General features: G+C 35.2%; 62 protein-coding genes (2 of these 62 cut by a window edge). All 62 read right to left on the bottom strand.

The genetic code is table 11. The features are described from left to right. Positions 1–440, bottom strand: the beginning of a protein-coding gene (gene smc, locus I0Q91_RS10635) for a chromosome segregation protein SMC (RefSeq protein WP_270454519.1). 3178 nt of this gene lie to the left of the window's left edge; 440 of the gene's 3618 nt are visible here — the first part of the coding sequence; it begins with the start codon at positions 438–440; its stop codon lies beyond the left edge, outside the window. Between the two features lie 74 nt (positions 441–514). Beyond that, positions 515–1243, bottom strand: a complete 729-nt coding sequence (locus tag I0Q91_RS10640; protein WP_270454520.1) for a pseudouridine synthase — start codon at positions 1241–1243, stop codon at positions 515–517. Next, a complete protein-coding gene (scpB, locus tag I0Q91_RS10645) occupies positions 1230–1808 on the bottom strand; it encodes an SMC-Scp complex subunit ScpB (RefSeq protein WP_270454521.1) in 579 nt (192 codons plus the stop codon). The genes I0Q91_RS10640 and scpB overlap by 14 nt, the downstream gene beginning before the upstream one ends. After that, positions 1795–2550: a segregation and condensation protein A gene (locus tag I0Q91_RS10650; protein ID WP_270454522.1), complete on the bottom strand. Its 756-nt coding sequence runs from the start codon at positions 2548–2550 to the stop codon at positions 1795–1797. Before I0Q91_RS10650 ends, scpB begins: the two co-directional genes overlap by 14 nt. An 81-nt stretch (positions 2551–2631) precedes the next feature. Further along, positions 2632–3279 (bottom strand): site-2 protease family protein, encoded by a 648-nt coding sequence (locus I0Q91_RS10655; protein WP_270454523.1) that lies wholly within the window; start codon positions 3277–3279, stop codon positions 2632–2634. Positions 3280–3313: 34 nt separating this feature from the next. Continuing rightward, positions 3314–5938 carry a CBS domain-containing protein gene (locus I0Q91_RS10660; protein ID WP_270454524.1) on the bottom strand — a complete coding sequence of 875 codons (2625 nt, stop codon included), beginning with the start codon at positions 5936–5938 and terminating at the stop codon, positions 3314–3316. Positions 5939–5980: 42 nt separating this feature from the next. Continuing rightward, a complete protein-coding gene (locus tag I0Q91_RS10665) occupies positions 5981–7312 on the bottom strand; it encodes a nicotinate phosphoribosyltransferase (protein WP_270454525.1) in 1332 nt (443 codons plus the stop codon). A gap of 44 nt (positions 7313–7356) precedes the next feature. Then, complete coding sequence (locus I0Q91_RS10670; protein ID WP_270454526.1) at positions 7357–8661, bottom strand: pyrimidine-nucleoside phosphorylase; 1305 nt, start codon at positions 8659–8661, stop codon at positions 7357–7359. Beyond that, positions 8661–9485, bottom strand: a complete 825-nt coding sequence (locus I0Q91_RS10675) for a purine-nucleoside phosphorylase (protein WP_270454527.1) — start codon at positions 9483–9485, stop codon at positions 8661–8663. The genes I0Q91_RS10670 and I0Q91_RS10675 overlap by 1 nt, the downstream gene beginning before the upstream one ends. 22 nt (positions 9486–9507) lie before the next feature. Continuing rightward, positions 9508–10689: a phosphopentomutase gene (locus I0Q91_RS10680; RefSeq protein ID WP_270454528.1), complete on the bottom strand. Its 1182-nt coding sequence runs from the start codon at positions 10687–10689 to the stop codon at positions 9508–9510. Between the two features lie 169 nt (positions 10690–10858). Beyond that, positions 10859–11236, bottom strand: a complete 378-nt coding sequence (locus tag I0Q91_RS10685; RefSeq protein ID WP_270454529.1) for an SHOCT-like domain-containing protein — start codon at positions 11234–11236, stop codon at positions 10859–10861. 12 nt (positions 11237–11248) lie between these two features. Then, positions 11249–11635: a DUF2089 domain-containing protein gene (locus tag I0Q91_RS10690; protein ID WP_270454530.1), complete on the bottom strand. Its 387-nt coding sequence runs from the start codon at positions 11633–11635 to the stop codon at positions 11249–11251. A 112-nt stretch (positions 11636–11747) separates the two neighbouring features. Beyond that, entirely contained in the window at positions 11748–12317 is a 570-nt protein-coding gene (locus I0Q91_RS10695) for an NUDIX domain-containing protein (protein ID WP_270454531.1), read from the bottom strand. Further along, positions 12317–13390, bottom strand: a complete 1074-nt coding sequence (locus I0Q91_RS10700; RefSeq protein WP_270454532.1) for a M20/M25/M40 family metallo-hydrolase — start codon at positions 13388–13390, stop codon at positions 12317–12319. The genes I0Q91_RS10695 and I0Q91_RS10700 overlap by 1 nt, the downstream gene beginning before the upstream one ends. A 322-nt stretch (positions 13391–13712) precedes the next feature. Then, positions 13713–14246, bottom strand: a complete 534-nt coding sequence (locus I0Q91_RS10705) for a 2-oxoacid:ferredoxin oxidoreductase subunit gamma family protein (protein ID WP_270454533.1) — start codon at positions 14244–14246, stop codon at positions 13713–13715. Next, positions 14247–14993, bottom strand: a complete 747-nt coding sequence (locus I0Q91_RS10710; protein WP_270454534.1) for a thiamine pyrophosphate-dependent enzyme — start codon at positions 14991–14993, stop codon at positions 14247–14249. It abuts the gene before it with no gap. Further along, positions 14993–16054 (bottom strand): 3-methyl-2-oxobutanoate dehydrogenase subunit VorB, encoded by a 1062-nt coding sequence (locus I0Q91_RS10715; RefSeq protein ID WP_270454535.1) that lies wholly within the window; start codon positions 16052–16054, stop codon positions 14993–14995. Before I0Q91_RS10715 ends, I0Q91_RS10710 begins: the two co-directional genes overlap by 1 nt. A gap of 38 nt (positions 16055–16092) precedes the next feature. Further along, positions 16093–16314, bottom strand: a complete 222-nt coding sequence (locus I0Q91_RS10720; RefSeq protein ID WP_270454536.1) for a 4Fe-4S dicluster domain-containing protein — start codon at positions 16312–16314, stop codon at positions 16093–16095. Positions 16315–16364: 50 nt separating this feature from the next. Continuing rightward, positions 16365–17438, bottom strand: a complete 1074-nt coding sequence (gene buk / locus I0Q91_RS10725; RefSeq protein WP_270454537.1) for a butyrate kinase — start codon at positions 17436–17438, stop codon at positions 16365–16367. An 11-nt stretch (positions 17439–17449) separates the two neighbouring features. Then, a complete protein-coding gene (locus I0Q91_RS10730) occupies positions 17450–18514 on the bottom strand; it encodes a Glu/Leu/Phe/Val family dehydrogenase (protein WP_270454538.1) in 1065 nt (354 codons plus the stop codon). A 29-nt stretch (positions 18515–18543) separates the two neighbouring features. Next, positions 18544–19455 carry a bifunctional enoyl-CoA hydratase/phosphate acetyltransferase gene (locus I0Q91_RS10735; protein WP_270454539.1) on the bottom strand — a complete coding sequence of 304 codons (912 nt, stop codon included), beginning with the start codon at positions 19453–19455 and terminating at the stop codon, positions 18544–18546. A gap of 19 nt (positions 19456–19474) precedes the next feature. Next, entirely contained in the window at positions 19475–20548 is a 1074-nt protein-coding gene (locus I0Q91_RS10740) for a Leu/Phe/Val dehydrogenase (RefSeq protein WP_270454540.1), read from the bottom strand. Positions 20549–20836: 288 nt separating this feature from the next. Next, positions 20837–22606: a sigma-54 interaction domain-containing protein gene (locus I0Q91_RS10745; RefSeq protein WP_270454541.1), complete on the bottom strand. Its 1770-nt coding sequence runs from the start codon at positions 22604–22606 to the stop codon at positions 20837–20839. An 85-nt stretch (positions 22607–22691) separates the two neighbouring features. After that, entirely contained in the window at positions 22692–24242 is a 1551-nt protein-coding gene (locus I0Q91_RS10750) for an L-lactate permease (RefSeq protein WP_270454542.1), read from the bottom strand. 94 nt (positions 24243–24336) lie between these two features. Further along, on the bottom strand, positions 24337–25272 hold the full coding sequence (arcC, locus tag I0Q91_RS10755; RefSeq protein WP_270454543.1) for a carbamate kinase: 936 nt from the start codon (positions 25270–25272) through the stop codon (positions 24337–24339). 84 nt (positions 25273–25356) lie between these two features. Then, a complete protein-coding gene (gene argF / locus I0Q91_RS10760) occupies positions 25357–26352 on the bottom strand; it encodes an ornithine carbamoyltransferase (RefSeq protein ID WP_270454544.1) in 996 nt (331 codons plus the stop codon). 23 nt (positions 26353–26375) lie between these two features. Next, complete coding sequence (gene arcA, locus I0Q91_RS10765; RefSeq protein WP_282550615.1) at positions 26376–27584, bottom strand: arginine deiminase; 1209 nt, start codon at positions 27582–27584, stop codon at positions 26376–26378. Positions 27585–27710: 126 nt separating this feature from the next. Continuing rightward, complete coding sequence (locus I0Q91_RS10770) at positions 27711–28511, bottom strand: TrmB family transcriptional regulator (protein ID WP_270454546.1); 801 nt, start codon at positions 28509–28511, stop codon at positions 27711–27713. 186 nt (positions 28512–28697) lie between these two features. Beyond that, positions 28698–29519 carry a sporulation transcription factor Spo0A gene (gene spo0A / locus I0Q91_RS10775; RefSeq protein WP_270454547.1) on the bottom strand — a complete coding sequence of 274 codons (822 nt, stop codon included), beginning with the start codon at positions 29517–29519 and terminating at the stop codon, positions 28698–28700. Between the two features lie 110 nt (positions 29520–29629). Then, complete coding sequence (recN, locus tag I0Q91_RS10780; protein ID WP_270454548.1) at positions 29630–31324, bottom strand: DNA repair protein RecN; 1695 nt, start codon at positions 31322–31324, stop codon at positions 29630–29632. A gap of 11 nt (positions 31325–31335) precedes the next feature. Next, positions 31336–31791 carry an arginine repressor gene (gene argR / locus I0Q91_RS10785; RefSeq protein ID WP_270454549.1) on the bottom strand — a complete coding sequence of 152 codons (456 nt, stop codon included), beginning with the start codon at positions 31789–31791 and terminating at the stop codon, positions 31336–31338. 21 nt (positions 31792–31812) lie between these two features. Beyond that, entirely contained in the window at positions 31813–32679 is an 867-nt protein-coding gene (locus tag I0Q91_RS10790) for an NAD(+)/NADH kinase (protein ID WP_270454550.1), read from the bottom strand. Further along, positions 32676–33497 carry a TlyA family RNA methyltransferase gene (locus tag I0Q91_RS10795; protein WP_270454551.1) on the bottom strand — a complete coding sequence of 274 codons (822 nt, stop codon included), beginning with the start codon at positions 33495–33497 and terminating at the stop codon, positions 32676–32678. Before I0Q91_RS10795 ends, I0Q91_RS10790 begins: the two co-directional genes overlap by 4 nt. Position 33498: 1 nt before the next feature. Further along, positions 33499–35373: a 1-deoxy-D-xylulose-5-phosphate synthase gene (gene dxs / locus I0Q91_RS10800; protein WP_270454552.1), complete on the bottom strand. Its 1875-nt coding sequence runs from the start codon at positions 35371–35373 to the stop codon at positions 33499–33501. Positions 35374–35377: 4 nt separating this feature from the next. Next, positions 35378–35920 (bottom strand): hypothetical protein, encoded by a 543-nt coding sequence (locus I0Q91_RS10805; RefSeq protein ID WP_270454553.1) that lies wholly within the window; start codon positions 35918–35920, stop codon positions 35378–35380. A 672-nt stretch (positions 35921–36592) separates the two neighbouring features. Continuing rightward, positions 36593–37471: a polyprenyl synthetase family protein gene (locus tag I0Q91_RS10810; protein ID WP_270454554.1), complete on the bottom strand. Its 879-nt coding sequence runs from the start codon at positions 37469–37471 to the stop codon at positions 36593–36595. Between the two features lie 18 nt (positions 37472–37489). After that, a complete protein-coding gene (locus tag I0Q91_RS10815) occupies positions 37490–39544 on the bottom strand; it encodes an FAD-dependent oxidoreductase (RefSeq protein WP_270454555.1) in 2055 nt (684 codons plus the stop codon). After that, positions 39545–41251, bottom strand: a complete 1707-nt coding sequence (locus tag I0Q91_RS10820) for an NADH-ubiquinone oxidoreductase-F iron-sulfur binding region domain-containing protein (protein ID WP_345790981.1) — start codon at positions 41249–41251, stop codon at positions 39545–39547. It abuts the gene before it with no gap. Next, a complete protein-coding gene (locus I0Q91_RS10825) occupies positions 41244–41702 on the bottom strand; it encodes an NADH-quinone oxidoreductase subunit NuoE family protein (RefSeq protein WP_270454556.1) in 459 nt (152 codons plus the stop codon). Before I0Q91_RS10825 ends, I0Q91_RS10820 begins: the two co-directional genes overlap by 8 nt. 1 nt (position 41703) lies before the next feature. Further along, positions 41704–41976, bottom strand: a complete 273-nt coding sequence (gene xseB / locus I0Q91_RS10830) for an exodeoxyribonuclease VII small subunit (protein WP_270454558.1) — start codon at positions 41974–41976, stop codon at positions 41704–41706. Continuing rightward, positions 41969–43192: an exodeoxyribonuclease VII large subunit gene (gene xseA / locus I0Q91_RS10835; protein ID WP_270454559.1), complete on the bottom strand. Its 1224-nt coding sequence runs from the start codon at positions 43190–43192 to the stop codon at positions 41969–41971. The genes xseB and xseA overlap by 8 nt, the downstream gene beginning before the upstream one ends. Next, a complete protein-coding gene (gene folD / locus I0Q91_RS10840; protein WP_270454560.1) occupies positions 43182–44036 on the bottom strand; it encodes a bifunctional methylenetetrahydrofolate dehydrogenase/methenyltetrahydrofolate cyclohydrolase FolD in 855 nt (284 codons plus the stop codon). The genes xseA and folD overlap by 11 nt, the downstream gene beginning before the upstream one ends. A gap of 150 nt (positions 44037–44186) precedes the next feature. Then, a complete protein-coding gene (gene nusB / locus I0Q91_RS10845) occupies positions 44187–44594 on the bottom strand; it encodes a transcription antitermination factor NusB (protein ID WP_270454561.1) in 408 nt (135 codons plus the stop codon). Between the two features lie 30 nt (positions 44595–44624). Next, entirely contained in the window at positions 44625–44864 is a 240-nt protein-coding gene (locus I0Q91_RS10850) for a DUF2273 domain-containing protein (RefSeq protein ID WP_270454562.1), read from the bottom strand. A gap of 42 nt (positions 44865–44906) precedes the next feature. Beyond that, on the bottom strand, positions 44907–45578 hold the full coding sequence (gene amaP, locus I0Q91_RS10855) for an alkaline shock response membrane anchor protein AmaP (protein ID WP_270454563.1): 672 nt from the start codon (positions 45576–45578) through the stop codon (positions 44907–44909). Beyond that, positions 45562–45978 carry an Asp23/Gls24 family envelope stress response protein gene (locus I0Q91_RS10860; RefSeq protein ID WP_270454564.1) on the bottom strand — a complete coding sequence of 139 codons (417 nt, stop codon included), beginning with the start codon at positions 45976–45978 and terminating at the stop codon, positions 45562–45564. Before I0Q91_RS10860 ends, amaP begins: the two co-directional genes overlap by 17 nt. A gap of 33 nt (positions 45979–46011) precedes the next feature. Continuing rightward, the gene (locus tag I0Q91_RS10865) at positions 46012–47154 is read right to left on the bottom strand and encodes an NAD(P)/FAD-dependent oxidoreductase (protein WP_270454565.1); all 1143 of its coding nucleotides are present in this window, start codon (positions 47152–47154) and stop codon (positions 46012–46014) included. A 28-nt stretch (positions 47155–47182) separates the two neighbouring features. Beyond that, entirely contained in the window at positions 47183–47740 is a 558-nt protein-coding gene (gene efp / locus I0Q91_RS10870; RefSeq protein ID WP_270454566.1) for an elongation factor P, read from the bottom strand. 79 nt (positions 47741–47819) lie between these two features. Beyond that, positions 47820–48884, bottom strand: coding sequence for an aminopeptidase P family protein (locus I0Q91_RS10875; protein ID WP_270454567.1), 1065 nt, complete (start codon positions 48882–48884; stop codon positions 47820–47822). 17 nt (positions 48885–48901) lie between these two features. Next, the gene (locus I0Q91_RS10880; protein ID WP_270454568.1) at positions 48902–49327 is read right to left on the bottom strand and encodes a type II 3-dehydroquinate dehydratase; all 426 of its coding nucleotides are present in this window, start codon (positions 49325–49327) and stop codon (positions 48902–48904) included. Beyond that, positions 49320–49850, bottom strand: a complete 531-nt coding sequence (locus tag I0Q91_RS10885) for a shikimate kinase (protein WP_270454569.1) — start codon at positions 49848–49850, stop codon at positions 49320–49322. The genes I0Q91_RS10880 and I0Q91_RS10885 overlap by 8 nt, the downstream gene beginning before the upstream one ends. Positions 49851–49916: 66 nt before the next feature. Next, a complete protein-coding gene (locus I0Q91_RS10890) occupies positions 49917–51473 on the bottom strand; it encodes a type II secretion system protein GspD (RefSeq protein WP_270454570.1) in 1557 nt (518 codons plus the stop codon). Continuing rightward, the gene (locus I0Q91_RS10895; RefSeq protein WP_270454571.1) at positions 51474–52310 is read right to left on the bottom strand and encodes a hypothetical protein; all 837 of its coding nucleotides are present in this window, start codon (positions 52308–52310) and stop codon (positions 51474–51476) included. It abuts the gene before it with no gap. Then, on the bottom strand, positions 52307–52786 hold the full coding sequence (locus tag I0Q91_RS10900) for a hypothetical protein (RefSeq protein WP_270454572.1): 480 nt from the start codon (positions 52784–52786) through the stop codon (positions 52307–52309). The genes I0Q91_RS10895 and I0Q91_RS10900 overlap by 4 nt, the downstream gene beginning before the upstream one ends. Continuing rightward, positions 52776–53657: a pilus assembly protein PilM gene (gene pilM, locus I0Q91_RS10905; protein WP_270454573.1), complete on the bottom strand. Its 882-nt coding sequence runs from the start codon at positions 53655–53657 to the stop codon at positions 52776–52778. Before pilM ends, I0Q91_RS10900 begins: the two co-directional genes overlap by 11 nt. Positions 53658–53669: 12 nt before the next feature. After that, a complete protein-coding gene (locus I0Q91_RS10910) occupies positions 53670–54014 on the bottom strand; it encodes a hypothetical protein (protein WP_270454574.1) in 345 nt (114 codons plus the stop codon). A gap of 2 nt (positions 54015–54016) precedes the next feature. Beyond that, entirely contained in the window at positions 54017–54499 is a 483-nt protein-coding gene (locus tag I0Q91_RS10915) for a hypothetical protein (RefSeq protein WP_270454575.1), read from the bottom strand. 7 nt (positions 54500–54506) lie between these two features. Continuing rightward, a complete protein-coding gene (locus I0Q91_RS10920; protein ID WP_270454576.1) occupies positions 54507–54908 on the bottom strand; it encodes a hypothetical protein in 402 nt (133 codons plus the stop codon). Then, positions 54898–55335 carry a hypothetical protein gene (locus tag I0Q91_RS10925; RefSeq protein ID WP_270454577.1) on the bottom strand — a complete coding sequence of 146 codons (438 nt, stop codon included), beginning with the start codon at positions 55333–55335 and terminating at the stop codon, positions 54898–54900. Before I0Q91_RS10925 ends, I0Q91_RS10920 begins: the two co-directional genes overlap by 11 nt. A gap of 4 nt (positions 55336–55339) precedes the next feature. Beyond that, entirely contained in the window at positions 55340–55744 is a 405-nt protein-coding gene (locus I0Q91_RS10930; RefSeq protein WP_270454578.1) for a prepilin-type N-terminal cleavage/methylation domain-containing protein, read from the bottom strand. 17 nt (positions 55745–55761) lie between these two features. Further along, on the bottom strand, positions 55762–56799 hold the full coding sequence (locus tag I0Q91_RS10935) for a type II secretion system F family protein (protein WP_270454579.1): 1038 nt from the start codon (positions 56797–56799) through the stop codon (positions 55762–55764). Continuing rightward, a protein-coding gene (locus tag I0Q91_RS10940; protein ID WP_270454580.1) for a GspE/PulE family protein crosses the window boundary here: on the bottom strand, positions 56799–57671 show its 3' portion. It continues 213 nt past the right edge of the window; the window shows 873 of its 1086 coding nt (coding positions 214–1086); the start codon falls outside the window, past its right edge; its stop codon occupies positions 56799–56801. Before I0Q91_RS10940 ends, I0Q91_RS10935 begins: the two co-directional genes overlap by 1 nt.

Below are 57671 nucleotides of genomic sequence, written 5' to 3' on the forward strand. Positions count from 1 at the left end.
TCAACCCGACCCTGGCCAACAATTGAATAGGCATCCTGATTCAAACCGGTATCATAAAGGAGATCTTCTATATCCTTTAATCTGGCATTTTTGCCATTGATGATATAGCTCCCCTTACCGTCCTGATCGACTTCTCTGGTAATTGTAACTTCATCTTCATCATGGGGGAGTATATTTTTGCTATTATCTATTTTCAAACTGACCCTGGCTTCTTTCATTGGCTTCCGACTATCACTTCCAGAAAATATAACATCAGCCATCTGGCTGCCTCTAAGTGTTGTCGGACTCTGCTCGCCTAAAACCCAGCGAACAGCATCAACTATATTACTTTTACCGCTGCCATTTGGCCCGACAACTGCAGTTAATGGACTGGAAAAGTCCAGGGTAACCGGCCGGGCAAATGATTTGAAGCCATGGAGGCTTATTTCTTTTAGAATCATAATTATTCCGCCTTCTTTGAATACTGGTCGCTATCTAATCTACATGGAAAAACCTATCCGAACAGGATAGGTAACTAAGCTTCTGAAGCTTTCAAATCCTTTAACCTGGCGATCTCTTCACTGCTCAATTCTTTTCTTTCACCTGGCTGGAGATTGTCAAGCTCAATCGGGCCAAACCTTAATCTCATCAGATCAGTAACTTCATGGCCAACAGCCTGGCACATCCTTCTTACCTGGCGATTTCTGCCCTCATGGATCGTTATTAAAAATTTAGTTCTCTCTCCCTGATAATTCAACTGATCTACTCTAGCCGGGGCTGTCATCCCATCATCAAGCTCAACCCCTGCTTCCAGCCTGGCAATATCATCCTTTGCTATTCTGCCATCGGCAATCACTCTGTAGGTCTTCTCGATTTCAAAAGAAGGGTGGGTTAAAATATGGGTTAATTTGCCGTCATTGGTTAAAAGAATAAGGCCACTGGAATTATAATCTAACCGGCCAACTGGATATAGCCTCTGTTTGATGTCATCAACAAACTCAACAACAGTCTTTCTACCTTTCGGGTCTGAAGCAGTTGAGATAACGCCGACTGGTTTATGTAATTTAAAATAGCGCTTTTTCTCTCTTTCAATCTCATTACCGTCAACTTCTACATAATCTTCAGTTGGATCTATCTTAAAGCCCATCTCTGTAACAGTTTCACCATTAACTTTAACTCGACCGGCGGCTATTATCTCCTCAGACTTGCGTCTGGAGGCAACTCCGGCATGGGCCATAAATTTCTGTAATCTAACTTCTGCCATTCTCCTGATCCTCCTCTTCTGCCAGGGATTTTCTATCTGGCAGTTGATTTAAATCTTTTAAATCAAAAAATGTTAAAAATTCCTCTGTAGTTCCATATTCTATCGGGTTTCCTGGCTGCTCACGGCGGCCAAGTTCTTTGATTAAATCGTATTTGCTTAATGTCCTTAATGTCTGATCGACCCGGACACCTCTAACCTCTTCAATCTCAGTTCTGGTAACTGGCTGATGATAGGCCACAATTGCCAGGGTTTCTAATGAAGCTTCAGTTAAATTAACTTCTCTCGGAGCTGCCAGTATATCTTTGATCAACTGGCCTAAAGATTTTTTATTGGTTAGAGTATAATTACCATCGTACTCCTTTAATTCCAGGCCCCTTTCTGGTTTTTCATATTCAAGCTGGAGCTGTTTGAGAGCTTTTTTAATATCTCCCTTTGTCATTTCCAGACCTGAGCTTAACTGATGGAGTGATAGCACCTCTGGTGAGGCAAATAATAATGCCTCCAGCCTGGCTATAACTTCAGGGTCAAACTTAAATTCAAGCTGTTCTTCTTTAGTCTGACTCATGCTTATTCCCACCCCGTCTGGTCAGTTCTACCTGGATCTCTCCAAAGCGCCTGGACTGTTCTAATTTTATCTTTCTCAATCTATTTAACTCTAAAACTGATAAAAATGTAATAACAATCTCTAATTTATCCTGATGGTCAGTTATTAATTCTTTGAAATTTAGACGTTTTCCTCTGCCAGCAGTTGCCAAAATCGTCATTACTTCATTGATCTTATCCTGGAGTGTTATTGTTTCTCGAGCCAGGCGGACAAGTTTTTCCCTTTCTGCTTCCTGGGCCAGCCTCGTCTCATAGGCATCCATTGCCTGACAGTATAATTTATGGATGGTCTGGATATCTGCATCCAGACTCAAAATATAGTTATCATCAGGGATATCCAGAGTTCTTTCTGGAAAATGATAATCTTTAGCCTCATCAGCCAGCTCACCTAAAGTTCCAGCCAGCTCTTTTATAATCTGATGTTCCTTTAACCTGGCCACTAAATCAGGCTCTTCTTCCTCTTCCTCCTGATTATAGATCGGCAGCAGGCTTCTGGCCTTAAGCTGAACAAGCTCAGCACCGATAACTGTAAATTCACTGGCCTGGTCCATATTGAAATCTTCAAGCCTATCAAGATAGGAGAGATACTGGTCTGCCACTCTGGCCAGAGAAATCTTGGATATCTCTATTTCATTTTCTTTAATTAATTTATAGAGCAGGTCCAGAGGACCTGTGAAGTTTTCTATTTCAAGCTGGCAGCCCATATCTTTGATTCCCTCCTCTTATTGATATTTAAAAAATTATTTCTTGATTATAAAAAGTATTTCTTGATTATAACTTGATTATTAAAAGAATACTAATAGATTTAAAATGCCATTTACTACCGGGCCGATAATCGACCAGAGAACTCCTGAATAGGCCAGTACAAGAATAACGAGCATTCCCATTGGCCCCTCTAATTTGTTGAAGTAACGGTCATATTTCGGTGGCAGGACCCCTCTTAAAATCTTGGAACCATCCAGCGGTGGAAATGGCAGTAGATTAAAGATTGCCAGACTGATATTAATTATTATAGCCAGGTAGAGAAAGTTTACAACTATAATCATTGTATTACCTCTCATACCATAAAGTAAACCCATTAAAGACTGGCCGGTTATTAACGGCATTATATTAATTATTATAGCAAAAAATGCTGCCAGAGCCAGATTTGAAGCTGGACCGGCAAAACTAACTAACATCATATCTCTTCTTGGATTATTATAGTATCTCGGATTTATTGGAACTGGCTTGGCCCAGCCAAAACGCTGAGTCATTAATAAAACCAGTGCACCTATTGGATCCAAATGGGCTAACGGGTTCAGAGTTAATCTTCCGGCATTCTTAGCAGTTGGATCTCCCATCATGTAAGATGCATAACCATGTGATAATTCGTGCAAGGACAGTGATAAGAGTAAAACAGGTAATAATAAAATCAATTGCATTATATTATCCACTTTTAATTTAACCTCCATTAATAATAGCAAACTATTACTTTTGATATTCTTTAATTAACTTTCGGGCTAATTCAAGCTGCGACTCCCTATCTTTAATTCTTCCCTGATATCTCCGTTTACGGACTTTTGCCAAAATCTCTCTGATTTCAGGCCCTGGTTTAAGTCCTAAATCTATCAGGTCATTTCCATCTATTTCTATTTCAATATTTCTTAATTCATTTAAATAGAACTCAAGTCGACTTCTATGATAACTATCTTCTTTAAAGCAATGAATTAAAGCCAGTTCTTCAGGCTCTAACTTATCCAATTCTTCAGCCAGTTCGACTGGCTCTTCAAAGGCAAAAATATTCTCAGTATTTTCCGGGAGCCTATTGATAAAGTTTAATAACTGTTCTTCTTTATTGGTCAGATTTATCTTTGATCTAATACCACCTGGAAGATTGCGTAATAGAAGCACTAATTTAACTTCCCATTCCTTTATATTATAATCTTTTGAGTCTAAATATGCAAGGCTTTCTTCCAACCTCTTCCAATCTCGGCAGGTCTTTTCAGTAAATTCAAAACTAAAGTCCAATAATTTTACCACTGGAAGTTTCTTTAAAACCCCGGGAAGTTCGCTATTATCATGGAAGCGATAGAATAAATCTTTTAACTCTCTTAAAACTCTATTTAATGATAAACCAGTAAATTCTCCTCTATTTAATGCTTCCTGCATTAGATTTTCTGTCTCTTCTTCAAAATTAAAATCCAGAGATAGACTTAATTTTATACCCCGGATTATTCTTGTCGGATCATCAAGAAAACTAAACCGATGGAGAGCCCTAACAGTTTCATTTTTTATATCCTGATAACCATTAAAGTAATCATAAAGATAACCAAATTCTTCAGGAAATAGGGCTATAGCCATAGCATTAACAGTAAAATCTCTTCTAAATAAATCTTCAAGAATGCCTGCACTTTCAACTTCTGGCAGGCTCCCTGGAGTTGGATAGTATTCACTTCTGGCCTGAGCTAAATCCAGGGTATAATCATAATAATTAAGACTGCCGGTCTGAAAACGGTCGTTATATTGATAATCAACATCAAGTTCTTTGGCAAGGCTGGCTAAAAAGGGCTCAACCTGGCCTTCAATTACTAAATCAAGGTCTTTGTTTTCAATATCCAATACGAAATCTCTAACCATACCACCGACAATAAATAACCTGCTATCCATTGAGGCAGAAAGGGAGGAACATAATTTAAAGAGTTCTTTTAATTTAGCTGTAAGATTGTTGAACTGGCCTGTAAGATCAGTCTTTCTGGCTTCTATTTCTACCATAGAACTGCCATAGGTATGCTGATAATGCTGAGGGGATTCATCATCATAATAGGCATCCAGCAGATCTGTTCTAGTTATAATTCCAACCATTTTGCCATCATCAATCACAGGGAGCCGGCCAATATTGTAATGGACCATTTCTTCCTGGGCATCCTGGATAGATGCATCAGCATTAATTGTAACAACATCTCTGGACATATAACCTTTTACCGGAGCATGCATTAGATCATGGCCTTTTACCTTATCAAGATCTCGCCTTGAAAATACCCCGACAATATCTTCTTCTAAAATTGGCTTACCTTCTTTATCTTCAACAACAATTAAACCATTATGGCCATAACGATCTAAAGCTTTTTCGGCTTCAGCTATTGTTGTTTCAGGAGATAAAGTTCTAACTGGAGCACTCATAATAGAGCTAACTATCTGTCTTGGGGAAAGCTCAGTCTTTAAGACAGACTTCAATTTCGTCTCAGCATCTTTTAAAGGCGGATTAAGTCTGGCTGCCCCGGCCCCTGGATGACCACCGCCACCAAAACGATCGCAGATTCGGCCGATATTAACTGCCTCATCACTGGAACGGCCGATTAAATCTATCTGATCTTCTGCTTCAGCCAGTAAAAAAACTGTCGGCAGATGATAAAGTTCCTTGATCCTAGAAACAACTTTATTTAAACCTCTGACATATTTATTGAGTTTTCCTGTAAAGAGGCTAAATTTAACGCCATTATAATTTAAATCCTGGCGAGATGGTAAAAATTGACTTAAAGCTTCTTTTTGATCATTATCAAGTTTCTGCTGTAAAAACTGGTTAATTACTTTAATCTTTGCTCCATTTTTAAGTAGATAAGCCGCTGCTTCAAGATCAGCGGCTGTTGTATTTAAATGGGCAAAGTTGCCTGTATCTGCATAGATCCCCAGGGCAAAAAGAGTGGCTTCAACTGCATCAATCTTGATTGCAGCTGACATTATCTCCTGAATTAAGATTGTTGTGGCTGAACCTACTTTTTGACTTTTATCTCTATCGGCCCAGGTCAATTCATCGTGGGGGTGATGGTCATAGACTATAACCTCTACTTCATCCCAATTAATATTGTCTTCTAGAGGACCCAGCCTGTCTAATTCTGATGTATCACAGATTATTACCCTGGTAACCTGATTTAAGTCAATATCCTCAACATAAAGTACATTTATCTCATCCCGATAAAGGGCCATAAAATCCTTGACCATCTGATGAAGCCTGCCAACAAAAACAGGTCTGGCCTCTGGATATATTTTAGCAGCTGCAAACATAGCTGCCAATCCATCTAAATCTGTTAGCTGATGGGAGACAACAATCTCCATATAAATGCCCCTTTCCTGACTGTTAAACTAAAAACTCTTTAGCTAATCGACTTTCACCAATTTATCATTATAACATGGCTCTCTGCCTTCTTTGGCCATGTCTTTCCATTCTCCATTTATCTTAACTCTGACGACATCTGCTGTAAAATCATTTTTCGTATTTTCAACTGAACTATTTGATAGTAACCAGCTGCCAACACCATAAATATCGACTGGAACCTGACTCTTTTCAAACTGGCTAATCTTTTCAGGCTTAAATCCGCCAGTAGCTATAATCTTAACATTTTTGCAATATTCTTTAGCCCTCTCCAGTTCGTCTTCATCATCTATATCCCAGTCTTTATAGGCTTCATCGATAGCTCTTCTTAATTTAAAAACCAGGCGAGCATTAACACCATTATCAAGCTTTTTATCTCCTAATGGTTCAACAGAGACATCCCTTAAATTAGAACCGGTATCTGGCCTGACACCAAAAAGCTTATATTTTTGAGCCTGTTTGGCATTACCATCTTTTTTATGATAACTATAATATTTATACATTTCTCTTAAAACATCTAAAGTAGTTCCAACACAATCATTATCAAAATCCACCAGGGCTATTCTATTTAAATCTGCAGGCATCTGTCGGCAGAACTGGAGCATGGCCTCTGTTGTATCACCTAAAAATGAAGCTATATAGGAATGGCTAACAGTTCCAGCTCCTTTTCCACCCCACCAGGCCCCCTGTTCATCTGTAGAAATAAACCGATGACTGTTTGCCCCGAATTCTTCATTATATGCTTTTACTCCAAGAGAATAGGCATAACCGTGGATTGCCTGCTGTTTATAATGGGCAAACCTGGCCGGGAAGAATAGAATATCTTTTCCCTTGGCAGCCTCCAGTACTAAAAAGACATTGGTGGCTATTCTCGATGCCTCAGTTAATGAACCTATCATTGGAGTTTCTAAAATTGCAAAATGGCGGTATTTACCTCTAATTTTAATAACAGGCTCTACATTTTCTGGATCGCCTCTATAAAAGGCTTTATCTCCATCATGAATCGCCTCAACTTCTAATTGATCGAAAGTATTAATAAATTTACCTTTACTATCTATATAACCGGTACAGGTCTTTAAGATAGCCAGGGCCTCATCGACTCCTCCGACTATACAAAATGGCCTCCGCCTGGGGAAGATCTGCATCTCAACTTCTATATCGCCAATATCGACTTCATGTCCCTCTTCATTTTTATAGGTATAACTTTCTTTAGATAGTCGATTTAAGATTCTGCTAATATTTCGGAAATAGGCATCAGAGTACCAACCCTCAACCATCCTTTCTCGATCTATCTGGAAGATTTCAACAGGGAGGCGTTCTTGATTAAAAACTGTCATTATTTTCACTCCTTAAATGATCAACAAAGATTTATCTATATATTTTATTCAATTAAATCTATGATAAACTCTAATTCTTCAGGCTTTTTTGAACCAATAGTATAGGCATCTCTTAAACGTTGAATTTCTTCTGCTGGCTGATTATCTGAATTATAATAGACTCTGGCTAAAAGATCACCAGTTTCAACTTTTTCTCCCCTATGGGCTGTAACTTCAATACCTACAGCCGGGTCAATAGGATCATCCTTTTTAGCTCTGCCTGCTCCAAGAGCCATTGCAACTAAGCCTACTTCTCTGGCTGTTACATTTTCTATATAGCCTGATTTATCTGCTTTTAGCTCATAAATATTTTTTGCCTGTGGCAGTAGATCAAGATTATCAACTATCTCTGGATTGCCTCCCTGAGCTCTAACAATATCTTTGAATTTAGATATAGCCTGGCCGTTTGTGATTAATTTTCTCAGGCGTTTTTCTGCTTTAGCTAAATCTGATTCATACTGGCCGGCAACCAGCATGGCTGCACCTAACTTTATTGATAATTCGGTAAGATCTTCAGGCCCATTTCCTTTTAGAGTTTTAATTGCCTCTTTAACCTCTAAAGCATTACCAACTGCCTCTCCTAAAGGCTGACTCATATCAGTTAATAAGGCCATTGTCTTTCTGCCTAATTCTGAACCTATATCTACCATTAATCTGGCAAGTTCACGAGCATCTTCTTGTTTTTGCATAAAGGCTCCACTACCAGTTTTAACATCTAGAACAATTGCATCGGCACCGCCGGCAAGTTTTTTACCCATGATACTACTTGCTATTAAAGGAATTGAATCGACTGTTGCTGTGACATCCCTGAGAGCATATAATTTCTTATCTGCTGGCGTTAGATTACCTGTCTGGCTAACTATGGCAGCTCCAATCTCTTCAATCTGATTAAAGAACTCTTCAGTCTCTAGCTCGCAGTTAAAACCTGGGATAGACTCAAGTTTATCGATGGTTCCGCCGGTATGGCCTAAGCCTTTGCCTGACATTTTAGGCACTGGTACCCCGGCAGCTGCAACCAGAGGAGCCAGGACTAGAGTCGTTGTATCGCCAACCCCACCTGTACTGTGTTTATCAACTTTTACACCGGAAATTCTGCTAAGGTCTATCTGATCTCCAGAATTTACAACTGCTTCTGTCAGACTGGCGGTCTCTCTGGCTTTCATGCCTTTAAAGAAAATGGCCATAGCCCAGGCAGAGACCTGGTAATCAGGGATATCCCCGGTTGTATAACCGGAGATAATCCAATCTATCTCTTCTGGAGTTAATTCCTCACCTTCTCGCTTTTTATAAATGAGATCATACATTCTCATTAGAGATTCAGCTCCTTAAGTAGGCTCCTGACCAGTTTAATGAATTGAGGCCTGACTTCTTCTGCAATTTCAACTACCTCACTATGATCAAGGGGTTTTGGCAGAATGCCAGCAGCCATATTAGTTATGCAGGAAATACCGAGCACCCGCATGCCCTGGTGATTGGCAACTATAACCTCTGGAACTGTTGACATACCAACAGCATCTGCTCCCAGAATGGTCATCATCCTTATCTCAGCCGGTGTTTCATAGGTTGGCCCTGAACAGCCACAATAGACACCACGGCGCAAGGTGATGCCGTTTTCAGCGGCTACATCAGTTGCTACTGACTGCCAGGTCGGATCATAGGCAGTTGACATATCTGGAAACCTGGGCCCAAATTCATCGAGATTTTTGCCAATCAGTGGATTATCGCCCATAAAATTAATATGATCGCTAATCAGCATGAAATCGCCGGGGTCAAAATTCCGATTGGCTCCGCCAGCTGCATTGGTTACAATTAAGCCTTCGCAGCCAAGAAGATTCATAACTCTAACTGGAAGGGTAATATCTTGCATATCATAGCCTTCATAATAATGAAACCGGCCCTGAAGGGCTACAACATTTCTGCCTTCAAGGGTACCGATAACTAGCTGGTTATTATGGCCTTCAACATCTGATTCAAGGAAACCTGGAATCTCACTATAAGGAATTTTTGTTGGATTTTCTATCTCTTCAGCCAGGACTCCTAAACCTGAACCTAAGATCAGGCCAAATTCTGGCTCTATATCGATTCTACTTTTTATATATTTTTCAGCTTCTTTTATTTTATCTACAATCTTCATTTATAAATCATCCCCTCTATATTTAATTAATGATTTCTTCTACAAATGAAATGCCATCAAAAGTTGGCTCTACTTTATGCAATTCTGCAAGTGTTGCTGCTAGATCTGCAAAACTATCTCTGGTTTCTAGCTTTTTATCTTTTTTGAGATTCTGTCCAACTAAAAGAAGTGGCACATATTCTCTGGTATGATCTGTTCCTTCATAGGTTGGATCACAACCATGATCTGCTGTAATAACTAAAAGATCTGTCGGCTTTAATGCTGACAGTATCTCTGGCAGTCTCTTATCAAAGTCTTTTAATGCCTGATAATACCCATCGACATCTCTGCGATGGCCGTAGATCATATCAGTTTCAACAAGATTTGTAAAAATCAGACCTTCTTCAACCTTGCCCATATAATCAATGGTGGAATCTACCCCTTTCATGTTATCAATAACATGGTCGGATTCTGTTACACCACTGCCGGCAAAAATATCAATAATTTTGCCAACTCCAATTACATCCTGGCCTGCATCTTCTAATAGATTTAAGAGAGTTGGTTTTGGCGGTACCAGTGAAAAGTCTTTTCTCCGGTCAGTTCTCTCCAGGCTTCCAGGTTCACCGATAAATGGTCTGGCAATTACTCTGGCAACTCCATGTTCACCAGTTAAGATATCTCTGGCTATTTCGCAAATCTCATATAGTCTTTTAATTGGAATGACATCTTCATGGGCTGCTATCTGGAAAACACTATCAGCAGATGTATAAACTATAGGATTGCCAGTCTCTAAATGCTCATCTATTAATTCTTCAATAATGACTGTACCTGAGGCAGGTTTGTTACCCAGGATACCATCAAATCCAGTCTTTTCTAAGAATGGATCGATTACTTCATCTGGAAAACCATCTGGATATTTAGGGAATGGGGTATTAGAGACTAAACCTGCCAGTTCCCAGTGGCCTGTGGTTGTATCTTTACCCTTTGAGGCTTCAGCCATCTTACCGTAAATTCCTCTGGCTTCAATATTACTATCCATACCTTTAAGCTCTCGAATTTTTCCGAGGCCTAGCTGTTCTAAGTTAGGCAGGTCTAAGCCTCCGACTGCTTCAGCTATATTTCCTAATGTATCGGCACCTATATCGCCGTATTCCTCTGCATCTGGCAGTTCTCCGATGCCGACACTATCAAGAACTATCATAATAGTTCTCTTTATATCAGTCATAAAAATCAGCTCCTTATTTGAAATCTGTATTTGTATTGAAATATTAAATCTAAACTGCTCCTTTTCTCATATCATTATAACATTTTATCGCAATAAAAAAAACCTGGATAGCAAACAGCTAACTGTCTGTAACCAGGCTAATACTGTAGATTGATAAATATTTTTTTCACTATTCAATTCTTATCTCTACATGTTCATTACCTTCATCTATATCAACCAACTTACCATCGCCAGTACTGTTTTCTAGATTTTCCAGTAATTCAGTAATATTTATATTCTTATCTTCTAGCTTAGCCCTTGCATTATCAGGCATAAAACCGGTGAAAGCCTGGGCCAGACTTAAGGGAATAGATAAATTAACTTTTTCCTTGCCCCCCTCTTGCACAAGTATTTTTAGGGATTTTGATTTTTTAGGTGGAGTCTTTTCAGCCTTGCCCTGATACATTTTATCAGACTCTTCCATAGTCGCCATTAATTGATCTGCTTCCTCAGCTGATAACTTTCCTTTAGCTACCATCTCCAAAATTTTTAATCTTTCCTCCGTCATCCTGCCGCCTCCTTAGATATTTTTGAGCATTTCAACTGCTTCTTGAGATTGAATTTCGCCATTTTCTAAAGAATCCAAAATTTCTTTTCTCTTTTTAGCTTTATTATCATCCGGGCTATCTTCAGGTTGATAGCCTAAAGCTTCAATCACTTCATCTAATTTATTCCTTACTGTTGGATAGGAGATACCCATTTCTCTCTCAACCTCTTTAATATTACCTCTGGAACGGATAAAAACTTCAACAAAATGGTGTTGATCTGGATCCAACCTGGAAAATTTATCAAGAAAGAAGCGGCCTCTAATCTTTGTATCACAATCATTACATTTAATTTCTGTGATTTCCATATTTTCCTGACAGACAGGACATTTTCCTATTAGTTTATTAACTTTATTTGCCATTTTATCACCTACTTATCAGTCTTTATTTATTCTCACTTAAATTATAACAGTTAATTTTTATAATGTCAAGTCAAAACTTAATTATATTAATTTTTTGATTAATTATATTAAATTATGTTCTGGTGAAGGGATTTAATCTTGCTTTCTGACAGATAAGTTGATAATAAACCATAAGACCAACAATTGTTTTGCTATCCTGAATCTTGCCTCTTAAGACTAGATCAGGGATTCTTTCAGGATAGATTTTGGCGACTTCAATAAATTCGCCATCCTCTGTCTCCTGTTTGCCATAATCTAAATCCTCTGCTAAAAATAAATGGAGGTTCTCTGTGCTATAACCTGGGGTTGTATAAAAGGTAAATAATTCTCTGATTTTACCTGCAGTATAGCCTGTCTCTTCTTTTAATTCTCTTAGAGCACAATCATTCAGGTTTTCTCCATTATCTAATTTGCCGGCAGGCAGTTCTAATAGGACCTGATTGGCGGCACTCCGGTACTGTTTGACCATAATAATCTTTCTTTCTGGAGAAACTGGAATAATTGTTACTCCTCCAGGATGCTCAATAATTTCTCTTCTGGATTGATTGCCATCAGGTAATTCAACCTGATCTATTCTGAATTTCAGCAGATTACCTCTAAATGCAAGTTCACTTGAGATAGTTTTTTCTTCTAATTGTCTCATTAAAAATATCCCCCTTCTATTATGTATTCTGTTAAAATATCTACCTGATTTGCAAGTTCCTCTATTTTTAATTTTTCACTGGTGGTATGAGAATTTTCTGCTCCTGTACCTATATTGATTGCCGGTAAGCCTCTGGTGCTGATCAGACCTGCTTCACTGATATCACCGGATTTGATTAATTCAGGCCTGTGGCCGGCTACTCTGGTTGAATTGATGAGATTTTTTAACCAGGGGGGCTTCTCATCTGTAAAATTCACTCCCTGGCTACAGTGCAGTAAGGAGATCTCTCCTTTTATATCTGGTAAAACATCTTTGATTTTATGGGCAAGTAAGTCAGGCCATTTACGGATTAAATGATTGGTATTATTGCCCCTGGCAGCTATGATTATCGAGTCCAGTTCAGCCCCGGCAACTGGTAGACCATCTTTTATAAAAAAGGAGCGGACATGGTTACCAATATCATTAATTGTTGACCTGGCTATCTGTAGATTTAATCTTCTACTGGCATTTGATTCCTGGCCAACTATCTGGAATAAAAAGAAACAGGCTGCAGGTTCTTCGACAAAAAAACTCCCGACCTTGGCTTCACCATCTAAAACAATGGCATGGTCAAATAAATCCAGAAAGCTTTCTGGAAGAAATGAGGCACCAAGCAACCCTAACTCTTCAGCAACAGTAAATAATACTCCTAAACCCTCAGGTAGGTAATTCTTATTTATTAATAAAAACGATAAAATAGCTGATATGCCTGCCAGGTTATCTGCACCAAGAATTGTATTACCCTGACTTTTTAAATACCGGCCTTCCTTTATTAGTTTTATATTCTGGCCAGGCTCAACCCTGTCTAAATGAGCAACTAACAATAAACCATCTTCACATGGAGGGTTAATACCTATAATATTTCCTGTCTGGCTATTAATATAATTGGAGGTTCTATCCTGAAGTGTTTCCAGGCCGGCCTCCTGAAGATAATCAATAACTCTGGCAGCCAGAGAACCTTCATGACGGGAAGGGCTATTGATTTCTATTAATTCTCTGAAAATATCTACAGGAAGTTTAGATAGATTATTCATTTAATCTCCTCCCCGATTAAATCTTTTAGTTGAAATATTTATTCGAAATATTATTTCTTCATACTAATTACTTATCTATATAAACTATTATTCCTGCTTAAAAGATTAAAAAAATATATTATTTATAACAATTGCTTTCAGATATAAATAAACATCAGGTTGGAATTCGATCAAAACTGGGTTGGTACTGGGTTGGTACTGGGTTGGTACTGGGTTGGTACTGGGTTGGTATTATACCAGGTATATATGAAAAAACTGGCGCAACCCTATAAATTAGGATTACACCAGCTAATTAATCTTATTGAATTTTTAATTTTATAATTTAGACTAGATTATAACCTCTATCTAAGGCCTCTTCGTTCATTGGAATTAGATTGTGGCGTCTCTCAGGCAATACATTTTTTAAGGAATCTTTGACCGTATCAAGGCTGACAATATCTACTGCAGCAATATAGGCACCGAGCATTACCATATTAGCAACTCTTGTATTGCCTAATTCATCAGCTATCTCATTTGCTGGAACGTTTATTATATTAATATCATCACGGTCAACTTCCTTCTCGATTAAAGATGAATTAACCAGTAGATGGCCATTTTCTTTAACCTTTGGTCCAAATTTATCCTGGGAAGGAAGGTTCATAACAATTGCTGTATCAGGATGACTGGATACAGGAGCTGGAATCTTTTCATCTGAAACAATTACTGTACAGTTAGCTGTACCTCCCCGCATCTCTGGGCCATATGATGGCATCCAGGAAACTTCTTTATCTTCTTTCATGCCGGCATAGGCCAACAAGCGACCTATTGACATAACACCCTGACCACCGAAGCCGGCCATTATTATTTCCTGTTTCATTTATTCCACCTCCTCTATATCTTTAAAGACATCTAGCGGATATTTAGGCAGCATCATTTCTTCAAGCCACTTTAGTCCATCTGTTGGTGAAATACCCCAGTTTGTCGGGCAGGTAGAAAGAACTTCAACTAGTGCAAAGCCTTTACCTTCTAGCTGCATTTGAAATGCTTTTTTAATTGCTTTTTTAGCTTTTCTAATCTCTTTTGGATTATGGACTGAGACCCTAGCTATATAGGCTGGCCCATCAAGGACAGCAAGCATCTCAGTCATCTTGATAGGATTACCTGAATCTTTAATGCTTCTACCATAAGGACTGGTTGTCGTTTTCTGCCCTTCTAAACTTGTTGGGGCCATCTGACCGCCTGTCATACCATAGATAGCGTTATTTACAAAAATAGTTGTAATATTTTCGCCTCGGTTGGCTGCATGAACAATTTCAGCAGTACCGATTGAGGCTAAGTCACCATCTCCCTGGTAGGTAAATACTGTTTTATCAGGATGGACTCTTTTGACACCGGTAGCAACTGCTGGTGCCCGTCCATGAGAAGCTTCATGCATATCTACATCAAAATATTCATAACAGAGAACGGCACAACCTACAGGAGCAACACCGATTGTCTCTTCTCTAATTTCTAGTTCATCTATAACCTCTGCGATCAGTCTATGAATTATACCATGGGTACAACCAGGACAATAATGAGTTGACTGATTATCGAGAGATTCTGGATAACCTGCAATTTTTTCCATTACTTATCACCTCTCATAGCAACAATCTTATCATATATCTCATCTGTTGATGGAACAACGCCACCGGTTCTGCCATAAAAATCTACTGGCTTTTTGCCATTAACGGCAAGTTTTACATCTTCAATCATCTGACCGGTGCTCATCTCTACAGTTAAGAATTCATCGACCTGGTCAGCTGCTTCAGAAACTCTAGCTTCAGGGAATGGAAATAGAGTTATTGGTCTGATTAAGCCAACTTTATAGCCTTCTTTTCTGGCTCTATCAATAGCACTGGTAGCTATTCTGGCTGTTGTACCATAAGCTACAATAGCCATCTCTGCATCATCCATTTTATAATCTTCAAATCTGACTTCTTCTTGTCTCATCTGATCATATTTAGCCTTTAATTTTAGGTTATGCTTTTCTAAGTTTTCTGCAACCAGCCCCAAAGAGTTAATTACATTCTTTTCTCTACCTTTAGCTCCATCTGTAGCCCAATCTTTTTTAGGAAGACTATCTAAGTCTCTCATTTCTTTGAATTCAACTGGTTCCATCATCTGTCCAATCATACCATCACCTAGAACCATGACAGGATTACGATATTTATCTGCTAAATCAAAGGCAAGATAGGTTAAGTCTGCCAATTCCTGGACATTAGAAGGGGCAAGAACTAATAAACGAAAATCTCCATGGGCCATTCCTTTTGTGGCCTGGAAATAATCGGCCTGAGATGGTTGAATACCACCTAAACCAGGACCACTTCTCATTATATTTACAATTACTGCGGGTAGTTCTGCACCGGCTATATAGGAAATACCTTCTGCTTTTAAACTGATACCAGGACTGGATGAAGATGTTAAAACTCTTGCCCCGGCACCTGCAGCACCATAAACCATATTACTTGCCGCAACTTCACTTTCTGCCTGCAAAAATACTCCGTCCACCTCTGGCAAACGGCGTGACATATATGCAGGTATATCGTTTTGAGGTGTTATTGGATAACCAAAGAAATAGCGACAGCCTGCTCTTATAGCTGCCTCGCCAACGACCTCATTTCCTTTCATCAACTTTTTTTCAGACATTAAGTTACCTCCTTTAAGTATTTAAATCTAGGAATAATTTATTTATAAAGAGTTATACAGACATCAGGACACATCTGATAGCATTGTTTACAGCTTATGCAATCATCCTGATTTTCATCTTTTACTTCAGCTGGATGAAAACCGTGGCTGTTTATTCTATCTTCTGCCATCTCTATAATATTCACAGGACAGACTCCAACGCATAATTTACAGCCTTTGCAACGTTCTTCATCAAAAACAACTTTTTTATCTTTAACCAAAATAATTCTCCTCCTTTTTGTTCAATAGGATTGGTTTAAATTTAATTATTTTATTGATAAGTTTTAGCCTGTTCTTGACCAGTTAGAACTCTCACAGCACCAGCAGCCAGAGCAGACATTTCTTCTTCACCAGGATAGACTTTTACAGGGGCTAAAAAACCGACCTGATCTTTTACCTGATCTACAAAATAATCAGAATATGCTATTCCTCCAGTTAAGAGGATTGCATCAACTTTACCATTTACAATTGGTCCTAAAGAGCCTATCTCTTTAGCGACCTGATAGGCCATTCCACTGTAAATTAAGTCAGCCTCTTTATTACCAGCTTCAGCCTTTTCTTCCACTTCTCGCATATCATTGGTATTTAGATAGGCAACAACACCGCCGCTACCGAGAAGTTTCTTTTTGACATCGTTATAATCGTTTTCTGGTTCATAACAGTAATTTGCCAGATCCAATGTCGGTAAGCCACCCGAACGGTTCGGGGAATATGGACCTTCTCCAGCCAGGGCATTATTGACATCTATAACTTTACCCTGATGATGAAGGCCAACTGAAATTCCGCCACCTAAATGGGCGACTATAACTGTTATCTCATTATAATCTTTATTAACATCGCTGGCATAATTTCTGGCCACTGCTTTCTGATTTAAAGCATGGAAGATACTTTTCCGCTCAAAGAGTGGATGACCAGAAAGTCTGGCAAGTTCTTTTAATTCATCAACAACTACTGGATCAACAATAAAGGCTTTGGCTCCTGCCTCTTCTGCTAATGAATCTGCAATTAGACCTCCAAGGTTACTGGCATGCTCTCCCTGAAGCCCTGCTTTAAGGTCTTTCAGCATTTTTTGATTGACTTTATAGGTTCCTCCAGGAATAGGTTTCAGAAGCCCTCCACGGCCAACTACTGCACTTAAATCTTTGATAGATACAGAGTTATCTTTTAGAAATTCCCGGATATATTTGACTCTAAGGTCTAACTGATCTGTTATATTTTCATAACCAGCCAGTTCTTCCTGACTGTGTTCAATTGTTGAGGCCATAACCTCCTGCTGACCCTGATAAAGGGCCAGCTTGGTGGAGGTTGAGCCTGGGTTTATTACTAATATATTATTTTCTGACATTGGTTTAAAACCTACCTTACTAGATAATTGCTGCGGACACGGCCAATTTTTGCAATTCTTTCTTCAGCCATGATATCTGCTGCTTTATAAGTTGGAATATTATCTCTTTTACTGATTTCATAAACTCTCTTTGTATTATCAAAGATCTTTTTAGCTCTGCTTAATGCACGTTCTTTATTATAACCCTGCAACTCATCATATACATTAATAAGTCCACCGGCATTGGCGACATAATCAGGAGCATATAGAATATCTTTTTCATCAAGGATATCTCCATGGCGCTCTTCGGCCAGTACGTTATTGGCTCCACCACAGATTATATCGAATTTAAATTGTGGAATTGTATCATCATTGATAACTGCACCAAGTGCTGTTGGGGCAAAGATTTCTGCATCTACACCATAGATTTCATCTGGAGCTACAACTTCTGCACCGAACTCAGATTTAACTTTTTCAAGTCTGCTATCTTTAATATCAGTAACAATTAATTTTCCGCCGGCTTCAGAAATATGCTTGCAGAGATAATAACCTACACTACCGACTCCCTGAACAGCAACAGTCTTACCTGAGATATCTGTTGAACCATATTTTTCTTCTATACTGGCTAGCATTGATCTCCAGACACCAAATGCTGTAACTGGTGAAGGATCCCCACTGGTTCCAGGTAAACCTGTTACATGTTCTGTCTCTTCATTGACAAAGGCCATATCATTAACTGTTGTATTGACATCTTCAGCAGTTATATAGCGACCATTAAGACTCTGAACAAAACGGCCAAATGAACGCCATAGTTCTTCACTCTTATCTTTTTCAGCATCGCCAATAATTACTGCTTTACCGCCACCTAAATTTAGGCCAGCAGCTGCAGCTTTATAGGTCATACCTCTTGCAAGTCTTGTAACATCAACAACAGCCTCTTCTTCAGTATCATAATTCCACATTCTTGTTCCACCAAGTGCTGGACCTAATGTTGTATCATGAATACAGATTATCGCCTTTAATCCAGACTCTTCATCATAGTTAAAGACTACCTGCTCAAAATCATGTTCTCCCATTAACTCAAATACTTTACTCATTTTTTATTCCCCCTAATAATTTTTAGTGATTAAAGATCTGCTAAACCAGATGTAACGACTTTACCAAGTGCTATAGAATTATATTTAGTTTCAGGACTATCAGCTCTAGAAGTTAGCACCAGCGGCACTTTCGCGCCAAATACCAGACTTGCTGAAGAAAGTCCTGCATAAAATATCCAGGCTTTATATAAAACATTACCTGCCTCAATATCAGGAACTAAGAGAATATCAGCATTTCCTGCAACATTACCAGAAATACCTTTCTGCTTAGCAGCTGACTTAGAAATTGCATTATCAAGTGCAAGCGGGCCATCTATTTCACAATTTTTTATCTGGCCTCTATCTGCCATCTTTGAAAGCATTGCTGCCTCTAATGTGGTAGGCATTTTTTCATTTACCTTTTCGACAGCTGCCAGTGGGGCAACTTTTGGTGTTTCAATTCCTATAGATCTTGCAATTGTGACTGCGTTATTAACTATTGAAATTTTATCATTTAGATCAGGAGCAATATTCATACCTCCATCAGTCATTAAAACTACACGATTTTCTTTTTCTAAATAAATTAGGCTGATCAGGCTTAATAAGCCTTCCTGGCGGAGGCCATATTCTTTATTTAATAATGCCTGAAGAATAACCTTTGTGCTAAGTTGACCTTTCATTGGAAAATCTGCTCTGCCTTCAGCTATCATCTCAATAGCTTTAGCAGCGCTCTCTTTATTGCTTTTGGTAGGTATAACCTCAGCCTCAAAACCATCCTCTAATTCAGCCCTTGCGGTTTTTATCTTATCTTCATCACCTATCAAAATTGGATCAATTATTCCATCCCTTGCTGCTTTAGCAACACTTTCTAAAACAACTGCATCACCTGCAGCTGCTACAGCAAGTTTTAATGGTGCTGTTTCTTTGGCTTTTTTAATTAAATCTTTGATACTGGCAACCATTAATCTGCCTCCTTAAATCTTAATTATTCTGAAGTATAGTTCCTATAGTACCAACTGTTTCAATTCGCTCTTCAACTAATCTATCTGCAGCTTTATCAGTTGTGATTCCTTCTTTTTCTGCAATTTCATAAACCTTTAATAATTTATCATAAATACCTTCAGTCTTTTTCAATGTCCGCTCTTCACTATAGCCATTAGGCTCCATTTCATCACAGACAAGAATTAGACCTCCAGCATTAACAACATAATCAGGGGCATATAAGATATCTCTTTCTTCTAATTCTTTACTATGACGCTTTTCAGCTAAGACATTATTAGCAGCACCACAGATAATATCACATTTAAAACGATCAATTGTATCGTCATTAATAATTGCTCCTAGAGCGTTAGGTGAGAAGATATCACAATCAACATCATAAATATCGTCTGGCTCAACTATTTCCATGTCTAATTCTTTAGCCCTCTCGATATTTTCTTCAACAACGTCAGCTCCAACTAACTCAGCTCCTGATTCTTTAAGCTGTTTAGCCAGTTTGTAACCAACTTTTCCTAATCCCTGAATGGCAACTTTCTTGCCAGATAGATCTTCATCACCATATAAGTATTTACAACTGGCTTTAATACCCATAAAGGCGCCATATGAAGTTGGAACTGATGAATCGCCACCGCCACCATATTCTTTTGGCAAAGCACCAACATATGGAGTTTCTTTTCTCATAAGCACAAAATCTTCAGGCATAGTACCAACATCTGTACCTGTACTATAACGGCCACCTAATGAATTAATATAACGGCCTAGAGCTCTAAATAAACCTTCTGTCCTATGGGTTTCAGGGTCACCCCAGATAACGGTCTTACCGCCACCAAAATCTTCTCCAGAAATACCGGCTTTGTAAGTCATACCCTTTGATAATCTGAGTACATCATTAAGAGCTTCATCTTCATTATCATAATCCCACATTCTACAACCACCAAGGCCAGGACCTAAAACAGTGTTGTGGATGGCTATGATTGCTTTTAAATCTGTTTTCTCTTCCTGCAGGAACATTACTTGTTCATGTCCATGCTCTTTCATCTGTTCAAAAACTTCCATTAATATACCCCCTTAATATATTTTTTATAATTTAATCTTTGATATTTAACTTTCCACTATTATAATAAGTGCAATTACCATGCCAGGATACCTTATTTCCTATATAAATTTAAAAAACCGCCTTTATTTTATTATAAAAGGCGGTTAAATCAACGTTATTTACTATTTTTATTTATCAGGTTTTATTATTTCAATAATATACTATCAGTAACACTTATAAATAAGTGCTGAAATGGGTGCAATTTTAGTCATAGTCTGCAAATTTTTGCAGGCAGTCTTTTTCAATAATTAATCAATTCCATATTTGTCTAATTTATAATAAAGACTTCTAACAGCAATACCTAAAAGATTTGCAGCCTCAGTTCTATTGCCATCTGTATCTTCTAAGGCCTTTAAGATTAGTTTTTTCTCTGTTTCATTTAAAATCTCTTTTAATGAATGTTCTTCAAATGAAATAGCTTCCTGCTTTGGTTTTATCTTAATATCAACTGGCTCTTCAATATTTAATCCAGGTAAATGGATAGTGTCAATATAATCTTCATCTTTTGCCAGATGGATCATGGCCTGGCTTATAATATTTTCTAACTCCCGAACATTACCTGGCCAGTCATATTTTTGAAGTTCTTTAACTGCTAAATCTGTTATCCCTTTAACAGACCGTCCATATTCCTGATTGAACTTTCTTATAATATGCTCTGAAAGCGGTTTGATATCTTCCAACCTATCTCTTAAAGGTGGAATATTAAGAGGAAATACATTTAAGCGATAATACAAATCTTCCCGGAAACGGTCCTCCTGAATGGCTCTCTCTAAATTTATATTAGTCGCAACTATAACCCTAACATCTATTGGAATAGGCCTGGTTCCTCCGACTCTCACAACTTCTCTTTCCTGTAAAACTCTAAGAAGTTTAGATTGGAGATTAGGACTTATCTTGCCAATTTCATCAAGAAAAATTGTTCCTCCATCGGCTTCTTCAAATACTCCTTTTTTGCCACCTTTTTTTGCCCCTGTAAAAGCACCTTCTTCATAGCCAAATAGCTCACTTTCCAGTAAACTATCAACTAATGCACTGCAATTAACTCTTATAAATTTTTTATTTCTCCTCTTACTTTCATTATGAATTGCATGGGCAAATAACTCTTTTCCTGTACCACTTTCTCCTCTTAACAGAACAGTGGCTGGCGTTTGAGAAGCTTTTCTGGCTTTATTGATTACAGCTTGCATTGTCTGGCTTCGAGCAACTATATCTTTAAAACTATATCTGGCTTTCAGCTGACGAAGCATCTGTCTTGCCTGATCTAATTCTTCAGTTAGATTTTTAATTTCTGATACATCTTTTATTACCCCGACGCTACCCTTTAATTCTCCATCTACCATAATTGGAGCTACATCGACAATTACATCTTTCCGCTGGGGGCCGACTTTCATCCTGACTCCCTGAACTTTTTCTTTGGTCTGCAATACTTTATAATGCATGGATTGGCCTTCAGCAATATCAACATCAGCAGGTTTGCCGATTACATCTTCTTCTGTTAAGCCGGTCATTCGTGTATAAGCAGGGTTGATTAAAATTCCAATACCATTTTCATCAACTACAGATATGGCATCCTGAGTAGAGTTTATTATCGCTTCAAGCATGCCCTGGATTTCTTTTAAATTAGTAATTTCTTCGGCGAGTCTGGTCACTTCCGTCTTATCTCTAAAAACAGCTACAGCTCCAATAATCTCACCATTATCTCCTTTTACTGGAACTCTATTTGTAACAATCTGGGTATCATCTACCTGTTGAAACCGATTCAATTCAGGTTCTGCATTTTCTAAAACTATATGGAGTCTTGTATTCGGAATAACCTCTCTTACGTCATAACCGATGACATCTTCCTGTTTTAGGTTTAATATACTGGCAGCAGCCTGATTAAATAGTTCAACCTGACAGTCAGAATTGATTGCTATCATCCCGTCATGGGTAGAATCAATTATAACATCTTTTTTACGGTTAATTTGTTTTAATTTATTTATCTCTTCTTTTAAACTGGCAATCTCTTCTTCTGCCATAATTTCACCTCTTCATAATACATTCCGTTCTTTAATTTTACCATAGAATCAAGCTCTGCTGCAAATTAATTGAGTTAATATGTATTTATAAAAACTGACCAGCTAATAAAGCAACTAATCCAACTAATAGAGCATTAAATATTGTATATTTAATGCAACTCTTAATTATTTCTCCTTCTTTACCTGTTATACCAACAACAGATGTGCCTAATAAAATCTTTGCTGGAGCAATGGCAGATCCCAGAGAACCTCCAATAGACTGTGTCGAGGCAATTATATCTGGTGAAAAATTAATTAAATTTGCTGTATTTACCTGAAAGGCACCAAAAAGCACATTAGAGCTGGTGTTGCTTCCAGTTAAAAAAGCTCCCAAAATTCCAATAAGTGGTGAAAACAGAGGAAAAACATTTCCGCTCACTCTAGCCATTCCTCTTGCAAAATTGAATATCATTCCAGAATCATTCATTATTGTTGACATTATCATTAGAATCAATAATGTAATTGCAGTGGAATGTCCCTTTTTATATGTAACTGCAAATATATTTTTAAGCTTAATTTTATTTAAATTTCCTTTGAAAATATAAATAATTATTCCTAGAGATGAGCTAAGCAACAAGTAAAATACTGGATGGTTAAATAACTCTATTGTAGCATATGCTGGTTCACTGGCGACCTGATGGCCCAGTCCAGTTGTAAAGCCAGGGAAAGAAAAAGATAGATTATAATCAGGTAAAAAATTGCTCAATGGACTTAATTGAAAGGTTAATATAGATCCTATCAATATTAAATATGGTGCTAATGCAGTTAAAATTGTCATTTGATTAGTCTCATAAAAAAATGCTTCTTTTAAATTTAGTTTTGAATTTTTGATTAATATAATCATAAAATATATAGAGCCAATTGTTCCTGCTAATAAAGTTGCTATATGGGCAAAACCACCAATAGCAGCGCCAACTTTAGCCAGGCTCATTAATACTGTCATTAATAATATATCTTTTATATTTTCTTTTACTACTTTCCAACCACCATATATATGGGCTGTGAATATTCCTGTTGAAAAGATTGTAACTATAAACAATAATGACATTATTATTCCTAACCTGTATGGATCTAAACCTGTTACCAGTTGAATCGTATAATATGATGAACCTATTGAGCCAAAACTTACTGACCAGGAATGTCCGACTAAAACGGCAATAACTGATGGTAATGGTTTATAGCCAATTCCAATTATTAAAGCTCCAGCAATAGCAACAGGTACTCCAAAACCAGTAACCCCCTGGATAAAACCTGAAAATGCCCAGCTTAAACCTATAAAAAGTAAAGCTCTATTTCCTCCTAATTCCTTTATAAAATTCTTAATAGTTTCAAAACCACCTGCTATATCAACTATACTATATAATAAAACTGCGCCAAGTATAATTAAAATTACATATAAACTTAAGCTGGCACCTTTGCCAGTAGAAATTATAAGTTGATTAATATTTAATTGATAAATAATAGATGCAAATATAGAAGTAATAATTAAACTAAAAAATGCTGCATTACGAGACTTTATTTTCATGTAAGACATAAGAAATAAGAGTAGAAAAATTGGCAGTGAAGCTATTGCCCACAAAAACAGATTAAACTCCATAAATGATTCCTCCTGACATAAATATAAAAAAAGAGGAGTTATCTTTTGAAATAACCCCTCTTAATTATATCATACTTCTATTTTTTATTTAAGCTTATTCATCGATAATTAGTGTTCCTGTTTCTCCCTTAAGTCCAGCACGTGCTTTTTCTAAGGAAGTAATTAAAGCCTTACGACCTTTTCCACTTTCAGCAAATTTCATTGCTGCTTTGACTTTTGGTAGCATGCTACCTGGAGCAAAATGTCCCTCTTCACAATATTTTTCTGCAGTCTCTAAATCCATCTTATCAAGATTTTTCTGCTCAGGAGTACCAAAATTAATTGCTACCTGTTCTACTGCTGTTAAAATCACTAAATAATCTGCATCCAGCAATTCAGCTAATTTCTCACTTGCATAATCCTTATCTATTACAGCAGGAACACCTTTGAGGCCACTACCAGTTTTAACAACTGGAATACCTCCTCCACCACAGGCAATAACAACTTCTCCATTAGAAACAAGATCAGAAATTATATCTTTTTCAGCTATATCGACTGGAAGTGGGCTTGGAACAACTCGTCGATAACCTCTACCGGCATCTTCAACCATATTATAACCTTTTGAAGTTCTTAAATCTTCAGCTTCTTTTTCAGTATAAAAAGCTCCAATAGGCTTACTTGGGTTCTCAAATGCAGGATCGTTCTCATCAACTATAACCTGAGTTATAACAGTTGCAGCATTTTTATTAATATCTCTGGATTTCATTTCTTCTCTGATAGCATTCTGTAAATGGTATCCTATATATCCCTGACTCATTGCTCCACATTCTGGAAAAGGCATCTCTGGAGTTCCTTCAGGTGATGCTGCAGAAACTTCAAATGCCAGGTTAATCATTCCAACCTGAGGCCCGTTACCATGGGCTAAAGTTATTTGATGACCATTTTCAAGTAGATCTACTATCGAACTTGCTGTGCTTTTAACTGCTTCCTGCTGTTCAGCAGGGTTATTCCCTAAAGCATTTCCGCCTAAAGCTATTACCATACGTGCCATAAAATCAATTCCTCCAATTTTAATTATATTTAATTTATATAGTCTTGTTTAAATATTATATTATTTTCTTAATATTTTCAAGTTTTATTTGCCTAATGTAGCTACCATTACTGCCTTTATTGTATGCATTCTATTTTCTGCCTGATCAAAAACCTTTGAATGCTCTGATTCAAAAACTTCATCAGTAACTTCCATTTCAGCCATTCCATAATCCTGATATATCTTTTCACCATTTTCAGTTTCACGGTTATGATACGCAGGTAAACAGTGGAGGAAAATAACATCTGGATTATCTGTATTATCGATCATTTCCTGGTTTACCTGGTATGGTTTTAATAATTCTATTCTATTTTCAAACTGATCTTCTTCTCCCATTGAGACCCAGACATCTGTATATATTACGTCTGCATCTTCTACACCAGCAACAGGATCTGCTGTTAATGTAACGCTACCACCGGATGCTTCAGCAAATTTTTCAGCTTTTTTAACTAATCCTTCTTCTGGCCATAAACTTTCTGGTGAACAGATTGTAACATTTAATCCGACTATTGCTCCACCGATCATTAAAGAGTTGGCCATATTATTTCTGCCATCTCCGGTATAAACAAAATTTAAACCTTCTAGATAACCGAAATTTTCTTCCATAGTCATTAAATCAGCTAAGATCTGAGTTGGATGATATTTATCAGTTAATCCATTCCAGACTGGTACTCCGGCATATTCTCCAAGTATTTCTACAGTTTCATGTTCAAAACCTCTAAACTGAATGCCATCAAAATAACGACCTAAAACTCTTGCAGTATCAGCAACAGATTCTTTTTTACCTAACTGAATATCATTTTTCCCTAAATATTCGGTGCTGGCACCTTCATCGGCTGCGCCAACAGCGAAAGCACAACGGGTTCTGGTTGATGGCTTTTCAAAAATCAAAGCAATATTTTTGTTTTCCAGTAAATCACCTTTTATCCCTGATCTTTTCTTCTGTTTTAAATCATGAGATAATTGTAATAAATATTCAATATCTTCCCTTGAAAAATCTAATAAAGTTAGAAAATTTCTTCCTGATAAATTCTTTGGCATTTTAAATTCCTCCTAATAATTTTTTATATTTTTTCTCTTACAAGAGGCATACTCATACAGCGAGGGCCTCCTCTTCCTCTAGATAATTCAGAACTAGGCATTTTATGGAGTTTGATACCTTTTTCTTCTAAAAGACGATTTGTCACATAATTTCTGGTATAAACAACTACTTCTCCAGGAGCTATTGCCAGAGTATTAGAACCATCATTCCATTGCTCTCTGCCTCCATCGATTAAATCTCCTCCTGCACATCTTATCAGTTCAACTGATTCTAATCCTAAATAAGTTTTTAATAATTCACTTAAAGTTGATTTTTCTTTACTAATCTGTAACTGGCCTTCACCATCGAGAGTTAAAGAATAAACGACCAGTGGACCTTCAATTTCAGCATGAATGGTAAATTTATCAAAATCAACCATTGTAAAGACTGTGTCAAGATGCATAAAAGCTCTTCTTGGTGGAATCTGTAAGGCCAGGACTCTATTAAAGCTTTGATCTGAACGGAGAATTTCGCTGGCAAATTGCTCAATAGCAGCTGGTTCAGTTCTTTGAGAAATTCCTAAAGCTAATACTTCTGAACTCAAAACTAGCTGATCTCCACCCTCCAGAGATTTTTTGTCATATCGACTAAACCAGCGAGGTATGTCTGCATCTTTATAATCTGGATGAAAATTAAAAATATATTCAGCAAAGATAGTCTCTCTATTTCTAGTTTCAGTCTTCATATGATTTAAACTTATTCCATTGCCTATGGTTGCAAATGGATCTCTAGTAAAATAGAGGTTTGGCATTGGATCTAAAATAAAGGGGTAATCTGTATTAACCCTATCAGCCAGTGACCTGTCAACTAAATTATCTATTTCTGTCTTCTTAATACCAGACATTAAGTTGACAATCAACTCTTTATTATTATACTTAGATAGCCAACTCTTTACAGCTTCTCTTCTATATTCATCTAAAAGCCCTGCTTCATCTAAAAACTGTTCTATAAATTTTTCTCTTACTCCAGGTTCTGCTATAGCTTCAGCAGTTAAGTCTTCAAGATATTCTACCTCAACTCCATTATCTTTAAGAATACCAGCAAAGTAATCATGCTCTTTGCGAGCAACTTCTAAATATGGAATATCATCAAATAAAAGCCTGTCTAAAAGATCTGGAGTTAACCTTTCTATTTCAAGACCTGGCCTGTGGATTAATACCTTTTTTAATCTTCCTATTTCTGATTTAACCATCAGTGGAGATTCAGCCACTGTAACCACTCCTTTATAAAGGATAATCAAAATTAAGTTTTATTAACAACCTTAGTAGTTAGTACGATATCAGTATAATATTCTGACAACAATTTGTCAAGAATTTTATTAAAAATTTCTTCTTAATTTACTTAAATTAGGCCCAAATTTCTTATCTAACTCTTCTCCAAGTTCTTTATTAATTTCAGAAATATAAATATCATGACTGATAAAGCTTTTTGCCATCAACATAAAAGCCTTATTTTGAGTCCAGATAGCTTCCGTCTCTTCACTGCCAAATGAACCAAAAAAACAATTCTGTTTATCTGCAATAACTGTAAGCCAGCGACCTTCCTCTGTTGCAGATTTACTCAGACCCTCAAGCCTGTGATAGAAAACTTCACCTGGAAGTTCAGTTGATTCACCGTAGAAAACTGTTGTTATTGAAACATTTCTAGCTTCTGCTTTAATTAATTCATCTTTTATTCCCTCTAATTCTTCTTCCCATATTTCCATAAGTAAACTTTTTTCTGCATCCTGAATTATTTCTTTAGCTTTATCCAGACAGCTCTGCTCTCCCTGAAAATGCCACATATAATCAATATCAGGTTGCTGTCCTATATCTGTAAGTTCATCTTCTAATGTTGATAAATTTTCTTCTAATTTTTTCCTATAGCGGCTAATAAATTCTTTTAATGGCAACGGAGAATAATGAACTGGATTACTGCCTTGAGCAATTATTATTCCTTCTTCAACTAGACCCTTAACTGTCTCATATATTTTTGATTGTGGTACTCCAGATTGCTTACTTATCTCATATGCACTGATTCCACTCTCTTCCAACAAAGTTATATATGTTTTGGCCTCGTATTTATTAAAACCTAATTGTGCCATCCTATCTAATATTTCTTTCTCTTTTTGATTAGCCATATTATCATCTCCTAAAGTTAAATCATATTATACAAGAATTAATTTAAATAAAAAAAGCCTGATCAGAAACTTAACATTCTAATCAGACTTAAATTATTAAAAAAGCATGATCCTCCTTGAGTAAATCAAATTATATCTGATAATTATTACAATCAAATGAAACAAATATGTATATTCAAAAAAACATTATAACCTTTTCTTAGCTTCTATCCTAACAATATCGGCAACTTTGGCTACAAACTGTGAATTAGTCGGTTTACCTCTTGAACTGGTAATAACATTGCTAAAAAATTTATCAAGCATTTGTTTATTACCCTGTTCCCAGGTAAGATCTATAGCATGCCTTATCGCTCTTTCAACCCGACTTGATTTAGAATTAAAGCTTTCTGCAATTTTAGGATACAGCTTTTTTGTAATGGCACCTAATAGTTCGACCTCATCAACTACAAGTTCAACCGCTGTTTTTAAATACAAATACCCTTTTATATGAGAAGGTACTCCAAGCTTATGAAAAATCTCTGTAATTAATATATCAAGATCTAAATTTTCATTACTTTCTTTGTTACTTCCAATTGAATCATCATTTTTAAACTCTATAATGTCAAAACTATTTAATTCAGGATTGGGATTAATTAATTGTTCCAACCTATAAGTTAATCTTTCCAATTCAAACGGTTTCATAACTACATAATCTGCACCTAAATTTCCTGCTTCTCTGGTAACACTCTCTTTTCCAAAAGCAGTTAATAAGATTATTTTCATATCAAAAAAATGTTCAAAGTCCTGAAGTTCTTTCATGACTTCTAAACCATCTAAATGAGGCATTATCAAATCCAGAAGCAATATATCAGGTTTAATTGTATTAATTAAATTAAGAGCTTCTTTCCCGTCATGGGCTTTCCCGGCAACAGTAAATTTACTGTTTTTAGATAAATGATCTTCAACTAACTGACAGAAATGTTTATTATCATCAATTATCGCAATCTTTGTAGTTTCCTCCACAAACATGCCCTCCTGATTAAATATTTTAAATATATACCCTAAATATTTTGACCGTATTAATATAATTCTTCATATAACTTAAAAGACCTTCATAAACAATCAAATTTTTTGAGAAATTAAATTGATGCTTTAATAGATTCGGCATCTTCTATTAATTCACTGGCATGTTTTAGGCTAGTCTCAGTTTTTTTATCTCCACTTATCATTCTGGCAATTTCCTCTTCTCTTTCAATTTCACTTAATCTATCAATCTTTGTTTTTGTTATCTGGTCTTCAGTCTCTTTATAAATATAAAAATGACGATCAGCTAAAGAAGCTATCTGAGGAAGATGAGAAATAGAAATTACCTGTCTATCTGTTGAGATACTATATAATCTAGCTGCAACCTGTCTGGCTGTTTCTCCACCTACACCAGTTTCTATTTCATCAAATATAATTGTTCTAACTTTATCATATCCTGCAATTATACTTTTAAAAGCTAGCATAATTCTAGAAATTTCTCCACCTGATGCAATCTTGGAAAGTTCCTTTAGCTCACCACCTAAATTAGTTGATATTAAAAATTTTACTTTATCCCTTCCTTTAGGGGTTATTCCAGCTTTTTGAAACTCAACTTCAAATCTTGCATCTTTCATAGCAAGATCTTTTAACTCTTTAATCATCTCATTTTCAAGCCACTGAGCCTGTTGCTTTCTAGCTTTTGAAATTTCTTTATCTAAACTCTCATATTCTGCTTTTAACTTATTCTCTTTTATTTCTAGGCTGGAAAGCTTATCTTCAATGCTTTCTAGCTCTTCTCTTTCTTCAATCAAATTATTTTTATAACTTAAAATTTCAGAGATTGTCTCACCGTATTTCCTGCGCATTGTATTGATTATATCCAGTCTCTCTCTTAATTCAGATAATTCATTCTTATTATAATCAATCTGATCATGATAATCCTGCAATTGAAAGTTTAATTCCTGCAGAGAATAAAAACTCTGATCTGCCAGTTCAGATAATTCTTTGATATCATCATCAAATTCAACTATCTTTGATAAATTACTACTAATTGTTCCTAATTGATCTAATAAAGCTTTTTGATTATGTTGATCTCCAGATATTGAATCTATTGCTTTATAAATAGTTGCAGAGATATCTTCAATATTTTCAAGCCTCTTTAACTTTGATTCAATTTCTTCTAATTCTCCTGCTTTTAAGTTAGCTGTTTCGATTTCGTCTAGTTGATATTCAATGATATCAAGTCTTCGAGCCCTTTCGCTAGCCTGTTGATTTAACCTTTCTTTCTCTTCTAAAATCTCTTTTAACTGATAATATACATCTTCAATTTCTAATAATTTATCCTTGGTTTCTCCAGGTAAAAGCTCATCTAAAAGTTCTATATGGTATGAGTTCTGCAAGAGGTTCTGATGTTCATGCTGACCATGAATATCAACAAGAAATTCAGCAACTTCTTTAATTAATTTTAAAGGCACTAACTGACCATTAATCCGGCAGCGATTTCGGCCATTTCTTCTAATTTCCCTTGATAATAAAAGCATTTCAGGATCTAACTCAACACCAGCTTTTTTTAAGATATCTTTTAATTTAGCTGGTAAATCAATAAAATAGCTGGCTTCTATATAAGCAGCCTCTTTACCATTCTTTATAATATCGGTTCTTGCCCTTGAACCAAAAAGCATTTCTAGTGCACCAATAATTATTGATTTACCTGCTCCAGTTTCTCCTGTTAGAATATTTAAACCTTCAGAAAATGATAAACTTAAATGTTCAATAATGGCAAAGTTTTTAACCTGGAGATCACCAAGCATATCTTTACCTCCTAATCACTAAGCAATTTTTTGAATTTGTCTAAAACCTCTTCTGCTTTGTCCTTGGGTTTTACAACTAAAAATATAGTATTATCACCTGCTACAGTACCTAATACATCATCCCAGCGAGAATTATCTATTGCTGATGCTAGACCCCCTGCTGTGCCCTGTACAGTTTTTAATACAATTATGTTATCACTATAATCTAAATCAATCACAAAATCCTGAAACATTTTCTGTAACCAGCCCTGAACCTGTCCTTTAGAGTTATTGGATCTTATTGCATACTTATATTCTCCATCTCCATCTGGAACCTTAATTAAACCCAGCCTTTTAATATCTCTAGATATAGTTGCTTGAGTTACATTAACACCTTCTTCTTCCAATAATAAGCCTAATTCTTCCTGAGTTGCAACATCTCTATTTTTAATAATGTTTAATATTTTTAACTGTCTTCTATTTTTCATTATTACACCACCTGAATTATTTTATATCATGCCAATCCTCATTTTTTCTCTCAAGATTCTGTAAAAATTTCGTTCTGGAAATTTAACCAGAGTAACATCATGGGGGGCCTTTTTTATCTTAACCTGATCCCCATTACGTAAATCAAAGCCACACCTTCCATCAATTGATATTTTCATATTACTACCTGCAACTTCTAAATCTGCAAGAACTTCATCATTTCCACCAATAACTAAAGGTCTGATATATAAATTATGAGGGCTTATTGGAGTGATAACCAAAACTTCAAGACCTGGATGAATAATTGGACCTCCTGCAGATAATGAATATGCGGTTGAGCCTGTTGGCGTCGAGACAATTAAACCATCACCTTTAAAGCTGCTCACAAACTGATTATTAATAAATAATTCCACGCCAATCAAATTAAAATTTGCACCTCGATTAATAACAACATCATTAAGACCAAAACCATTATAAACTTCACAGTTATCCCTGTATACCTCAGCAGTTATCATCATTCTATTTTCTATCTCAAATTCATTTTTAAGAATTAGATCAATAGCTTTTTCAACTGCCTCTACTTCAATTACAGTCATAAAGCCAAGACTGCCAATATTAATGCCTAATAAAGGTATATCAGAACCGGCAAAATGCCTGGCTGCTCTAAGTAAAGTTCCATCTCCTCCAAACAATGCAACAAAATCAACTTTTTCTCTTAATTCTTTGAAATTAGCTTTTTTCTCTTTTTCATTAAGGCAATCTGCTGAACGACTTTCAACTAAATAATCAATCTCATTTTTCTTGAGATAGTCAATTAATTTTTCTGCCATTTTAATAGCTTCATCTTTTTTTATATTTATAAAAATTCCTACTGTCGAAATAAGAATCAACCCCTCAGTTTTTCATCAGCTTCATTAATTATTTTATTAATTAAATTATGCCATTGACTTTCAATTTTTAAGTTATTACTGGATTTATATTCTGCATATAACAAGTATTCTATGTTACCACTACTAGCTCCAGTAATAGGAGAAAAAGTTAAGTCTAGTAATTTAAATCCTTCATTAGCAATAACCTTACTAACCTCTATTAAAACTCTTTTATGGACTTTCGTATCTTTAACAACCCCACCTTTACCAACATTTTCTGGGCCTGCTTCAAACTGAGGTTTCACTAATGTCACAAGCTTTGTGTCTTTTTTGCAGAAAAATTTAGCTACAGGAATAATCAACTTTAAAGATATAAAGGAAACATCACAGACAACAATATCAAAATCAGCTGGCAAGTCTTCCTTTTTTAATAGCCTGAAATTAGTTTTTTCATTGACTTTAACTCTATCATCCTGCCTTAACTTCCAGGCAAGTTGATTATACCCACTATCAACAGCATATACCTCTTTCGCTCCATTTTGGAGCAAGCAATCAGTAAAACCACCAGTGGAAGAACCTATATCAAGGGCCTTCATTCCATTAGGATCAATTGAAAAATAGTCTATTGCCCTGGCTAATTTATGACCACCTCTGCCGACATATCTATCCTTTTCCTCAACATCTATTTTTGCCTCCAGAGAGATCTGAGTTCCAGCTTTATCAACAATTTCATCATCAACTTTTACCTCTCCAGCCATAATAGCTCTTTTAGCCTTATTTCGGCTTGGGAAATAGCCTCTTTCAGTTAAAACAATATCAATTCTTTCTTTGTTTTTCATTTTATTTGCCCTCTAAAATATTAAGAATAAATTCTTTTATACCTCTAATACTTAAATCATAATAATCTCTCATCTCATTTTGGCCACCATGTTCTACAAACTTATCTGGAATTCCCATTCTTTTGATAAGTTTCTGCTGAAGCTTATTATCAGCTAGTAATTCCATTACAGCAGATCCAAAACCACCATTGAGGCTATTTTCTTCAACTGTAATTATATAATCATATTTTTGAGCCAGTTCAATAATTTCTTCAGGCAAAGGTTTAACAAATCTGGCATTATAAAGACCAATTTTAGATTTGTTATCTTTTAGATCTTCAATTGCCTCTCTGGAAGGGTGCACCATAGAACCTATAGCAATAACTAGAATTTTATTGCCATCTAAAAGAAGCTCACCTTTACCAACCTTTATTTCAGACCTGGAATAATCTAAATCAATTCCTAAGCCTTCTCCTCTGGGGTATCTTACTGCAGCAGGGTTATCAAGTTTATGACCTGTTTTAATCATTTCAACTAATTCCTGCTCATCTTTTGGAGCCATTACTGTTAAATTTGGGACAGCTCTAAGATAACTTAAATCAAATTGCCCCTGATGAGTTTCACCATCACTACCTACTATTCCTGCTCTATCAATTCCAATAGTTACTGGAAGGTTCTGTAAAGCTAAATCATGTATTAACTGATCATAGCCTCTTTGCAGGAAAGTAGAATATAAAGCTACAATAGGTCTCATGCCTCCCCGAGCCAGACCAGCCGAGAGCGTAAGAGCATGCTGCTCTGCAATTCCTACATCATAAAACCTTTCAGGAAATCTTTCTTGAAATAAATCTAATCCAGTTCCAGCAGGCATAGCTGCAGTAATACCAACAACTCTCATGTCTTCTTCAGCTAATCTAGTTACTGTTTCACCAAAAACCTGACTATAAGTTATATTTGTTTTAGTTTTTTCAGACTCACCATTTTCTATCTTAAAAGATCCAACTCCATGATAATCACTGGGGCAACTCTCTGCGGGATAGTAACCTTTCCCTTTTATGGTATTAACATGGATAACAACAGGCCCATTAATCTTATCAGCCTGCTCAAATATTTTTATTAAAGCTTCAATATCGTGCCCAGGCACTGGTCCTAAATAAGTATAGCCCATTTCTTCAAATAAAACCCCTGGAACTAACAAATATTTCAAGCTATCTTTAGCTTTATCCATAGTTTTAAACATCCCAGAACCTATTCCTGGAATTGAATTTAATAAATCTCCCATTTCGCCAGAAATCTTTCTTAAAGAAGGATCAGTTCTTAATTTAGCTAAATAATTAGATAAAGCGCCAACATTTTTAGCAATAGACATATCATTGTCATTTAAAACTATATTAAAATCTTTTTCTAAGTGGCCCCCATGATTTAAAGCCTCAAAAGCCATACCTCCAGTAATTGCTCCATCACCAATCACAGAATAGATTCTTTCTGAACTGCCTCGGTGATCTCTAGCACAGGCCAGGCCAAGTGCAGATGATATAGAGGTTCCACTATGACCAGTTTCAATTATATCATGTTCACTTTCTTTTAATTTTGGATAACCACTTAAGCCATTTCTTTTTCTTATCGAAGTCATTTTATCTTTTCGGCCGGTTAATATTTTATGAGTATAGCTCTGATGACCAACATCCCAGACTATCTTATCTTTTGGGCTGTTCAGATGTTTATGGAGTGCTATAGTTAACTCTACAACACCTAAGTTTGAAGCCAGATGTCCACCTGTTTCAGAAACAGTACAGATTAAAAAATCCCTTATTTCATCAGATAGCTGAGTTAATTCTTCGTTTGTCAACTCATTTAAATCATCTGGGTGATTTATATTATTTAATAAATCTTCCATCTATTTATTTCACCTCTTTAATAAAAATGCGACTTACTTTAATGAAGTTTAAAAACCGGCTAACATTAAAAGTGATTTCTTCAGCTTTCTTAATTCCATAGTATTTGCAAAATGCCTTGCCACCTACAGTTAAAGAAGCAATAAAACCAATCATCAATAAATTAACAATCGTCTCAGGCCAGATAACTTCTTCTAATATCTGGAGAACAATTATAGCACCAATAGCTCCACTAACAGTTCCACAAATATCGCCTATTATATCACACATTAAACTTGCTACTTTATCTCCACGCCTTACTAGCCAGAGCCCTATTTTGGCTCCTGATATTTTTTTTGAGGCCATAGCATTAAAGGGTTCTTCTCTAGCAACAGTTGCTGCTACCCCAACCATATCTGATAATATACCAGTAATAATAATTAGAAGTAGGACAAAAAATGCAGGCAATAGATCTAAATCAGTAATTCTGGTCTGAGATAAAAATGAAACAACAACAGCTAACCAGAATGTCAGGAGAGCAATAAATAAACTGCTCTTAAAATTTTGCACAAATCCCACCTCATATTAAATATTATAATACAAAAAAATAAAGTACAGGTGATAGCAGAGCAGATAAATGCTGCCACTTAGGTCCAGTTGGTTTTCCCCCTGGCTACTATTCTGTCACCAGAATAGTGGTTTCCCTTTAAAGCCAGGCTGCAGAGTCACCTTCTGCAGGACTGGATTGCCACTTAGTAGACACTTTAATCCCTGCCCTGCCCCTAAAGACAGTCTAGAGGTTTTCCCTGACAGCTTTATACTATTCCTAGCTTCTTTTGCAGTTACGGTTTCCAGTGGCTAGCAAATAATACCTGGATCCAGGGTATTATCGCCTTCCACTATCCCCGCAACCACGCAAAGCAGGCTACACTGCCTCGGATCTCTCCGAAGACAGGTTCACTAGTTAATAATTTCAATTAACTAGCCTCCACGGGATAGGGGTCTACGCCCACATGCCATTGTGGATCGCCCCAGTCCCTTAACCCCCAGCAATGACCCTCGACTGGGCGTCAACAGCCATCACCAGGGACTTCATTTATATGCCGGAAACGGATTTTTAGGCCCGTCTTCAGAATAGTTGAGCTGACTAGAATACTGCATCACCTGTAATTCAGGATAATTATATCATATAAATACTAGTATTAAAAGACCAATTTATATTTATACATTTTATTTATTTAATTAATATTGCCGCTCTAAGATAAACTTTAATAAATCCCTTAATACATCAGCCTTTTCATTGAAAACATTCAAAGCTTCAAGCCCTTCATTCACAGCTTTTTCAGCTTCTTTTTTAGATTTTTCAAGGCCAATTAAACCTGGGTAAGTTGATTTTCCTCTTTCGAGATCTTTCCCAACTTCTTTACCTAATGTTTTTGTGTTTCCAATAACATCAAGAATATCATCAGTTATTTGAAAAGTTAAGCCTAATTTTTCTGCATAAATCTCTAAGGCATTTAATTCTTCTTCTGTATAATCACTACAATAAACACCAGCTAGAACTGCTGCTTTAAATAAAGCACCTGTCTTTGCTCGGTGAATTTTCTTTAAACCTGTTAAATCTACAGGTTCCTCTTCAGCCTGTAAATCTAAAACCTGGCCAGCAACCATACCATTAGGCCCTGCAGAATCAGCCATTAGCTCAATAAGTTTACATCTTCTATCAGGATCTAAATTTAATTTTGCTAATATTTTAAAAGCATAGGTTAACAAACCATCACCAGCTAAAATAGCCATTCCCTCACCATATACTAGATGATTTGCTGGTTTTCCTCTCCTTAAATCATCATCATCCATTGCCGGCAGATCATCATGAATCAATGAATAAGTATGAATTAATTCAAGGGCTGCACCAGACAAACTTGCAGCCCTTTCATCACCCTCTAATAATTTAGCAGTCAAGAGAGTCAAAACAGGTCTTACTCTCTTACCACCCGATAATAATGAATATTCCATTGATTCCTTTAAGGCCGGTACAATTTCCTCATTCTTAAAGATATTTTCAAGAAGGGTTTCAACCTTTTTAGCTTCATCTTCAAGAATACTTTTTATCTCAACCATCAAATGTACCTCCCTGTACTAATTCATTTCCTCAAGTTTTTTAATCTTCCAGTCAAGCGCACCTACCGGGCAGGCTTCTATACATTCACCACATTCTTCACAACTTACCGGTAATGGTTCACCAAAGGCTGTTCCAATCTTAGTTTCATAACCTCTATTTTTAAAGCCTAATAAATATTCATTTACAACCTCATTACAAATTTTAATACAGATACCACATTTAATACATTTACCTGGGTCCATGATTATTTGTGGATGTTCAATATTATAAGAATGATCCATTTTAATATTATCTTTAAAGTGCTCAGGATCAGCTCCAAATTCTTCTGAATGCTCTTTTAATTTACAATCCGTCTTGGCTGTACAACTACATTCAAAACAACGCTCACCTTCCTGGGCAATTTCTTCTTCAGTAAAAGTATAACTAACTTCTTTAAAAGTTGAAATTCTTTCAGATAATTCTATTAAACTCTGTTCTACTCTTTCCTTTTGTTCAGGTTCCTTAAGATAGATTAGCTCATCCTCATTTAAAGACTGCCAGTAACCTCTAGAAACATTAATCTGGTATTCAGGGTTATACTCTTCACCAGCTAAATAAGCTTTAATACCTAAAGCTGCTCTTCTACCACCGGCAACAGCTTCAACAACTGTTGCTGGTCCACTAACACAATCTCCAGCAGCAAAAACTGACTGATCAGCCTGGCAGTTATTTTCATTAACATCAACATCGCCCCATTGGTTAGTAGGAACATCCTCTGGTGCAATAGTTTTCTGACCAATAGCAGCTATAACTGTATCAGCTTCAATTTCAAACTCACTTCCTTCAATTGGAATAGGTCTTCTCCTGCCAGACGCATCAGGCTCACCTAATTCCATTTTAATGCATTCTAAGACTAACCTGCCATTATCTTTTTCTCTTAAGCTAATTGGCTGAGTTAAGAATTGAAAATCACAACCTTCTTCCCTTGCCTCATCAATTTCAATCTGTTCAGCAGGCATCTCCTTTTCTGTTCTTCTATAGAGACAGGAGACTTTTTTATCTGTTAATCTGAGTGATGTACGAACACAGTCCATTGCTGTATTTCCGCCACCAACAACCAGGGTTTCACCTGGGTCTCTCTTAGCTTTCCAGCCATCGTGAGCAATCTCTTCAAGATATTCAATCCCATCATAAGCAAGCTCTTCACCTTCAGTTCTCATAGAGCTTGATTTCCAGCTGCCAACAGCAACTACAACTGCATCATATTCTTCTTTCAAATCAGATAATTCAATATCTTTACCAAGCTCCTGATTGCATTTAAATTCAATTCCACCCATTTTATTAAAATGATCTAGTTCCTTGTCAAGTAAATCTTTAGGTAGCCGATATTCTGGAATTCCATATCTTAACATGCCACCTGGTTCAGGCATTCTATCAAATAAAACTGAACCTATCCCTTCAATTCTTAAAAAGTAAGCTGTTGCAAGACCAGCAGGCCCTGCACCAATTATAGCGACTTTTTCATCTTTTAACTCTTTCATATCTTCCATATATTCTTCATAATGAAGATCAGCAGCTAACCTTTTAAAATCATTTATAGCTACAGCATCTTCTTTGACATTTCTTCTACAATCCTTTTCACAGAATCTAGGACAGACCCTGCCAATACTAATCGGCAAAGGTATCCTTTGCTTGATAATATCTAAAGCCAGCAAATGATCACCTTCTCTTCCAGCTCTAACATATTCTTCAACTTTTGCATGAGCTGGACAGGCTATAGTACAGGGAGCCTCACAATCCCCACTATGCTCAGATAATAATAAATTTAAGGCTGTCTGTCTCATATCATCTACTTCATGACCTGATGCAGTAATATTCATGCCATCCTGTACAGGATTTGAACATGAAGGCAACCAGTTACCAGTATTTTCATCTTTAACAATACAGACGAAACAGGAAGTATTAATACCAACTCTATTATCATGACATAATGTTGGAATATCTATTTTATGTTCTTTAGCTACTTCCAAAACTGTCTGACCTGGATTAGCTAATAACTCCTGACCATCAATAGTTATTTTAATTTCAGACATCTATTCTTCCTCCCTTTTAACCCGGGATATTGCATCTACCGGACAAACCTCAATACAACTATTACAACGGGTACATATCTCATTATCAACTACAAAATCATCACTTATTGCATCTACAGGACAGACTTTAATACACTGTCCGCATTCAATACAGGTTTCCTGATCGAGATATACATCAACTAATGCTGTACATTCCATAGCAGCACAATAACCTTCATCTACATGAGCCATATATTCATTTTTAAAGAAATTTAAAGTTGATAAAACAGGTTTGGGAGCTGTCTGCCCCAGACCACAGAGTGAACCCTTAATTATTTTATCACCAAGATCACTTAAAAGTTGAACATCTTCATGACTGCCTTCTCCACCAGTAATTCTTTCTAATGTCTCTAACATTCTTTTGGTTCCAATTCTACAGAAAGTACATTTTCCACAACTCTCTTTTGTTGTAAACTCTAAAAAGTAACGAGCTGTTTCAACCATACAGCGTCCTTTATTTATTACAATTAAGCCTCCTGAACCCATAATTGCTCCAAGCTCAGTGAGAGAATCGTAATCAATTGGAGTATCAAAATGTTCTTCAGGTATACAACCACCACTAGGTCCGCCAATTTGAACTGCCTTAACAGAACCTTCTTCTGCACCTCCAATATCATAAACAACTTCACCAATAGTTATACCCATTGGTACTTCAACAAGGCCAGAATACTCAAGATCTCCAGCCAGAGCAAAAAGTTTTGTTCCTGTGCTATTTTCAGTTCCAATCTGTGAATATTTTTCTCCACCATCTCTAATAATAAGGGGAATATTAGCCAGAGTTTCAACATTATTAATCATGGATGGTCTGCCTTTATAACCGTAATCAGTTGGATAAGGAGGACGAAATCTTGGAGTCCCTCTCTTGCCTTCTAGAGAATGGATTAAAGCCGTCTCTTCTCCACAAACAAAAGCTCCTGCCCCTTCTTTTACAGTTATTTTAACATCTTCCCCATTTAGATTATTATAGCCTGCTTCTTCAAGTTGTTTTATAGCAATATTTAAATTTTTAACAGCCAGTGGATATTCAGCCCTGCAATAAATAAACATTCTATTAGCACCTGTTGCATAAGCACCAATTAACATTCCTTCTAATAATTGATGTGGTATAGACTCCATTGTTGAGCGGTCCATGAATGCCCCAGGATCACCTTCATCAGCATTACAGATTAAAACTTTATCTTTTTCATCTTTATCAGCTAAAAAACTCCATTTTAAACCAGTTGGAAATCCTCCACCGCCACGACCTCTTAAACCTGAGGTTTTGACTTCATCAACAATCTGAGCAGGCTCCATTTCTAAAGCTTTTTTAAGAGCAGAATATCCATCATTTTCTTCATATTCTTCAATAGAAATCGGGTTAATCTTACCTGCCAGCTCAGTCACATATAATTTCTCTTTCTTCTCTCTATTAGCAGGACTTTCAAAACGAGAATAATCTTCTAAATTAAGCATTTTATTAATAAATTCTTCTTCTGGTTCAACCTCTTGATAAAAATATGATCCATCTTCAGTCTCTATTTCAACAAGTGGCTCAGCATGACAGTGGCCAATACATCCAACTTCAACAATTTCAGCATCAGGATTCATCTCTATCATCTTTTCTTTAACCTCTCCTGCACCAGCAGCAATTCCACAGCTGGCCATTCCAACTTTTATTCTTTTAACCATTGTCAGCCTCCTCCTTCTGGCGATAATCATTTAAGATTTTCAATAACTTTTTCCTTGTTAAATTACCATATACTTTACCATTAATACTAATTACAGGAGCAAGACTGCAACAACCCAGACAGGCAACAGCATCCATTGAGAAAATACCGTCTTCATCAGTCTCACCATCTTCTATTCCTAATTCATCAGTAATCCAATTTAAAACTAAGCTTGAACCTTTTATATGACATGCAGTCCCATCGCAGACTGCAATCTTATATTTTCCTGGCGCTATTCTCTTAAACTGAGTATAAAAACTTACAACACCTTCTACCTCTACTGGAGCCATAGAAAAAGCCTCACTAATCTCTTCAATATCTTTATCTGATATGTAACCCTCTAGTTCCTGTCTTTTTTGAAGGGCCTTAATTAAATTGGATTTATTTTTCCCTAACTCTTTTAAATCAGGCATGTTAATCATCCTCCTGTTTATTATTATCTTCTCCTGGCAAATCAAATGAAATAATTTTATTGAATTCTCCATCTTCTTTAACAATCTGTTCTAGTTTTCCTTCAGCCTGATCTAATTCCTCCTGACAAAATTTAATCAATTTTAAACCCTCATTAAACTTATCCATAGCTTCATCAAGCGAAAGAAGATCGCTATCAAGCTCTCTGACTATTGCATCTAATTTATCAATTGCCTCTTCAAAAGAAAGTTTATCTTTATCAAGCTTTTCAGTCATTACTGGCCTCCTTAATTTTCTTAACTTCACTTAATACCTGGCCATTATTAAGTAATGTCTTTATTAAATCGCCTCTTTTTAAATCATCTACAGATGATACAACCTCAGTTCTATCTTCTTCTAGTTTTTCAGTAATTGAATAACCTCTTGATAATATTTTTAATGGACTTAAACCATCTAGTTTTAAAGATAACTTAGCTATTTCATCATGTTTGTCTCTAAAATAATTCTCCATGGCCGTACTAAACTCATTACTAATATTATCAAATTCCTGTCTTTGATCAGAGATAATTAACTCAGGATTTCTCCAGATTCTATTTTTTAAAATATATCCTAGTTCTTTCCTGGCGTCTTTTACCTTCTTGTTAATTTTATAATATAATTGCTCATTTAAATTTTTAAACCTATTTCTGATACTAACCATATCTCTAACAGCAAGCTCAGCTGCAGCTGAGGGAGTAGGAGCCCTTAAATCTGCAGCCATATCGGCAATAGTAAAATCTGTTTCATGGCCAACCCCGGATATTATCGGAGTTTTTGCCTCAACAATTTCCCGGGCTAAAATTTCATCATTAAAAGACCAGAGATCCTCTAAAGAACCTCCGCCCCTTGATAAAATAATCAAATCAATATCATCTCTACTATCGAGATATCTAAGAGATTCTATAAGTTCTCCAACTGATTCACTACCCTGAACTCTAGCTGAAGCAACTAGAATTGATACCCTGGAATCTCTCCTATTTATAACAGAAATTATATCTCTAATTGCTGCTCCACCTGCAGAAGTGACAAGCCCAATCTTTTTAGGAAACTCAGGAATTGGTTGTTTGTTTTCATCAGCAAAAAGGCCTTCTTTCTCTAATTTTTCTTTAAGCATTAAAAACTTCTGATAAAGATCTCCTTCACCTTCTTCAGACATAGCCTCTACATATAACTGATATTCACCTCTAGGTACATAGAGATCTATATAACCAAAAGCTCTAACTTTCTGACCGTCTTCAGGCTGAAAATCAAGATTATAATTATTCCCTTTAAACATAACTGCATTAATCTTTGAATCATCATCTTTTAAACTAAAATACATATGACCAGAACGGTGGTGGTGAAAATTAGAAATCTCACCAACCACCTCAATCTGATTTAAAATGTCATCATTTTTCAATAGTTGCTTTATATATCTTGTTACTTCTGAAACAGTAAAATGTTTAGACTCCATGATACTCCCGAGCTTTAACGGTATTCTTCATTAGCATAGCTATAGTCATTGGACCTACTCCACCAGGTACTGGAGTAATTGCACCAGCTCTTTCATAAGCTGAATCATATTCAACATCGCCAATTAATTTACCATCAACTCTATTGATACCAACATCGATTACACAGGCTCCTTCTTTAACCATTTCACCTGTAATAAAGTTAGGTCTACCAACTGCAGCCACCAGAATATCTGCATCAAGAGTTTCAGCTTTTAAATCTTTAGTTCTCGAATGACAAACAGTTATAGTTGCATTTCTTTCCAGTAATAAATGGGCAACTGGCTTACCAACAATATTACTCCTTCCAACAATTACAGCATTCTTGCCTTCTATGTCTACACCCTTTCTTTCAATCAACTCAATAATACCTAAAGGTGTACATGGATCAAATCTAAGTAAGTCCTTCTGACCGCTAAATAGTCGTCCAGTATTGATTGGATGAAAACCATCAACATCTTTTCCCGGATCAATAGCTTCAATAACGGCCAGCTCATCAATATGATCTGGAAGAGGTAGCTGGACTAAAATACCATCAATCCTGTTATCATTATTCAGTTGATCAACTAAATTAAGCAATTCTTCCTGACTAATACTGGAATCTACATCATGAAGTTCTGAATGGATCCCAATCTCTTCAGCTGCCTTCTCCTTCATGCCAACATATGTTTCGGATGCAGGATTATCACCAACTAAAACAACTGCAAGCCCGGGAACTCTCCCCTCTGCTTTTTGATCACTTATCTGGCTCTTAAGTTCCTCTCGAATATTTTTCGCAATCTGCTTTCCATCAATTACTTTATCCATCTTTTTACCTCCTAAGTATATTTAATTAAAATTAAAATTTTTAACTCTCGCTACTAAAATACCATTATAAACTATTCTTTGCAAGTTTACATATATTCTGTTAACAATAAAACTTTCAAAAAGCCTGCTTCTAAGCAGGCTAGTTTGTTATTAAATCTTTCCTAAAATTCCATTAATAAATGAAGTGGATTTATCTGAACCATATTCCTTTGCAAGTTCTACAGCTTCATTTATAGCAACAGCCTGTGGCACCTTAGGATTATATTTAATTTCAAAAATAGCCAATCTCAAAATATTTCTATCAACCCTGGCCATCCGATTAATATTCCAACCAATAGCATTTTCATTAATTAAGCTATCAATCTTAATTAAATTATGGCAAACCCCTTTAATCAAATCTTCATGGTACATATCTTCACTTTCCAGATCATTAAAAAGGTTTAAAGGTACACCAATATCTTCTATAGAACAACCTTCTTTTAATTTCTCTTTACAATCTAATGAATACAAATATTGTAAGGCTAACTCTCTTTCTTGATGTCGCGAAAGATATTTCATCTAAATATTCACCAACTAACAATTTATTTATTATTTATTCAAAACCCTATTCAAAATTTTAACAATATCATCATTTAAATCATCTCTATTGCCAATCAAAAAGCCTATTACTGTAAATGCTAATATAACAAGAGTCTTAAAAATCCCAATTGTAAAAATTAATATTGCTAAAATTAAACCTAACAAAGCACCAGTAATTTCAGACCTATAATTAAATATAAACTCTTTAAATAATTCTTTTAATTCTGGCCTGGAATCAGAACCATTCATTAACTATCAACCCCCTTTACAAAGAGGCTTATTTTAAAAAAGTTATTCTTTGCTATCAAAGTCATTTAAAAAATCTTTAGCATCAGACTTATCTTTAGCATTCAGTTTTTCCTCTTCTTCAGATATATCATTCTGGGCATCTAAATCAGATTCTTCTTTAATTTCAACTTCGCTTTTTTCTTTCTTAATTTTATTCTTTTTAGATAGAGAATCTACATTATCAATTAAAACCTTAATCTCAGCTAGATCTGTACCAACAGTTTCATTTAATCTCTCTTTTATCGAATCCTTTAAATTAGAACTAACTTCAGGAATTGATTGATTACCTTTTACAGTAATCACAAGCTCAATATAAAGCCGATTCTGTCTGGTATCCAGTTTAATGTCCTTAATATCAATGCCTTCCTGTTCTAAAGTAACAGTTCTAACAATTTTATCAATAGCTTTTAAGGAAATATTAATATCTCCATTTTTACCTGTCTGTAAAATTGTCGCTTCATCTCTACTTTTCAAAAGTGGATATATAGCTATTGCTGAAATTATTGTTATTACAAGGAAGATAATACCTAAAATATAATTTTGATAAAGATCCTGTTCAACTAAACTTAAAAAAGCTTCACCAGTTAAGCCAAAACTATAAATAGTAAATAGTAATGAAATAAACATTAATATAATAAGGAGAATAACTGTTATTAACTTATGAATTATCTTCATCTAAATCCTCCTCCTCTTTTTCATCTTCATCAAAATCAATATCATCTTTTTCTTCACCTTCAGGGAAATTAACTCCCTGTACATGTATATTTACTTCTATAATGTTTAGGCCTGTCATGGCCTCCAGGGTCCTTTTCACCTTATCCTGAATTTTCCATGCCAGATCTGGTATAGAATACTCGTATTCAAGAATCAAATAAAGTTCAACCTTTACTTCATTATCATCTTTATCAATCTTTACACCTCTTGAGAGGTCGCTTCTTCCTAAAACATTAGCCAGTCCCCCGGCAAAACCACCACTCATCGAATAAACACCTTCGATTTCTATGACTGTCAGGCTTGCAATTATTCCAATAACATCATCTGAAATCGATATTTCACCTATTTTTTTATTGGGCATAATATAACACCCCTTCTCTGTAAAGCTTAATATCTATTCCTTTATCTCTTTTAATAAATCATTTTCATTTTCATAATCTCCAACAATGATGGCTCCAACCAACTCTCCAGAATCATCTTCAAAAATACGACAATAGGTTCTCTCATCATCAACATCAAGCCTTGAATCTACATCTTCACTTTCAGATAAAACACCTATTGAAACAACATTAACATCAGCAACTTTTAAGTTATGTGATGGAACAAAACCAGTAAATTCAGCATCTTTACCAACCATGACTTTTCCAGCGACTCGGCCTTCCTCCATTGAAGGTGCCCAGATCCCATAAATATTACCATCATACTCAGCAACATCACCGGCTGCATATACATCAGGTATATTTGTAGACATCTGATTATCAACAATAATTCCCCTATTTATTTCAAGCTCTTTATCTTCAACTATTTCAGTATTTGGGTTTATTCCAGTCGAAAACAAAACTAAATCTGCAGGGATTTTAGTGCCATCAGCAAGCTCAACTTCTTCAACCTCTTTATTACCAGAGATTTTTTCTACCCCTGCATCCAGATAAAAATTAAACCCATGCTTTTCTTCTAAAATTAATTTTAATTTATCACCGGCTGCATTATCCAGTTGCCTCTGTAGAAGATGATCTGCTCTCTCAACAACTGTAACTTCAAGTCCAGCTTTTATCATATTATAGGCTGATTCAAGTCCTAACAGACCTCCACCAATTACAACAGCCTTCTTGCAACTTTCAATATGCTCATAAATTTCCCTTGCATCTTCACCATTTCTTAAAGCATAAACCCCACCAAGATCAACACCATCTATAGGTGGAATAAAACTACTGGCTCCCTGAGCTAGTAATAACTTATCATAATAAAACTCCTCATTATCATCAGTTACTAAATACTTATTATTAAAATCAACATCAGTTACTTTCTTGCCTAAGAGTAGTTCTATATCATTTTGTTCAAACCATTCTCTATCATTAATAATTATATCTTCAACAGATATATCACCTGAAAGACATTCAATCAGCCTTGGCCTGTAATAAAATGGATCCTTTTCTTTACTTATAACTGTAATATCAATATCCTGATCTTTAACTCTATTTATTTCTTTTACAGCTGATATACCAGCCACTCCTGAACCAAAAATTAAATATCTCATTTATTACCTCCTTGACAAAGCCCAATAATTATGCCCGACTCAAATATTCACCAGTCCGAGTATCAACTTTAATAACCGTTCCGCTTTCTATAAATAAAGGCACCTGTAATTTAAGACCTGTCTCTAATTCAACCTCTTTAGTTCCACCAGAGACAGTATCACCTTTAACTGCTGGTGGTGCATAAGTCACTTCTAGCTCAACTGAAGTTGGTAAATTAATATCTATCGGCCGTCCCTCATAAAAGGAAACTTCGATAGTCATATTATCTTTCAAATATTTTAATTTTTCTCCCAAAGTCTCTGTATTTAAGTAGGTCTGCTCATAAGTATCGACATCCATAAATACATGCTTATCTCCATCTTTATATAAATACTGCATGTTCTTAGTCTCAATATGAGCGTGTTTAACTTTTTCACCGGCTCTAAAGGTTTTATTCATAACATGCCCATCTGTTAAGCTCTTCAGTTTAGTTCTAACAAAAGCTCCACCTCTACCACTCTTTGAATGTTCAAAATTAATAACCTGATAAATATCATCATCAAGTTCAATTGTTAATCCAGTAGAAAAATCATTTGTTGATATCATTATTAAACCACTCCTGTAAATTACTTTTTGCAACTATATTCAATTATAACATCCCTATCAACTTTTTTCCAAGATTTCATCAGACAATAATCAACTTTTTATTGCTATTATTTAATGATTTACAGCCATCTTCAGTAATCACCAGGTCATCTTCAATTCTAACTCCGCCCCAGTCCTGTATATAGATGCCTGGCTCGTCTGTAACAATCATCCCTGGCTTTAAAACCTCCTCTGAAGTTGTTGATAGCCTTGGCGCTTCATGAACTTCAATCCCTAAACCATGGCCTAAACCATGACCAAAGTTATCGCCATACCCTGCTTTTTCTATAATATCCCTGGCAATCTGGTCAGCCTCCTGCCCGGTCATTCCTGGCTTGATTTTCTCTATAACTTCCAGGTGGGCCTTTAAAACAGTATTATAAATTTCAACCTGTCTATCATCAGGTTCTCCAACCACTATTGTTCTGGTCATATCTGAACAATATCCTCGATAATATGTTCCAAAATCAAGGGTTACAAAATCACCGGTCTCTATAATCTTATCAGAAGCAACTCCATGGGGAAGAGCCGAACGCTTCCCTGATGCCACAATAAAATCAAAAGAAGGACCCTCGCCTCCTAATTTTCTTAGATAATATTCTAGTTCAGCAGCTACTTCCCTCTCTTTCATACCTGGCTCAATATATGTAATAATTTTATCAAATGCCTTTTCTGTTATTTTAATGGCCTCTTTAATTATCTCAATCTCTCTATCATCTTTAACCTTTCTGAATTCATTAATCTCATCACTTAATGGGGAATATTCTATCTCGGTATCAAAATTTTTCAGTTCCTGATATTCTTTATAACTTAAATCTCCATCCTCAAATCCAATACTAGTGAGACCTTTATCATTAAAAAACTTAATTAAATTTTTATTCTTATTTTTACTTATTTCTATAATTTCAAGACCCTCTGTCTGATCATTAGCCTGATCTATATAACGAAAGTCAGTAATAAAATAATTATTAGTTTCTGTTATCAATATTTTGCCTGCTGTTCCAGTAAATCCAGAAAAATAAAATCGATTCTTTTTTGAAGTAATCATTATTGCCTCAAGATCCTTATCTTTTCTTAGTTGGTTTAACTTACTTATTCTATCCAATTTATTCCCCTCTTCCTTTAATTTATTATAGATTCTAATGCTAACTTATAACCTTTTTTACCTAACCCAATGATTATGCCATCGCAGGCAGAAGCAGTCAGCAATTTCTGCCTTATTTCTTCTCTAGCAGTAACATTGGATAAATGAACTTCGATTACCTTTTTATCTATTGAAAGTAAAGCATCCATAATAGCCAGGCTGGTATGACTATAAGCCCCAGGATTTATTATATAACCAGACGCCTGATTATAGTTTTTTTGCAAAAGATCAATAAACTCACCTTCAGAATTAGTCTGAAAAGATAATAACTCATACCCTTGATCTCTTGCGATTTCTGATAGCTCATCTTCTAATTCTTTGAGACTGGACTTGCCATAATGATTTTCTTCTCTTTTTCCCAACCAATTTAGATTCGGTCCATTTATCATAATTATCCTATTCAATTATATCCACCTCACCTCTAATATCATTAATTATCTCTCTGGCAATTTCAGAAGGTTTCCTGTCTCCATCTATCTCCTGGCCAATCTGATAATATTCAATTCTATCATCTAATATTTTATCTAAATGATTAATTAACTCTTCTCTCTCATTCTTATAATCATTGATTAAAGGCCTTTCCTCATTTTTATAAAGCCGGTCAGCTAATTTCTCGGCTTCAATATTCAACCAGTAAACTCGGCTATTACTTAAAATAATATTTCGATTTATTTCAGATAAAATGGCTCCACCACCAGTAGCAACAACCATATCTGCATTTTGATTGTAGAGATCAATTATTATTTCTTTTTCCAGATTTCTAAAATATTCTTCACCATTTATTCTAAATATATCATTAATTTCTCTACCAGATTTTTTAACTATTAAAGAATCTGTATCATAAAACTTATAATCTAATATCTCGGCAATTAATCTTCCAACAGTCGATTTACCTGAGCCCATCATACCAATCAGTGTAACAATCATCTATCTACCTCCATAAATACTATTTCTTGTTTTATACTCATATTCCTGCTTAATAACCCTTAAGATTTAATTTAAAATTAAATAAGGGGTAATAGCAAGAATTAATTGACCGGTACTTTCTTCATAGTATTTATTAGAAAAAAGCCAGCCCAGCAGAGGCAGATTACTTAACAAATTATTTTCTTTAATGATTTCCTGCTGTCTAAACTGCTTTAAGCCAGCAATATAATAGGTTTCTCCATGATTTAATCTAATATTTGTTGAAAGTTCTCTTGTATTAATAGTAGGTATATTATTATAATAACTGATAAAATTACTAATTTCAGGCTCTATTTCTAAAGTTATCTCCTGATTGCTATTAACTCTGGCCACAATATCTAAAATAATACCAGTATCTATATATTCATATCCACTAATATTATTATCAGCATCATATTTAGGAACTGGTACTCTATCTCCAATATGAAGTCTGGATCTTTTATTAACCAGTGTCAATAAACTTGGTGAAGCCAGTGATTTCATCTCACCCTGCTCTTCTGCATAATTTAAAAACTTAGTCCAGTTTAAATCAAAATCAAATCCATCACTTAAATTATACCCTAAAGAAATCTTTAAATCATCAGATAAATGATCTCCAGTCCTGATATCATCATTTATTTCTAAAACATTAAACTCAACTAAAACCTGCTGGGGTTTTAAATCAATCTGATCTATAATACCTTCAATTCGATTAATTTCAGTTTCTGTCCCACTTAAAACTAACTTATTATCTCCAAAGGAATTGATATTACTTTCTGGAATAACCAGAGAAATTTTAGCTTCCACTTCCTTTGAATCTATATAATTCAAATATCTAATTCTATCAAGCACCTTATTATTTTCTATATAATCATTAATGAAATTAACAGTCTTATTTAAAATCATTTCTTCTCCACTTAAATATAAGATGCTATCAATCTCTAACCAGTTATATTCTAACTGTTCAATATTCTTTATTATATCAGTAATATCTAAATCAATATTATCTGGAATGAAAACCATCTCAGATTTATAACTTTCCTCATTTCCTTCTCTATTCATTATTATTAAACTCATAAAATTATAGGCATTGTCTATTTCAGATTTCTCACCTTTTAAAATTAATTCTCCCATTTGTTCATTATATCCCCATTTAAGATCAGGATAATATCTATCGAGGAGAGCTCCCCAGCGCTCTGACCAGGAGTCATTATATTTAAGGATTGCTGTTTCCAGTTCAACCTCTTTAACCTCAACTTCATTAATTATATCTTTTAATAAATTAATCTCCACTCCATTCCCAATATAATAAACCTGATCCAGCAATATAAAAGAATCACCATTGGCGTGGATAAAATCTTCTAATATATTTTTCTCATAGATATCGTTAATCTGAACAGTAACTCTTCCTTCAACACTATCCATAATAAATATATCTAAATTATTTGCCCTGGCAATAAGATAATAAATATCATGAATCTCTGTGTCCACAAAGCTTAAATCACTGGCCCCATCAAAGGCAAGTAGATTATTACTAAAAATAAAAACTGCCAGGATCATCAGTAGAGCTAATATAAATACCTTAATAAATTTTTTATTTATCATTTACTTCTCCCCAATCCTATAAATTAATAAATCCTCCATCAAAAATAAGCCATTATCATAATACAGAAAATACTTAATCTCACTAAAAATTTCTTCCTGGTCTAACTGAAAAATTACAGCCTGATTATTGATTTCAAATAGGAAAAACTCATTCCCCTGACTCTTAATAAAGCCCTTAAACACAATATGTCCTGGAAGCTTATCTACTATAGCATTTTCTCGGTCACTATCATCATTGAAACCTGGCTGGCCCTGATAATAGTATCTATCCCCTGAAAAATTTTCTCCAGTTTTATTCTGGCTATTTATTCTAAAATCCAATGAACTTAATTCTGGCTCTCTACCAATCCAATTATTCATATCTAGATCATACTTAATATAAAATTGAAAATTATTTGCTTCAGGCCATATCTTAAGTTCCAGTATCTCAAAGGCCAGATTATATTTCTTTGAAATAATATTAAATAATCTGCTCATCGAATATCCGTCACCATAACCCTCAATCTTCCGATATTCCAGGCCATTCCCTGAAAGGTTTTCCTCTGTAATGACTAGCCGGGATTGACTAAAATCATTTAACAAATCCCCCTTTATAACCAGTCTATCTTCTTTTACATATCCATTCTCATTACTTAACTCAATCAAATCCTCTAGCTCTTTAGCCAGAGCAGTATTTCTTAAATTATTATTATTTATACTTACAATCTCCATTTCTACATTTTTCAGTTCCTCTTTCTGGTTAAATAAATTAATTATACTAAAAATTAAAATTAAGATTAAAAGTAGATTAAAGATAATAATCTTATTTTTCCTAATAAAAAACAATTTTTTATTCACCTGGCATCACCTGTATGAATCTGCAGGAGAAAAGAACTGTTCTGCAGAGAGCCAACTCGATTAAGATTTATATTAAAATTTAACATCCGCAATTCATTAATTCTTTCATGTAATACCTGGTATTTCTCAATCCCTTTAAGCTCGCCTCTGATCTCCCACCTGCCATCAATAAAAAATATAGAGTCAATCCAGGCAATATCCCCTAATAAATCTTCAAAGATATTGTAATAGCCATTAATATTAAACATTACCAGATTCTTATTTAACCAGTTAATTTCAGATATTTCCTCCTCGCTTAAAATAATTTTATCAATATCTATAAGTTGATTATAGCTGGAATTTAAAGGTTTATTAATATAATTATAGACATACAAGTTCAATCCTATAATTAATATAATTAAAAAAATATATAACACCTTCTGGTATCGATAATTTAATATAAAATGTCCACTAATTAAATTGATATCAGTTCCCATAATTTATCATCCCGAAACCAGGTAGAAGCGAAGGAGTTCTGCTAAAATGATTATTTTTCAATAAATATTCATCCTCAATAATTAAATCAAGATTTTCTAATCGACAATTAATTTCTTTATTAATTTGCAATAAATTATTACTTCTATTCCAGCAAATTAATTTTTTTATAGGTTCCCTATTAAACTCTCTAATAATATAATCATCTGCCATCTCGATAATTTCATTGATATTCGGGAGTTCTTCAAGGTGTTTTTTAAATCTCCTGGAAAAATATAAGTTGTTACTATTACCGGCAGTTAGATAAATTTCACTATTATATACCTCCAGAAACATAAAATCCTGCCCTGCATTCAATTTATTCATCAATCTCCAGATACTCTCCTGACGAACTGTAATCCTATTGATATTACCTAAAGTATTATAAAAAATATAATGATAATCTTCTATTAAATCTTTATTTGCAACAACTAAAAAAACAGTTTCATTTTTACTTCCCTTTGAAAGAAAACTATAATCAAAGACAGCCTGATCAAAATGATAATCAATCATTCTTTCAACTTCAACCCTTAATGTTTCTTTTAAATCTGATTTACTCTGTTTAGGTAACTGCAGATTCTTATATTTAATCTCATCAGCAGTAATAGTAAGTTCATAATAATTAGGCCTGTATTGAATTTTAGTTTTAATATTTACTATAGCATCTATTAAATTACTGCTTTTAATAATCATTCCACTTTTTAATGTGCCAGGCTTAATTGGTTCATTAATTGTTTCCTTTAAATAGTATCTGCCATTTATTATTTCTAATCCAATATAATTCAACTCAAAATCGTTTATAATCATATAGCCTTTATATCTGTTAAATATCAAAATAAATCCCCCTTATTCCAGTATGAAGACAGTCTGTCCCCTGACCGGTTCTTTAAATCTTAAAGTTTTAAAACTATCATCGCCAAAATTGAAAATTTCAATCATGACAGAGTTATTATTATTAAGTTTATAACTTTCACTTACTGAAAAAGCCTCCTGATATATCTCTGATAAAGCTTCTGCCAGATAAAAACTGGTAACATAATCAATCTCTTTAGCAATATTATTATTTATTCCGTTTAATAAATCTGTATAAATTATTATATAGATAGCAGTACTTTGAAAAACTGTCACCAGAATTATTAGTATAATCAAAACTTTTATTGCAATAAAGCCATTTTCACTCAATGTCATCATAATCAGCCACCTCTAAAGATTGTCCTCTCTCTAATATATAATTCATTATTATCCTGATATGAAATTACTAAATAATAAAGCCCATTTTCTTTTCTTAACTCAAACCTGTCTGGATTACTTAAAAGACTATCAACTCTAGTAAATACCACCTCACCATTTAAATCTCTAGATTTCTCCCTTCTAAAGCCTAATTCCCTGCCATTCTGGCTATTATAAAGGAGATATGATGTCCATTTACCATCATGACCTTTAATTTGTATTTCATCCACCCCTTTATAGATCTCCCTGCTTAAGGCCAGATCAGTCGCTATTTTTTCAGAGATAATCTCTAATTCAACGCCTCCAGTTGCATTAATTATTTCATGATATAATCTCAAACTGGAATTAAATAGCAAAGAAATTGATAGAAATATCAACAATGCAATTGTTAATCCTAATAAAATCTCAAGTAGCATATAGCCCTTATTATTTAAAATATCGATCACTCCTAAACTAGCGGTAAAATAGATAAACTAGCTCATTTTCACCTGAAGTTATGCTCATTTCATATAAAATATAGCCATAGACTGAAAATCTTCTTGTTAAATTTACTGCTGTTCCCGCCCTGATTCTTTCATCAATTGAGGAGTTAAATTCATGATAATTCTCCTCAATCTCATTAATCGTATAATTTTTACCTAAACTAAAAACAGCATTTGTAGGTTCAAGCAAATAAATTACTAACTCATTGCCTATATTTAAGCTATTAAGATAAAAAAGCCTATTCAATTCAACCTCTTCCAGTAACCTGACTAAAGTTGAATTTGTAAAAGCAAATATAGTTAATAGAATAAATATTAGAATTAATGAAATTATGATTTCAATGAAAATAAATCCCTTATTATCAAAATTCAAATCTAACTCTCCCCCTGTTATTTACAATTAAGAATCCATCATCATCCCTATTCCTCCAGCCAATAGTCATAGTCGTCGAACCTAAATACTCTGAAAAATATAAAACAATAGACTCTCCATTTTCCACCAGATTAGAGTCTCGATCAAGGAGTTGAAACTTCTCTTGAAATCTCCCCTCTTTTATTATAATTTCATCGCCGTCCTCGTCATAATAGATTCTATAAGTTGCCGGCAGCCCGGCTTCAAACTGAAGCCGGACCACCTTTTTACTTAAGAGAGCCTCCTGTCTTGCCAGCTGAATTAAAAGATTAGAGTAATATAACTGTTCCTGAATATTGCCTTCTCTAAAATAATTTCCAGCTGCAATCCCAGAACCTATTAAGATAACAATCAGCAAAATAGATAAAATAACCTCTAGCATAGTCATCTAATCAGTCTGCTTGTTCTGGACCAGGCACTCTAGTAATAGCTGTATTTAAACCTCTAGTTTTATAAATATAACCATCGGCATCTGGAGTGGATTTTAATAAATAACATTTTCCCCCTTTTTTTGCTTCATATTCATAACTTCCCGAAGTTTCATTATTTACCGAAGTTTCATTAATTAGCTTATCGAATGCAGCCTGATCTTCTGGATATAAATAATTATTATTCATATATTCCAGCTCCAATAAATTCTTTATACCTGAAATCTCAAGCAGAACAGCAGTCGAATCAGCCTGGGATCTAACACCGGCAAGCCCGGGAATTGAAATACTGGTTAAAATCCCAATCACAACTAAAACAAGCAACATTTCCACCAGGGTAAAACCTTCTTCAGATCTAATAATTTTCATTTAATCTCCTCCATTTTTTAAAATTGTAAAAACCCATTGCCAAATATAGACCAGATAGGACTCAACAACAAATACGCCAGTGAACCAATCATTACCGTCAGAATAATTAATATTACCGGTTCAACCAACTGATTTATCCTTTTGATATAATAAACCAGATTATGCCTGTATAACTCCGCTGAAAACTCAAGACTCTCCACAATACCACCTGACCTTTCTCCTGCTATTAATAGATTATAAATCCGATCTTCAAGCTTTAACCACCTCCTTAATGATTCAATTAAATTCTCGCCTTTAGAGATATCTTCACTGATATTGCTTGTCCTCTTCTTAATCAAAGGATGTCCTGAAACCTCTGAGGCAATCTTAATAGCCTGACCAATCTCAATTCCAGATGAAATTTGAATAGCCAGACTCATAAAAAACCTATTAAAAGCCAGCCAGTAAACAATCTTTTTATAAATAGGAATCTTTAATTTAAGATATTCCAGTTTATTAAACCTAAAAAGTATCAAATAAACAGAGATAAATATTAATATGATAATTAATATTAAAAAGAAAAAATTCAATCTTATAAAACGGCCTGACTCTATTAATAAATAAATTATATTATTCATCTTTAATTCCAGAGCATCATAGAGGATAGAAAATTCTGGGAGCAAATAAAAGATTATAAAGGTCAGCAAAAAGAAAAATATAGCTATAATAATTGCTGGATAATATAACTTAGATTTAATCTGATCCTTTTCTTCCTGTTCCCAGCTATAAAACCTGGATAACTCTTCTAAAATAAGATCAAGATTGCCACTAATAACCCCGGTAATAAATAAATTGATAAAAAAATCAGGAAAGATACCAGTAAATCTTTTAATAGCAACCTCTGGAGATATTCCCTGTTCTAAATCATCTATCAATAAAATACACTTCCTATTAAACTTTGCTGTATAATGCCGGGACTGGCTATACTTAATGGCATCTATAAGAGTATAACCGCCTTTAAGATATATATTCCAGTTCTTAGCAATCTCTGAGATAATACCTGGATTATATCTCATTATAGTACCCTGGCCATTTCAGATTTACTGGTAACCCCATTTTCAATCTCAATCTCAAAATTACTTCTTAAACTTTTAAACCCGGTTTCAGAGGCAATATCCAGTAGCTCCTTCTCACTTAAACCTTTTAATATTCCAGCCTTAAGATAATCATTTATCCTAATAATCTCATGAATAGCTTTCCTGCCCTTAAATCCAGTCTTAAAGCAATTTAGACAGCCCTGACCATTACAACTTAAACACAGCTTTCTTATTAATCGCTGAGAAATAACACCTTTTACAGTCGAAGCTACTAAATATGGAGGAATTCCCATCTCTAAGAGCCTGGTTATTGCCCCGATTGAACTATCTGCATGAACAGTGCTAAGCACCAGATGCCCGGTAAGGGCTGCCCTGGTAGTCATACTTGCAGTCTCATAGTCTCTAATCTCACCAACCATAATAATATCAGGATCCTGTCTTAAAATTGCCCTTAAATAGTCAGCAAAACTTTCCCCTGCATTTGTATTAACATATATCTGATTAATACCAGGAATCAGCAGTTCCACTGGATCTTCCAGGGTTATAATATTTTTATCAGAACTACTTAATTCAGCAATTGATGCAAGTAAGGTTGTACTCTTCCCGCTCCCGGTAGGGCCAGTAAAAAGTATTATCCCATTATTACTTGCAAGTAAATCCATATATAACCCCTTATTATGTTGATTAAAACCAATCTTTTCTAAGTCCAGATAGTTTTTATCATTCCTGATTCTTAAAACAGCTTTCTCCCCTAAAACAGTTGGTATAATAGAAACCCTAATATCATCGCTATCAAGCTCACCACCAATAATACAGCCCTCCTGAATCCTGTTTTTTAAAGTAATATCTAA

The sequence above is a fragment of the Halonatronomonas betaini genome, from assembly GCF_015666175.1.
GTDB classification, from domain to species: domain Bacteria; phylum Bacillota; class Halanaerobiia; order Halanaerobiales; family Halarsenatibacteraceae; genus Halonatronomonas; species Halonatronomonas betaini.

Excerpts from the sequence above, each read along its gene's own strand:
- I0Q91_RS10685 (WP_270454529.1), bottom strand. The coding sequence starts at position 11,236 with ATGACGGAGGAAAGATTAAAAATTTTGGAGATGGTAGCTAAAGGAAAG.
- I0Q91_RS10925 (WP_270454577.1), bottom strand. The coding sequence starts at position 55,335 with ATGACTATGCTAGAGGTTATTTTATCTATTTTGCTGATTGTTATCTTA.
- I0Q91_RS10815 (WP_270454555.1), bottom strand. The coding sequence starts at position 39,544 with ATGTCTGAAATTAAAATAACTATTGATGGTCAGGAGTTATTAGCTAAT.
- I0Q91_RS10820 (WP_345790981.1), bottom strand. The coding sequence starts at position 41,251 with ATGGTTAAAAGAATAAAAGTTGGAATGGCCAGCTGTGGAATTGCTGCT.
- amaP (WP_270454563.1), bottom strand. The coding sequence starts at position 45,578 with ATGAAGATAATTCATAAGTTAATAACAGTTATTCTCCTTATTATATTA.
- I0Q91_RS10910 (WP_270454574.1), bottom strand. The coding sequence starts at position 54,014 with ATGATGACATTGAGTGAAAATGGCTTTATTGCAATAAAAGTTTTGATT.
- argF (WP_270454544.1), bottom strand. The coding sequence starts at position 26,352 with ATGCCAAAGAATTTATCAGGAAGAAATTTTCTAACTTTATTAGATTTT.
- I0Q91_RS10850 (WP_270454562.1), bottom strand. The coding sequence starts at position 44,864 with ATGAATGGTTCTGATTCCAGGCCAGAATTAAAAGAATTATTTAAAGAG.
- xseB (WP_270454558.1), bottom strand. The coding sequence starts at position 41,976 with ATGACTGAAAAGCTTGATAAAGATAAACTTTCTTTTGAAGAGGCAATT.
- arcC (WP_270454543.1), bottom strand. The coding sequence starts at position 25,272 with ATGGCACGTATGGTAATAGCTTTAGGCGGAAATGCTTTAGGGAATAAC.
- I0Q91_RS10700 (WP_270454532.1), bottom strand. The coding sequence starts at position 13,390 with ATGAATAATCTATCTAAACTTCCTGTAGATATTTTCAGAGAATTAATA.
- I0Q91_RS10730 (WP_270454538.1), bottom strand. The coding sequence starts at position 18,514 with ATGAGTAAAGTATTTGAGTTAATGGGAGAACATGATTTTGAGCAGGTA.
- I0Q91_RS10740 (WP_270454540.1), bottom strand. The coding sequence starts at position 20,548 with ATGGAAGTTTTTGAACAGATGAAAGAGCATGGACATGAACAAGTAATG.
- I0Q91_RS10935 (WP_270454579.1), bottom strand. The coding sequence starts at position 56,799 with ATGAGATATAATCCAGGTATTATCTCAGAGATTGCTAAGAACTGGAAT.
- dxs (WP_270454552.1), bottom strand. The coding sequence starts at position 35,373 with ATGGAAGATTTATTAAATAATATAAATCACCCAGATGATTTAAATGAG.
- I0Q91_RS10640 (WP_270454520.1), bottom strand. The coding sequence starts at position 1,243 with ATGGCAGAAGTTAGATTACAGAAATTTATGGCCCATGCCGGAGTTGCC.
- scpB (WP_270454521.1), bottom strand. The coding sequence starts at position 1,808 with ATGAGTCAGACTAAAGAAGAACAGCTTGAATTTAAGTTTGACCCTGAA.
- recN (WP_270454548.1), bottom strand. The coding sequence starts at position 31,324 with ATGCTTGGTGATCTCCAGGTTAAAAACTTTGCCATTATTGAACATTTA.
- I0Q91_RS10795 (WP_270454551.1), bottom strand. The coding sequence starts at position 33,497 with ATGAAAAACAAAGAAAGAATTGATATTGTTTTAACTGAAAGAGGCTAT.
- I0Q91_RS10715 (WP_270454535.1), bottom strand. The coding sequence starts at position 16,054 with ATGTCTGAAAAAAAGTTGATGAAAGGAAATGAGGTCGTTGGCGAGGCA.
- I0Q91_RS10810 (WP_270454554.1), bottom strand. The coding sequence starts at position 37,471 with ATGGTTGAGATAAAAAGTATTCTTGAAGATGAAGCTAAAAAGGTTGAA.
- I0Q91_RS10695 (WP_270454531.1), bottom strand. The coding sequence starts at position 12,317 with ATGAGACAATTAGAAGAAAAAACTATCTCAAGTGAACTTGCATTTAGA.
- I0Q91_RS10650 (WP_270454522.1), bottom strand. The coding sequence starts at position 2,550 with ATGGGCTGCCAGCTTGAAATAGAAAACTTCACAGGTCCTCTGGACCTG.
- I0Q91_RS10770 (WP_270454546.1), bottom strand. The coding sequence starts at position 28,511 with ATGGCTAATCAAAAAGAGAAAGAAATATTAGATAGGATGGCACAATTA.
- folD (WP_270454560.1), bottom strand. The coding sequence starts at position 44,036 with ATGGATAAAGTAATTGATGGAAAGCAGATTGCGAAAAATATTCGAGAG.
- buk (WP_270454537.1), bottom strand. The coding sequence starts at position 17,438 with ATGTCAGAAAATAATATATTAGTAATAAACCCAGGCTCAACCTCCACC.
- nusB (WP_270454561.1), bottom strand. The coding sequence starts at position 44,594 with ATGAAATATCTTTCGCGACATCAAGAAAGAGAGTTAGCCTTACAATAT.
- I0Q91_RS10865 (WP_270454565.1), bottom strand. The coding sequence starts at position 47,154 with ATGAGATATTTAATTTTTGGTTCAGGAGTGGCTGGTATATCAGCTGTA.
- I0Q91_RS10680 (WP_270454528.1), bottom strand. The coding sequence starts at position 10,689 with ATGACTGATATAAAGAGAACTATTATGATAGTTCTTGATAGTGTCGGC.
- spo0A (WP_270454547.1), bottom strand. The coding sequence starts at position 29,519 with ATGTTTGTGGAGGAAACTACAAAGATTGCGATAATTGATGATAATAAA.
- I0Q91_RS10885 (WP_270454569.1), bottom strand. The coding sequence starts at position 49,850 with ATGATTGTTACACTGATTGGTATGATGGGCTCAGGTAAATCGACTGTT.
- I0Q91_RS10930 (WP_270454578.1), bottom strand. The coding sequence starts at position 55,744 with ATGAAAATTATTAGATCTGAAGAAGGTTTTACCCTGGTGGAAATGTTG.
- I0Q91_RS10675 (WP_270454527.1), bottom strand. The coding sequence starts at position 9,485 with ATGAAGATTGTAGATAAAATAAAAGAAGCTGAAAAATATATAAAAAGT.
- I0Q91_RS10735 (WP_270454539.1), bottom strand. The coding sequence starts at position 19,455 with ATGGTTGCCAGTATCAAAGATTTAATTAAAAAAGCCAAAGAAACAGCA.
- I0Q91_RS10660 (WP_270454524.1), bottom strand. The coding sequence starts at position 5,938 with ATGGAGATTGTTGTCTCCCATCAGCTAACAGATTTAGATGGATTGGCA.
- I0Q91_RS10745 (WP_270454541.1), bottom strand. The coding sequence starts at position 22,606 with ATGGCAGAAGAAGAGATTGCCAGTTTAAAAGAAGAGATAAATAAATTA.
- I0Q91_RS10900 (WP_270454572.1), bottom strand. The coding sequence starts at position 52,786 with ATGGGAACTGATATCAATTTAATTAGTGGACATTTTATATTAAATTAT.
- I0Q91_RS10890 (WP_270454570.1), bottom strand. The coding sequence starts at position 51,473 with ATGATAAATAAAAAATTTATTAAGGTATTTATATTAGCTCTACTGATG.
- I0Q91_RS10665 (WP_270454525.1), bottom strand. The coding sequence starts at position 7,312 with ATGACAGTTTTTAATCAAGAACGCCTCCCTGTTGAAATCTTCCAGATA.
- efp (WP_270454566.1), bottom strand. The coding sequence starts at position 47,740 with ATGATATCAACAAATGATTTTTCTACTGGATTAACAATTGAACTTGAT.
- argR (WP_270454549.1), bottom strand. The coding sequence starts at position 31,791 with ATGAAAAATAGAAGACAGTTAAAAATATTAAACATTATTAAAAATAGA.
- I0Q91_RS10825 (WP_270454556.1), bottom strand. The coding sequence starts at position 41,702 with ATGCCTGATTTAAAAGAGTTAGGGAAAAATAAATCCAATTTAATTAAG.
- I0Q91_RS10705 (WP_270454533.1), bottom strand. The coding sequence starts at position 14,246 with ATGAAACAGGAAATAATAATGGCCGGCTTCGGTGGTCAGGGTGTTATG.
- xseA (WP_270454559.1), bottom strand. The coding sequence starts at position 43,192 with ATGGAGTCTAAACATTTTACTGTTTCAGAAGTAACAAGATATATAAAG.
- I0Q91_RS10750 (WP_270454542.1), bottom strand. The coding sequence starts at position 24,242 with ATGGAGTTTAATCTGTTTTTGTGGGCAATAGCTTCACTGCCAATTTTT.
- I0Q91_RS10710 (WP_270454534.1), bottom strand. The coding sequence starts at position 14,993 with ATGGAAAAAATTGCAGGTTATCCAGAATCTCTCGATAATCAGTCAACT.
- I0Q91_RS10690 (WP_270454530.1), bottom strand. The coding sequence starts at position 11,635 with ATGGCAAATAAAGTTAATAAACTAATAGGAAAATGTCCTGTCTGTCAG.
- arcA (WP_282550615.1), bottom strand. The coding sequence starts at position 27,584 with ATGGTTAAATCAGAAATAGGAAGATTAAAAAAGGTATTAATCCACAGG.
- I0Q91_RS10670 (WP_270454526.1), bottom strand. The coding sequence starts at position 8,661 with ATGAGAATGTATGATCTCATTTATAAAAAGCGAGAAGGTGAGGAATTA.
- I0Q91_RS10860 (WP_270454564.1), bottom strand. The coding sequence starts at position 45,978 with ATGCCCAATAAAAAAATAGGTGAAATATCGATTTCAGATGATGTTATT.